Here is a 57,671-nt window from a genome sequence, read left to right as displayed (position 1 = left end):
CTCCCGATCGAGTTGTTCGTTGAGGACACCGGCGATGCGGGCCAGGACCGCGGGTTCGGTCATCGCCAGGTGGGTGGCGTCGACGTCGATGTCGGTGATGTGCCCGCGCACACTCGGTGCCCATCCCCGATGACCGGTCGCGTTCTCGCGGCGTTCGCCGGTGGCGGTGAAATACAGCATGTCGCTGTCGATTACCGGTGGATGCCAGTCGGCGGCGGCCCGGATCGACTCGTTGTAGGCGTCGGTCATGTGCTGGATGAGGGCGGCGTCGATTCCGAGCCGCTCCCCCAGTTTCTGTTCGATCAGTGCGGCGGCTTCCTCGGCGGTGGCGTCGGTGGGTACGAAGTCGATGCCCATGACCGGTCCGAGGTTGGCGACCAGTTCGCCGGCTGTCACGGTGGTGACGACGGTGGGATCGAATCCGTCGGCTTCGGCGTCGAGCAGTGCCAATAGCGCGACTTGTTCTCCGGCCGTGCGTATTTCAGCGGCGATGGCATGGGCGATCTGGCCGCCCAGTGACCAGCCGAGCAGGTGGTAGGGGCCGTGCGGCTGGATGGCGCGGATTTCGTCGAGGTAGCGGCGGGCGGTGTCTTCGATGGTCGCCGACCCTGGTTCGCCGCAGAGTTGTGGTGCCTGGATGCCGTAGACGGGCCGGTCCTCGGTCAGGTATTCGCCGAGGGGGCGGTAGCACCAGGCCAGGCCGGAGGCGGGGTGGATGCAGAACAGTGGGGGTTGTGTTCCGGTGGTGCGGATCGGTAGCAGGACATCGAATCCGGGTGTGGTCGGTTCGGTGGTGACGTGTCCGGTGCGCATTCCGGTTTCGATGCGTCTGGCGAGGTCGGTGGGGCGCGGGTCGGACAGGATCCAGCTGACGGGGACCTCGTAGTCGAGTTCCTTGCGGAGTTCGCTGACCACCTGCACCGACTTGAGGGAATTGCCGCCGAGGGCGTAGAAGTCGTCGTCGGCGCCGACGCGGGCTGTGCCGAGGACGTGCTCGTAGACCCGCGCGACTTCGCCTTCGAGCCAGGATTCCGGTTCCCGGAACTCCCCCACGTCGAATACCGGTTCCGGTAGGTGTTTGCGGTCGAGTTTGCCGGAGTCGGTCAGCGGCACGGTGTCGAGCACCATGACCGTGGTCGGCACCATGTAGTCGGGGAGTTCGGCGGCGGCGTGGTCGAGGACGGCGTCGGTGTCGACGTCGTGACCTGCCGTGGGTATCAGGTAGGCGACGAGCCGGTCCCCGGTGCCGGAGGTGTGGACGGCGGCGATGGCGCGGGCGACGGTGGGGTGCTCGGCGAGGACGGCTTCGATCTCGCCGAGTTCGATGCGCAGACCGCGCAGTTTCACCTGGAAGTCGGTGCGGCCCAGGTATTCCAGTTCGCCGGTGCGCAGGCGGCGGGCCCGGTCGCCGGTGCGGTACATGCGCTGACCTGCGGTGAACGGGTCGGGGACGAATCGTTCCGCGGTGAGGCCGGGGCGGGCGTGGTAGCCGCGGGCGATCTGGTTGCCGGCGAGGTACAGGTCCCCCGCTACCCCGGGTGGGACCGGGCGCAGGCGGGTGTCGAGGACGTGGGCGCGGACGTTCCAGACCGGTGTGCCCATGGGGATGCTGCCGGTGTCGGTCTCGGTGACGTGGTGGGCGGTGGCGTGCACGGTGAATTCGGTGGGGCCGTAGAGGTTGTGCAGTTCGGCGTGGGGCATGGCGCGGCGCGCGGCCGACACCACGTCGGCACCGAATGCTTCGCCGCCGACGAGCAAGGCGCGCAACGAGTTCAGGGATCGCGCGGGGGCGGCGTCGGCGAAGGCCGCGAGCATGGACGGGACGAAGGAGGTGACGGTGACCTGCCGGTCGGCGATGGTGTCGGCCAGGTAGGTGGGGTCGGTGTGTCCGTCGGGTCGGGCGATCACCAGGCGGGCGCCGACGGCCAGGGTGGCGAACAGTTCCCAGACCGAGACGTCGAAGGTGGCGGGGGTTTTCTGCAGGACGGTGTCGGCGGTGGTGAGCCGGTAGGCGTCGATGATCCAGTGGAGTTGGTTGAGCGCTGCGCTGTGCGGCACCGCAACACCTTTGGGGCGCCCGGTGGATCCGGAGGTGAACAGGACGTAGGCGATGTTGTGGGGTCGTAGTGGGGTGCGGCGGTCGTCGTCGCTGATGGGGGTGTCGTCGTAGCCGGTGAGGTCGATTCCGTCGAGGGAGGTGAGTTCGAGGACGGGGGCTGCGGTGGTGAGCATGTAGTCGATGCGGTCGGCGGGGTGGGCGGGGTCGATGGGGACGTATCCCCCGCCGGCGGCGTGGACGGCGTACACGGCGGTGACCTGGTCGAGGGATCGGGGCATGGGTAGTGCGACGAGGGTGTCGGGGCCGACCCCTCGGGCGATGAGCCAACGGGCGAGCCGGTTGACGCGTGCGGCGAATTCGGCATAGGTGAGGGTTTCGGAGCCGGATTCGACGGCGGGCCGGTCGGCGTGGGTGTGTGCGGCGTGGGTGAACAGGCTCGCGAGGGTTTCGTGCGGATCGAGGGGGTGTTCGGTGGCGTTCCACCGGTGCAGGAGTGCTTCGCGTTCGCTGGTGTCGAGCAGGTCGACGTCGTGGATCTGTCGGGTGGGGTCGGTGGCGAGTGCGCGCAGGATCCGTTGCAGGCGTTCGGCGATGGTGGTGGCGGTGGCCGGGTCGAACAGGTCGGTGGCGTAGGTGATCGTGCCGTTCATTCCGGTGGGTGCGCCGGTGCTGTCGTGGGTGTCGGAGACGGTGATCTGGAGGTCGAACAGAGAGGTCGCGGTGTCGGCTTCGACGGCGGATGCGGTGAGGCCGGGGAGCCGGAAGTCGGTGGTGGTGTGGTTCTGGAAAGCGAGCATCACCTGGAACAGGGGGTGGTGGGCGTGGGAGCGGACGGGGTTGAGTTCTTGGACGAGGCGTTCGAACGGGACGTCGGCGTGCCCGAATGCGGCGAGGTCGTCGCCTCGGACGTGCTCGAGGAGTTCGGTGAAGGTCATGTGGTCGGTGAGGTGGGTGCGCAGGACGAGAGTGTTGACGAACATGCCGACGAGATCGTCGAGTTCGGGTTCGCCGCGACCGGCGTAGGGGGTGCCGATGGCGATGTCGTCGGTGGCGGCGACGCGGCCGAGGGTGGCGGCCAGGGCGGCGTGGAACACCATGAACAGGGTGCTGTTGTGGGCGCGTGCGACCTTTTCCAAGGCGGTGTGCAGGTCGGCGTCGACGGTGAGGTCGACGTTGCCACCGGTGTAGGTCTGGATCGGCGGCCGCGGACGGTCGGTGGGGAGTTCGAGTAGCGGTGGCAGATCGGCGAGTCGGGCGGTCCAGTAGTCGATTTGCGCGCGCAGCAGCGAGTCGGGGTCGTGTGCGGCGCCCAGGACAGTGTGTTGCCAGATGGCGTAGTCGGCGTACTGGACCGGTAGCGGTGTCCAGGCGGGTGGGTGGTCGTCGACGCGGGCCTGGTAGGCGGTCATCATGTCGCGGGCCAGTGGGGCGAGGGAGGATCCGTCGCCGCAGATGTGGTGCAGGACCACGGCCAGCACCCAGGTGTCGGGGCCGGTGTCGTAGAGCCGGGCCCGCAACGGTACTTCGGTCGTGACGTCGAATGCGGTGGCCAGGAGTGCGGTGAGCGCGGCGGGCAGTGCGCTGTCGTCGATCGGGACGGGGTGCAGGGGTGGCGTGGCGAGGTGGGCCGGGAGGACGACCTGTGCGGGCTCGCCGTCGATGTGTGGGTAGCGGGTGCGCAGCACTTCGTGGCGGTCGACGACGTCGGTGAGGGCTCGGTGCAGGGCGTCGGTGTCGAGGTGGCCGGTGAGGCGGATGACGATGGGGATGCTGTAGGCGGCCGAGTCGGGTTCGAACCGGTTGAGGAACCACATGCGCTGCTGCGCGTAGGACAGCGGGATATGTGGTGGCCGGGGTTGCGGGGTGAGGGCCACTCGGCCGGTGTCGGCGTGGGATTCGGCGCGGGCGGCGAGTTTGGCGACCGTCGGTGCGTCGAAGATCATCGCGACGGGCACGGTGGCGTCGAGGGCGGCGCCGATGCGGGCGGCGACGCGGGTGGCGACGAGACTGTTGCCGCCGAGTTCGAAGAAGTCGTCGTCGGCACCGACGGCACGGTCGAGGCCGAGTACGTCGGTGAACACACCCGCCACGATTTCCTCGACCGGTGAGGAGGGGGCACGGAACTGTTTGGTCTGCAGGACGGGTTCGGGGAGGGCCTTGCGGTCGAGTTTGCCGTTGGGTGAGAGCGGGATCCGATCGAGGACCATGATCGCGGCGGGCACCATGTAGGCGGGCAGGGTGTCGGTGAGCGCGGTGGTGAGGGTGTCGACGGAGATTTGGGCACCGGGTGCCGCGACCACGTAGGACACCAGGGTGACGGGCCCGGTGCCTTCGCGGCGCGGGATGGTGACGGCGTAGGCGATGTCGGGGCGGGCACCGAGGGCGGTGTCGATCTCGCCGAGTTCGACCCGGTAGCCGCGCACCTTCACCTGGAAGTCGTTGCGTCCCAGGAATTCCAGGTCGCCATGGGTGTTCCAGCGGACGAGGTCGCCGGTGCGGTACATGCGGCTGCCGGGTTCGGCGTAGGGGCAGGCGGTGAATCGGTCGGAGTTGGTGGCGGCGCGGTTGAGGTAGCCGCGGGCCAGGGCTGGTCCGGCCAGATACAGTTCGCCGCTGACGCCGACCGGTGCGGGCCGGAGCCGGTCGTCGAGGACCAGTGCCTGGATTCCGGGCAGTGGGGTGCCGATGGTGGGTCGTTCGCCGGGACGGATCGGTTGGGTGGAGGTGGCGAGCATGGTGGTTTCGGTTGGCCCGTAGAGAACCCGGAATTCGCGGGTGCCCGCGCGGTCGCTGCCTGCCCACCGGTTGATGAGATCGGCGGGGACCTCGTCGCCGCCGGACACGATGTGCTGGAGGTCGTCGAGTCCGGTGGGGTCGACGGAGGCGAGGGCGGCGGGGGTGACGAAGGCGTGGGTGATGCGGTGAGTGCGCAGGAATCCGGCCAGTTCGTCGCCGCCGTAGATATCGGTAGGGGCGATGACGAGGGTGGCTGCGCGGCCGGTGGCGAGCAGGATTTCCAGGACCGAGGCGTCGAAGGACGGTGAGGCGAAGTGCAGTACGCGATCGCTGCCGCGGGGCGGGGTGCCGAGGCGTTGTCCGGCGACGAAGTCGGCGATGCCGGTGTGGGTGATCGCGACGCCCTTGGGGCGACCGGTGGATCCGGAGGTGAACACGATGTAGGCGACGTTGGTGGCGTGGAGTGGCCGCACCCGGTCGGCGTCGGTGACGGGTTCGGCGGATTCGCCCGTCAGTTGCGGGGTTTCGGCCGGGGAGTCGAGCAGGATCCAGTCGACGGTGCCGGGCAGTTGGGGTCGGGCGGCGGTCAGGGTGATGCCGAGGGCGGCGCGGGAGTCGGTGACCATCTGGTCGATGCGCCCGGCCGGGTACCGGGGATCGACGGGGACGTAGGGGGCACCGGTTTTGACGACCGCCCACCAGGCGACGACTTCGTCGGCGGTGCGGCCGGTGGCGACGAGCACAGGATGTTCGGGCCCGGCGCCGTGGCGGATCAACCGCCGTGCCAGCTGGTTGGAACGGGTGTCGAGTTCGCGGTAGGTGAGTTCGGTGTCGCCGGAGACGACGGCGGTGCCGGTGGGATTGTCGTGGACGGCGGCGGCGAAAACCTCCGGCAGCAGGGCCGGGGGCCGGGTGCCTGTCGGGCGTGGGCCGACCCGGGTCGACAGGTCGTGGTGTTCGGTGTCGTCGAGCCAGCCGAGGTCGCCGACGGCTTCGGTGGGGTCGGTGGTGATGGTTTCGAGGACCCGGAGCAGTCGTGTGCGGAAGGTGCGTGCGGTGGTTTCGTCGAACAGGTCGCGGGCGAAGGTGAGTGTTCCCGCCAGCCCGCGCGCTGCTCCCCCGTCGTCGTAGGAGTCGGCGAGGATCAGTTGCAGGTCGAATTGGGACAGGCCGGTGTCGATGTCGGCGCGGGAGACGGTGACGCCGGGCAGTTCGACGTCGGTACCGGACAGGCTCTGGAAGGCGAGCATCACCTGGAACAGCGGGTGCCGGTCCGCGGCGCGTTGCGGATTGAGTTCCTCCACAACCCGTTCGAACGGCACATCGCCGTGTTCGAAGGCGGCCAGGTCGGTGTCGCGGGTGTGGGTGAGCAGTTCGGTGAACGGTTCGCCGGTGTCGATGGAGGTGCGCAGGGCGAGGGTGTTGACGAACATGCCGACGAGGTCCTCGAGGCCGGGTTCACCCCGGCCCGCGACGGGGGTGCCGATCACGACGTCGTCGCTGCCGCTGAGGCGTCCCAGGACGGCGGCGAGGGCGGCGTGCATCACCATGAACAGCGAGGAACCGCGACTGTGGGCGAGTTCGCGCAACCGGGTGTGCAGACCGGCGCCGATATCGACGGGGATGCGGCCACCGGCCAGTGAAGCGACGGGTGGACGGGGGCGGTCGGTGGGGAGATCGAGCCGGTCGGGGGCGTCGGCGAGGGTTTCCCGCCAGAACCGCAGCTGGGTGGACAGCAGCGATTCGGGGTCGTCGGCGGCGCCCAGTACTTCCCGCTGCCACAGTGCGTAATCGGCGTATTGGACGGGCAGAGGCTGCCAGTCGGGTGCGTGCCCACCGACCCGGGCCGCATAGGCGGTGACGACATCGCGGGCCAGTGGGCCCATGGATTGCCCGTCGCCTGCGATGTGGTGGACGACGAGGGCGAGCAGGTATTCGCCGGTGCCCAGATCGAACAGTCCGATGCGGAGAGGGACCTCTGTCGTGACGTCGAATCCGTTGCGCACGAACGTATTCACCGTTACGGCCAGGGTGGTGGTGTCGACGGAAATGGTGTGCAAGGCGGGTGCGGGTTCGGCCAGGACCAGCTGACGAGGTTCACCCGCGGTCTCGGGATAGACGGTGCGCAGTACTTCATGGCGGGCGATGACGTCGGTGAGGGCGCGGTGCAGCGCGTCGGTGTCGAGTTCGCCGGTGAGGCGCAGCATGACGGGAATGTTGTACGCGGCGGATTCCGGTTCGAACCGGTTGAGGAACCACATGCGTTGCTGGGCCAGTGACAGCGGCAGGGGTTCCGGGTGCGGGCGCGCGGTGAGCGGGATCCGTTCGCCGGTGCGCAGAGTGGTGGTGTGGCGGGCGAGGGCGGCGACGGTGGGGGCCTCGAACAGGGCACGGACCGGTACCCGGACGCCGAGTGCGGCACCGACCCGGGCCACCACCAGCGAGGCGCTGAGTGAATCGCCGCCGAGGGCGAAGAAGTCGTCGTCGGCGCCGACCCGGTGCACCCCGAGGACCTGTGCGAAGGCGGCGGCGACGAGTTCTTCCGGCCAGGAGGCGGGAGCACGGTATTCGCGGGCGGCGAATACGGGTTCGGGCAGGCGGTCGCGGTCGAGTTTGCCGTGGGCGGTGAGTGGTACGTCGTGCAGGATCATGATGGCGGCGGGCACCATGTAGGTGGGCAGCGCGTCGGAGAGGGCGGCGGTGAGGGTCGCTACCGAGACCTCCTCCCCCGGTGCCGGCACCACATAGGAAACCAGGCGTGCCGGTCCCCCGTGATCGGTGTGCGCGAGGGTGGTCGCGAAGGAGATGTCGGGGCGGGCCGAGAGCGCGGCGTCGATTTCGCCCAGTTCGACACGTGAGCCACGGACCTTCACCTGGAAGTCGTTGCGCCCCACGAATTCCAGGTTGCCGTCGGCATTGCGGCGGACGAGATCGCCGGTGCGGTACATGCGGGTGCCGCCGCTGCCGAACGGGCAGGCGATGAACCGGGCGGCGGTCAAGCCGGGCCGGTCGATATAGCCTTCGGCCAGCCCCGGACCGAACAGGTACAGCTCACCTGCCACGCCCTGCGGGACGGGCCGTAGCCAGCTGTCGAGAACGGTGGCGGACACCGGACCGACGGGGCAGCCGATACCGATGGGCGCGTCGGCGGACAGTTCGGAAGCGGTTGCCCAGATGGTGGTTTCGCTGGGGCCGTAGAGATTGAGCATGGTGCGACCTGGTGCCCACCGTTGGACCAGTTCCCGTCCGACCGGTTCCCCGGCCGTCGCCAGGACCCGCAACGTGGTGAGGTCGTCGGCGGGGACGGTGGCCAGCGCGGACGGGGTGATCACCGCGTGCGAAATGTGTTCGCGGCGAAGGAGATCGGCGAGTTCACGGCCGCCGTACACGTCCGGTGGTGCGATGACGAGCCGTCCGCCGGATCCGTGTGCCATGAGCAGTTCGAACAGGTTGGCGTCGAAACTGGGGGACGCGACCTGCAGGACCGTGGACTGGTCGTCGACATGCAGCCTCCGGTGTTGTGCCGCGACCAGATCGGTCAGGGCACGGTGGCAGACCAGAACACCTTTGGGGGTGCCGGTGGAACCGGAGGTGTAGATGACGTAGGCACTGAGATCGGGTTGCACACCGGGCTCGGTGAGCGGTTCCGCCGATTCGGCCGCCACCCTGCGGTGAGTGTGGTCGTCGTCGACGATCAGCCAGTCTGTGCCGTCGGGCAATCTCGGTGCGGTGGCGGTATCGGTGATGCCCAGCGGTGCACCGGAGTCCGACAGCAGGAATTCGATCCGTCCGGCGGGCAGGTTCGGGTCGATCGGGAGGAACGCCGTCCCCGCCTTGGCGGCCGCCCACAGAGCCACGACGCCGGTGAGTGAGCGTGGGAGCGCGAGGGCGGTGATCCGGCCGGGCCGGGCGCCGCGGCGCAGCAGGGCACGGGCGAGGCGGTTGGATTGTTCGTCGAGTTCGCGGTAGGTGAGGGACGCCGCACCGCACTGTGCGGCAACGGCACCGGGGGTGCGAGCGGCGGTGGTGGTGAGGATGCCCGCCAGGGTGTCCGGGGTGTGGTGGGCGGTGTCCGGGTGGGCAGGTGCCGGTGCGCCGGGAAGTGCGAGCGCACCGAGCCGGGTGGCCGGGTCGCGGGCGATGCGGGTGAGGACGTCCACGAACCGGGTGAGGATGTGGTCGGCGCGGGGGCCGTCGAATTCGTCGGTCAGGAAGCGGAGCGTGATCCGCAGGCCCGAGGAACCTTCGGGGGTGGGTGCGACGACCAGGCTCAACGGGAACGGGGTGGCATCGACGCCGGAGATCTCGCCGACACGCAGGCCCGCGGAATCGACGAGTCGTTGCAGGGCGGGACGGTCGACGGGGAACGACTGGAATGTGACTGCGGTGTCGAACAATTCGCTGACGCCGACGCTGCGATGGATTTCGGGGAGCCCGATGTAGTGGTGGTCGAGCATGCGGGCGTGCTGGTCCTGGACCCGGGCGAGCAGGTCGCGCAGTGTCTGTGCCGGTTCGAGCCGGACCCGGATCGGGACGGTGTTGAGGAACATGCCGAGGGTGCGTTCCACCTGCGGCAGCTCCGGTGGCCGGCCCGACACCGCCGAGCCGAAGACGACATCGGTGTCGCCGGTGAGGACACGCAGGTTCAGCGCCCAGGCCGCCGCGACCGTGGTGCTGACGGTGACGGCCGCGTCGGCGGCGACATCACGCAGCTCGCGGTACACGTCGGCCGGCAGGTCGGTGATCACCTCGGCCGAGTTGCCTGAGCTGCCTGTCCCCCGGGTCACGCGGGTCGGGGAATCCACGTCCGCGTACTCCCGCGCCCAGGCGGCTTTGGACGCGGCGGGGTCTTGGTGTTGCAGCCAGGTGAGGTAGTCACGGTAGGAGGGGGCGGGTCCGGTGGTGCCGATTTGTTCTGGTGCACCGTAGTTTTCGAGCAGTTCGCCCATGAGGAGCGGCATCGACCAGCCGTCGAGGATCACGTGGTGATTGGTAACCAGCAGCCGGTGCTCACCGGGTTCGAGGCGGATGAGGGTGAACCGGATCAGCGGCGGTGCGGACAGGTCGAAACCGGCTGCGGCGTCCGCGGCGGCGATATCGGTGGCTGTGCGTGGGTCCTGCCCGCCGAACAGGTCGATGTCGCGGAAGTCGGTGTCGGCGTGGCCGAGCACGATCTGGTGTGGTCCGGCGGCGGTTTCGGCGAAACCGGCGCGCAGGATGTCGTGGCGGTCGATCAGAGCCTGGGTGGCGCGGCGCAGGCGGTCGACGTCGATCTCGCCAGTGAAGCCGATGGTGGTCTGGACGGTGTAGGTGTCGGCGTCGGCGGTGAAGGTGGAGTGGAAATGGATACCGGACTGCATCGGTGACAGCGGCCAGACTTCGGCCAGGCCCGGATACTGCTGCCGCAGTGCGGTGATCGCGTCATCGTCGAGGGTGACGAGTGGTCCCGAGGTGTCGTCGGTGCCCGTTGCGGAGGTGTCGCGGCGAGCGGTGGCGGCGAGCGCGGCCACCGTTTTCCCTTCGAACACCTCGCGTGGGGTGAGGACGAGCCCGGCGGCCCGGGCGAGCGCGACCAGGCGCATGGAGACGATGCTGTCGCCGCCGAGGGTGAAGAAGTTGCTGTCGGCGGACACCTCGTCCAGGTTCAGGACCTGTGCGAACAGGTCCGCCATCGTGCGTTCGGCGGGCGTGGCAGGGGCGCGTCCGGCGGTGTCGGGTGCGGTGAGTTCGTGCTGTCGTAGCGCTTTACGGTCGATCTTGCCGGTGGGGGTGACCGGCATTTCGTCGAGTTCCACGATCGTCGTGGGATGCATGTAGTGGGCGAGGGTGCGATCGAGGTGGTCGTGCAGGTGGGTTGTGTCCAGGGGTTGACCGGGTGCGCCGACGACAAAGGACACCAGGACCGGTTCTCCGGTCGGGCTGGTGCGTGTGACGGTGGCGGCGCTCGCCACGGCGGGATGGCGGGCGAGCTGGGTGTCGATCTCCCCCGGTTCGATGCGCAGGCCGTGGATCTTGACCTGCTGATCGTTACGGCCCAGATATTCCAGTTCGAGCCCGGTGCGCCCGCGAATCCAGCGCACGGAATCGCCTGTGCGATAGAGACGTTCACCGCTTCCGGAGTTCGGGTCGGCGATGAAACGGGAGGCTGTGGTCGCGGGCCTGCCGAAATAGCCGCGCGCCAGACCCGGCCCACCGACATACAACTCCCCCGCGACTCCGACCGGTACCGGTCGCAACCACATGTCGAGGACCGCGACGGAGACACCGTGCACGGGTCCACCGATCGTCACCGGTTCACCCGGGTGCAGGGCGGCCGAACCAGTTGCCCAGATCGTGGTTTCGGTCGGTCCGTAATGGTTCATCAGCCGTCGGCCGGGCGCCCACCGCCTCACGGTGTCCGCGCCGGTGGCTTCGCCGACCACCGCGATCGCGGTGAGGTCCGGCACCCGCGCCGGGTCGAGGGTGTTCAGCACCGACGGGGTGATGATGGCGTGGGTGACCTGTGCGGTGCGCAGCAGTTCGGTGAGGTCCGCGCCGCCGTACACCTCCGGTGGTGCGATCAGCAGGCAGGCGCCGTTGCCGTGGGCCAGCAACAGTTCCGAGACACTGGCGTCGAAACCCGGTGAGGCGACCTGCAAGACCGTGGAGGTGGAGTCCGCGCCGAAGGCCTCGGTGTGGGCGGCGACGAGGTCGGCCAGACCGCGGTGGGTCACCTGCACCGCTTTCGGGGTGCCGGTCGAACCGGAGGTGAAGATGAGGTAGGCGGTGCTGTCGGGTGACACCGGCCGGGCAAGTGCCGGGGCGCGGTGCGGTGAGTGGGCGTCGTCGAGGGTCAGCCAGTCCACGGTGCCGGGCAGATGCGCGGCGACCGGAGCGGTGGTGATCCCCAGACCGGTCCCCGAATCGGCCAGCATCCCGGCGATGCGTTCGCCGGGGTTGGCCGGATCGAGCGGAATGAACGCGGCACCGGTTTCGGAGACCGCCCAGATCGCGACGACCAGGTCGATCGACCGAGGCAGCGCCAGGGCGACGAACGTTTCGGGACGCGCACCGCGAGCGACGAGCTCGGCGGCGAGTTCGCCCGCCCGCCGGCGCAGCTCACGGTAGGTGAGAGTGATGTCGCCGGATCGGACGGCAGCCGCCTCGGGATACCCCTGGGCCGTCGCGGCGAGAATCTCGTGGAGGGTTCGTTCGGGCACGGCGGCAGCACCGGTGGCAGGCACCAGTTCGCCAGGGCCCGGGGTGACAGCGGCTGTGCGGGTGGCGGGCTCGGTGACCAGCTGCGTGAGGATCCGTTCGAACCGGGTGAGCAGGGTGGCGGCCTGATCGGTGTCGAACCGGTCGGTGGCATAGCGCAGCGTGAGCGTGTAGGTGCCCGCCTCGTCGCCGGTGGGACGCGGTGGGGTGACCTGCAGGCTCAGCGGGAACGGGGTGGCGTCCTGGGCGTCGAGATCGATCAGCCGCAGCCCGGCGGCATCGAGATCGCGGGCCAGACCGTCCCGGTCCAGCGGATAGGACTCGAGCACCGTGACGGTGTCGAACATGTCCGCGATCCCGGTGGCGCGCTGCAGTTCCGCCAAACCGATATGGCGGTGCTCGAGCATCGCGGCCTGCTCGGATTGCACCCGGATCAGCAGATCTCCGACGCTTTCGTGGGGATCGAGCCGCACCCGCACCGGCAGGGTGTTGATGAACAGGCCGACCATGTGTTCCACGCCGAGAAGCTGCGGCGGACGGTGTGACACCGTATTGCCGAACACCACATCGGAACGTCCGGTCAGAGCCGTGAGCAGCAGCGCCCACGCCACCTCGACGGTGGTGCCCGCGGTGACACCGTGGGAGCGGCCGAGATCGAGGACCGAGGCGGCGGTAGCGGTATCGAGGTCGAGCCCGACCTCACCACTGGCCGCACCACCCGTCCGGTCCGGGCGGCCCGAGACCCGGGTGGGGTTGTCCACCCCGTCCAGCATCCGCTGCCAGGCGGCCGTAGCGGCGGCATCGTCCTGGGCGTGCAACCACTGCAGGTAGTCCCGGAACGATCGCGGGGCGGCGAGCTCACCGGCATCGCCGCCGGTGTACAACACGAGGAGCTGGTGGATCAGCAACGGCATCGACCAACCGTCCAGCACGAGATGATGGTCGGTGATCAGCAACCGGTATTCGCCGGCACCGGTGCGCAACAGCTGGAAACGCAGCAGCGGTGGCCGGGCGGGATCGAACGGTGCGGTCGCCTCGGTGGTGAGGCGATGGATCTCGCGGTCACGTCCAGCGGCGTCGTGGGCACTGAGATCGGCTTCGCGCCACTCGGCGCGGACACTGTGCAGCACGATCTGGCGGGGACCGGCGGCGGTTTCGACGAAGGCGGTGCGCAGGCTGTCGTGCCGGTCGATCAGGGTTTGGGCGGCCTGGCGCATGCGCTGGGCGTCGACCTCACCGGCCAGGGTCAGTGATGCCTGCACGATGTAGCTGTCGTCACCCTCGCGGTCGTAGAGGGTGTGGAACAGCAGGCCGGTTTGCAGCGCGGTCAGCGGCCACACATCGGTCATCGCCGGGAATTCCCGCGCCCAACCATCGATATCGGTCTGCGAGACCGTGACCAGCGGGAAATCGGACGGGGTGAAACCGCCTGCGCCGTCGGTGCGCAGATGCGCGGCCAGACTGTGCAGCGCCCGCACCCACAGATCGGCGAACTCGGACACCTCGTCGGCGTCCATGATGCCCGTCGCGTACTCCCAGGTGGCCTCGAGCTCGAGTCCGTCGGGGCCGGGCACCGCGATCGCGTTCACATCCACGATCGCGGGCAACGCCATTCGACGATCGGTGGTCGCGGTGAGCGAGGTGAATTCGGTGGTGGGTGTCCACGCCCCCGAGTGATCGCCGACACCCACCCGCCCCAGATAGTTGAAACTGATCTGGGGCTCCGGCGCGGTCCCGAGCTCGGCACTACCCACGGGGTCGAGGTAACGCAGCATGCCGTAGCCGATCCCGTTGTCCGGGACCGCGCGTAATTGTTCCTTCACCTGTTTGATCGCCGACCCCGCTGCGGGGCCGCCGGTGAAGGCATCGTCGAGATCGACACCGGACATGTCGAGCCGGACCGGGAATCGGGTGGTGAACCAGCCGACGGTGCCGCTCAGATCCGCACCGGGCACCGCCTGTTCCTCGCGGCCGTGCCCTTCCAGCGAAATCAGCTCCGTCCCCGCGGTGTCACCGCGGCGGGCCCGCCACTGCGCCGCGGCCAAGGCCAGCGCCGCCAGCAGCGGATCATTGGCGCTGCCGTGGAACCGGGCCGGGATGCCGGTGAGGACGGCTTCGGTGATATCCGCGGGAAGACGCAACCGGATCCGGTCGGCGGTGGCCATGACATCGCGTTCGGGGTCCAGTGGCCGTGACCCGAGCAACCGGTTTCCCTCGGCGAGAACAGTTTTCCAGCGTTCCAGTTCCGCTGGGCGTCGGGCGGCGGCCTGTTCGGTCAGGCCGTGGACCCAGCTGCGCACCGAGGTGGTCCCCGTGCCGGGCTGCGGGTCCTCGCCGGTGGACACCTGCAACCAGGTGCGGGCCAGGTCGGTGAGCAGGATGCGCCACGACACCGCGTCGACGGCGAGGTGATGGACCACCAGCCACAGCAGGTCCGGGCCCGCGCCGGTGCCGTCCTGGACGCGCACAGCCTGCACAAGGACACCGGCGGCGGGGTCGAGACGGTCGGCAGCGTCCTGTAGGTGCCGGTCGATTTCGGCGGCGTCGCGGTGACGCAGTGTCACATGGGTGATGACGGCGTCGGCATCGACGGTTCCGGGGGCAGGCACTTCGAGGCGGTGCTCGTCGGAGTCGTCGGCGCGCAGGACGGCGCGCAGCATGTCGTGACGGTCCAGGAGGGCCTGCAGTGCGCGCGTCAGATGTGCCGGGTCGAGCCGGTCGGGTAGTTCGACGAGGGTGGCCTGCGCGAACCGGTCGTAATGCCCGCGACCGAGCATGGCGTGCACGATCGGTGACAGCGGGATCGGTCCGACGCCACCGCCGGGGAGTTCGCGCAGCTGCGGTGCGCCACCGGCCTCGGCGGCCATGGCGGCCAGGCCCGCGACGGTCTTGTGCTCGAACACATCCTGGGTGGAGAACCCCAGCCCGACGGCTTTCGCACGCGCCACCAGCTGGATCGAGAGGATGCTGTCACCGCCGAGGGCGAAGAAGCTGTCGTCGGCGCCGACCTGTGGGACACCGAGGATTTCGCTGAAAAGGCCGGCCATCAAGATCTCACGGTCCGTTTCCGGGTCGCGCCCGGCCGGTACCGCCCCGAATTCCGGTTCCGGCAGCGCGCTGCGGTCGAGTTTGCCGAACGCGTTCACCGGTAGCTGGTCCAGCGGCACGATCACCGCCGGAACCATGTGCGGCGGCAACGATTCCCGCGCGAACCGTTGCAGCAGTGTGGGGTCCACGCGGTGATCCTCGACGGGGACGACATAGGAGGCCAGGACGGTGGTGCCGGCATTGTTGTGCACCGGGACGGTCACCGACAGGTCGACATCGGGATGGGCGGTGAGGGCGGCGTCGATCTCGGCCGGTTCGATCCGGTAGCCACGGATCTTCACCTGGAAATCGCTGCGGCCCAACAGTTCCAGCGAAACGCTCGAATCCTCGGTGACCCAGCGGGCCAGATCGCCGGTGCGGTACATGCGTTGCCCCGGATCGCCGTACGGGTCGGCGACGAAACGGGCCGCGGTGTCGGCGAAGCGCCGGTTGTAGCCGCGAGCCAGGCCGGGCCCGGCCAGATACAGTTCGCCTGCCGTGCCGACCGGCACCGGTTGCAGGGCCCGGTCCAGCACCATGGCCGCCACACCGCGGACGGGGCTGCCGACGGTGAGGTCGTGGCCGGGCCGGATCCGCGCGCCCGCAGCGGTCACCGTGGCTTCGGTCGGCCCATATTCGTTGAACATCGCGCAGTGCCGTGACCACCGGTCGATCACATGTGGTGGGCACACGTCGCCCCCGACCACCACCACCCGCAGCTCGGTCAGCGGATGTGGGTCGACGGTCGCCAGCATCGCCGGCGTCAACGTCAGATGGGTGACGTGCTCGTCGGCGAGCAGTTCGGTGAGCCGGTCGCCGCCGATCACCTCCGGCGGCACGACCACCAGCGTGGCCGCGTTCGCGAAACAGGTCAGGAACTGTTCGAAGGAGGCGTCGAAAGCCGGTGAGAGGGCATAGGACACCTGTGATCGCGGGCTCAGCGCATAGGCGTCGCTGCGGTCGGCGACCAGATTCGCCAGGCCACGGTGGGTGACCTGCACGCCCTTGGGCACACCGGTGGAACCGGAGGTGTAGGTGATGTAGGCGAGGTCGCCGACATGCAACGGGCGGACACGGTCGGCATCGGTGACCGGTTCGTCACCGATGCCGGCGCAGGCGTCGCGGATCGCGGGATCATCGAGGACCAGCGCGGGCGCGCTACTCGGCAGCCGGTCCCGTACGGCGTCGAGCGTGACGACCACCCGGGCGCCGCTGTCGGCGATGATGTGCTCGATGCGTTTCGTCGGATAGTCCGGATCGATCTGCACGATCGCGGCCCCGGATTTCGCGACCGCCCACGCCGCGACGACCGACTCGGTTGAACGGCGCAGGGCGATCGCCACCGCTGTCCCCGGCCCGCATCCGCGACCGATCAGGTACCGGGCGAGCCGTGTGGAGCGGGTGTGCAACTCGCGATAGGTCAGTGTCGAGGTGTCGGCGGTGACTGCGGTAGCGGCCGGGTCGTGGTACGCCCCGGCGGTGAGGATATCGGGAAGCAGCCGGTCACCGGCACTCTCTGGTCCTCGCACAGGTAGCAGCGCGGCCCGTTCCGTCGGTTCCAGCAGCGGCAGGGTGCTGACGGGTTGTTCCGGCCCGCCGGTGAGGAATTCGTCCAGGAACCGCAGGAACCGGGCGTGGTGAGCGGCGAGTTCGTCATCGTTGTAGACGCTCGGGTTGCCCTGGAAATCTATGTGGGTGCTGTCGCGGCCCGCGCCGGGATAGATGTTGACGAACAGGTCCGACGTGGGCCCCGAGGTCAGCACATGCAGCCGGCCGACGGTATCGCCGAGCACGATCTCGTTGCTCACCATCATCAGGTTGATCGCCGGCCCGAACGACGCGGTTTCGTCGCGGGCGATGCCCATATCGCGGAAGATGTCCTCCTGCCGGTACCGCTGCCGCCGCAGCGCGCTGGTCAGCTCGCTCTGCACGGCGGTGATCACCGCACCCGTCCCGTGCCCGGCCACGGGCACCCGCAACGGGACCACATTGGCGACCATCCCGCCGGACCGGCGCAGCACCGCGGAATGGCGACCCGAGACCGGCAGGCTCAGCAACACTTCGTCGCTGCCGGTCATCCGGGCGAGGTAGGCGGCGAACGCGGCGACGATCACCGGGGTGACGCTGGTTCCTCGGTCGGCGACGACCCGGTCGAGCTGTCGCGCGGTGTGGTCGGGCAGGGTCGCGCTGACCAGCGTCGGGTGAATGGTCGGTGTGCCGCCGTGGCCCGCGAGGCCGACGACGGGTGGGGCGCCGTCGAGGTGTTCGGTCCAGTAGTCGCGGTCGTTGTCGAAGCGTGTCGAACCCCGGTAGGCCAGGTCCTGGTCCACGATGTCGCTCAGGTCCTTCGCGGTGGAGGCCGGCGCCTGCTCCCCCGACACCCCCGCGTTGTACAGCTCGACGATCCGCTGCATCATCGTGACCGCGGCGAAACCGTCGAGCACGATATGGTGCGCGCGCTGATACCACAGGTAGTGGTCGTTACCCGTTTGGAAGACAACGCATTTCATCAGCCGGTCGTTGCGCAGATCCAGTGGGGCGGAGTAGTCGCGGACCATGAGGTCGTGTGCGGTGGCCACCGGGTCGTCGTCCCCGCGCAGATCGAGCACCGATACCGGTGAGGGCAGGTCCTCGTCGACGACCTGATACGGCTCACCCTCGACCTCGACCAGCCGCACATGCGCGCACCCGAACTCCCGCCCGGCGGTTTTGGAGGCGGCGACGAGCCCATCGACGTCGACGGGCCCGTCGATCTCCACATACTGGGCCACCGAAATCGGGGATCGGCGCGCCAGATGCTGCGCGAACCAGATCCCACGCTGCGCCGCGGACAGCGGCAGGGCATCGTGGGGTCGCGGACCGGAACCGTTGCCGTTGTGTGGGTGCGCGCCGTCGCCCGGCGCGGAAACAGGCTGCTCCCAGCTGCTGTCCAGATGGTGCTTCGACTGGGTCATGTGGACCTCCGTGTATTGCGTCATTCCAGGAACAGGCCGACAAATCGGGCCGTCCATGCCCCCGTGAACGTGCGTCACCACCGGAAATGAAAAGCGAATTCAGCAAAATGGCGCGGAACATCGACCGCAGAGAATGCGGTGCGTAATTACTCCAGCTTTCGGCAGTGGCGAATTGGTGGCGAACCTGTAATAAACACCTTCGAATAATTGTTAACGTTTCATGTAAGCGGCTGTCGCTTATGCCCATGTCCCGGGTCGCGGGCGTGAAACGTGCGGCTGACCCGTCGGCGCGGCAGACGCGCTCCGGCGATCCTCGCCCAACGGGCAGAAGGAACGCAGGTCACAGCAGTGTCTCGACCCTTGACAAGCAGGAAGTGAACGGGGGTGGAAGTCATCGGCAGCACCGGATCGCCTGCTGGGACATGGTGTGCCCAAGGCCCAGCGTGTTCCAGCAGGATTCGACGACCACTCTGTCGCCGAACACGCGCTATGGATTCCCCACAACCCCGACAATTGGAGGATTCAACCGTTTCGCCCGATATGCCGGTTGCGGCATTTTCGGACCGGCGGTTGCCGGGACTTTTTCGCGTCCTGGCAACCTGCCCAGAAAGCCATAATAAGCAAGTTTAGACACGCGGCGCAATGGGTACTTACGCCTTCTGTGTTGCGCGCCGAGGTGGCGGTAGTTGAAAGCGCAAGGCAGTGCCCAGGACTCGTGAATATTCGCGTCGGCCGGCGTCGATAAAAGAAGTGGTCGGATCTGCCCGTTACCGATCCGGCCGTCCCCGTCGGTCGGCACCACGACCCAGAGCAGCAGCCTCCGGCTTGTGGCCTCGGTCTCTGGTGAGCTGTGCGGCCAGCACAAACCGGGTGGACTCAGAATGTCCGAGTCAGTACATGGGGGTGCCAGCGGCAGATGCCGAGGGCGAAGCGGAGGTCGAAACTGTTGGTGTCCAACGTGATTCCGTAGCGGGTGGTGATCTGCTGGATGCGGTACTGGATGGTGTTGCGATGGACGTCGAGGGCGCGGGCGGTGCGCGAGTAGCTGGCGCCCTCGGTGAGGAAGACGTCGAGGGTGTCGCGTAGGAGTTCCTTCTTGGCGCCGGTACCCGCAAGCGGGCCGAGGGTGCGGCGGACGAGGGCGGCGAGTTCGTCGGGATCGTCGGTGAGCAGGGCGAAGGGGGCGACGGCGTCGTAGGCGACGACCGGCGGCGCGGTGTGACCTGCCGACACGGCCAGATCTTTCGCGCGGGCCGCGTTGCGGGTGGAACGGCGGAAACCCGGCAGACCTTCGCCGAGGGAACCGAGCGCGACGCGCACCGGCAACCCGGATGCGACGACCTGGGCGGTCAGGTCGTCGATCGCCTGCTCCCCCTCGGTGGGGAACCAGATCCGCAGAGCCCGGTCTCCGGTGGAGGCCACCAGGCCACGGCCGACGGTCCGCAGCGCCGACACCACCACCTGACGTGCCTGTTCCAGTGCCCGGGTCGCCTCGACACCCGTGACGGTGGGCGGTGTCCAGATCTCCACGGCGAGATGGCTTCGGTCGAGGCGATATTCGAGTGCTTCCTCGGCCGCGGGCACATCCACGTCGTCGCTGTCGAGGAGCCGGGCGATCCACTGCTGGCGCGCGGCCTGCCTGCTGCTGAGCCAGCGGTCGCGTTCGGCCTCGTAGATCCGGCCCATGGACGAGTTGAGGCGGTCGAGGTAGATGCTGGCGAAGCGCAGGAGTTCGGCGATGCGGGCATTGTGGTCGATCCCCGGGGTAGCCAGGATCAGCCCGATGGCGGCGTCGAGCAGCCGGTACTGGCCGAGGCCGTAGGCGCGCAACAACACGGTCAGCGGCACACCGCGCCGGGCCAGTCGCTGCGCGTAGGCGGCCGCACCCGGGGGTGGGCCGACGGTCGCGGGGTCGATGTTGTTGGCGAGCACGTACTGCACGGCGGCGATGTTCTCGGCGATGCTCGCCGCGCGCATGTCGCCCAGGTCCGCGGCGATGTCGTCGACGGGGATCATCTGCTCGGTGACGCGGATGAGGTCCTCGGTGATGCCCCCGGTCAGCGGCGCCAGCGCGTGCCCGACCCAGGTGAGGGTTCCGTATGTCGCCACGTGCACGCTCCGTTCGCTGCCCAAATTCCGCCGACCGCATTGTGCCATCCGCACAAATTCGGGCTCCAGGTAGCTTTTTGGGCTGGCAAACAGACCGGAGATGTGTCATAGCCGCGTGTCGTGTGGTGTCATGGTCGCCGAACACCCTGGTCCACCCCCGGTAGATCCAGAATCCGCGCAGGGTTCGTGGGTCGTTCAGGCAGTGGTGGGCCGGACAGGTGAGGATGTTGTACTCGGATGGGTGAAGTTCGTCGGTCGCCGCGTGGTCGAGGCAATCGGAAGCCGGGCGCTCCCCTCTTCGCACAGCTGCTGACGGCCGCGGTGGACACTGCCGCCGACGCGATCGCCCTGTCCTTCTCCCCCGCCGACGGTGCCCGCCGCGAGCTCACCTACACCGAACTCGACGAGTACTCCGCCCGGCTGGCGCGGGAGCTGCTGGCCCGTGGTGTCGGCCCGGGCGACGTGGTGGCGCTCGGGTTCACCCGCTCGATCGAATCGGTGGCCGCGGTGTGGGCGGTGGCCAAGACCGGTGCCGCCTACGTCCCCGTCGATCCGTCGTTACCCGCCGAGCGCATCGCCTACCTGCTGGCCGACTCCGGTGCGGTCCTCGGTCTCACCTGCGCGGCGCATCGGCCGACCCTCGGTGAGTCGATCCTTTGGCTCGAGCTCGATTCCGACGCCGAGCGCATCGCCGCCCAGCCGGCGCATCCGATCTCGTATCTGGACCGGGTGCGTCCGCTGACCGACCAGCATCCCGCTTACGTCATCTACACCTCCGGTTCCACGGGCAGGCCCAAGGGTGTGGTCGTCACGCATACCGGTCTGGCCGGTCTGGTCGCGGCGGCCCGTGAACGGTATGCGGTCGATGCCTCGGCACGAGTGCTGCATGTGTGTTCCCCGAATTTCGATGTGTCCGTGCTGGAACTGCTGGTGGCGTTCAACTCCGGTGCGACACTCGTTGTCGCACCGCCACAGGTCTATGCGGGCCCGGAGCTGGCCGAGCTGGTCGCCCGGAAACGGGTGACGCACATGCTCATCACCCCGGCGGCACTGGAGTCTGTGGACCCGCAGGGACTCGACGAGTTGCGGGTCGTGGTGGTCGCCGGTGATGCCTTCGGGCCGACACTGGTGCAGCGCTGGGCGCCGGGCCGCGCGTTCTTCAACGGGTACGGCCCCACCGAGGCGACCGTGCTGGCCACCGGCAGCGCCGCGTTGACACCCGGCGAGCCGGTGACGATCGGGTCCGCCTTCCCCGCGATCGGTGCGGTGGTGCTGGACGCGCGGTTGCGTCCCGTCCCGGTCGGGGTGGCCGGTGAGCTGTATCTGTCGGGTCCGGCGCTGGCACAGAGTTACCGGGGCAGGCCGGGGATCACGGCCGAGCGGTTCGTCGCGGCACCGTTCGCGGGGCCGGGAGCGCGGATGTATCGCACAGGTGACCTCGTGCGCCGCACGGAAACCGGCGACTTCGAGTACCTGGGTCGCTCGGATTTCCAGGTGAAGATCCGTGGTTTCCGGGTGGAACTCGCCGAGATCGACGCGGCCCTCACCGCGCACCCGGATGTCGACTACGCCGTCACCATCGGTGCGAAAGCCGATTCCGGGGCGACCGCGCTCGTCTCGTATGTGCTCGCCAAGCAGGGTGCCGCGATCGATCCCGAGCAATTGACCCGTTTCGTCGGGTCCTTCCTGCCCGGCCATATGGTGCCGACGCTCGTGGTGCCGCTCGACGAGATCCCGCTGACCCCGAACGGCAAACTGGACCGCAACGCACTACCCGCACCGGTTTTCGCCGCCGTGACTTCCCGCGCACCCGAGGGGCCGGTGGAAACGGCGATCGCCGAACTGTTCGCCCAGATCCTCGGCGTGGAGCGGGTCGGTGCCGAGGATTCGTTCTTCGCCGCCGGTGGCGACAGCATCCTGTCGATCCAGCTGGTGACCCGCGCACGCCACGCGGGTATCTCGTTCACCCCGCAGCAGGTGTTCGAGCACCGCACCGTGGCCGGGTTGGCGCGAGTGGCCGCGCTCGGCGACGATGCCGTTCCGGTGCTTCCCGAGTTGCCCGGTGGCGGAGTGGGCGAGGTCGCGCTGACACCGGTGCTCGCCGCCACCCTCGCCGACGGCCGAGTGTTCGGCAGATTCACCCAGCAGATGGTGCTCGCCCTCCCCGAGGGCATCGATCGGTCGACGCTGGTTCGCATCCTGACCGCTGTCGTGGATCATCACGACATGCTGCGCGCCGTGGTGCGCGGGAGCGACGGGCAGTGGTCGCTCGATGTGCTGCCGGCGGGCGGGGTCCCGGTGGACGACCTGCTGCAGCGTTTCGAGGGATGCAAGGACATCGCCGCCGCGGCGATGGATTCGGTCCTCGCGTCACTGGACCCACGCGACCACCGGATGATCGGTTTCGCGTGGCTGACCCGCGACGACGGCCCCGACGGGCTGATCGTGGCCGCCAACCACCTCGTCATCGACGGTGTCTCGTGGCGAATCCTGCTGTCGGACCTGGTGACCGCCTGGGCACAACACGCGGCGGGCCAGCCGATCGCGCTGCCGCCGGTCGGTACGTCGTTCCGCCGATGGGCACACGGATTGATCGAGTCCGCACCACAGCGCCGCGACGAACTGGACCACTGGCAACGAACCCTCGGGATTCCCGACCCACTCCTGGGGCAACGTGGGCTGGACCCGGCCACCGATACCGCATCGACCGTGCGCACATTCAGCGTCGAGATCCCCGCCGACATCACCCGTGCCGTCCTCACCGACCTGCCCGCCCGCTACCGGGCAGGCGCCGAAGACGGCCTGCTCGCCGCCCTGGCCATGGCGGTGCGGAGCTGGCGGGCTCGGCGAGGCGTGAGCGCATCCACCACCCGGGTGCGCCTGGAAGGTCACGGGCGTGAGGAATCCGCCGTCGACGGCGCCGACCTGACGCGGACGGTCGGCTGGTTCACCAGCATGTACCCGGTGGCGCTCGACCTGGGCGAAATCGACGCCGACAGCGCATGGCAACCGGGTGCGCAGACCGCGTCGGTGGTCAAGGCCGTCAAGGAACAATTGCGGGCGGTGCCGCACCGAGGCATCGGTTTCGGCATCCTGCGCTACCTCGACCCCGCGACCGAACTAGCGGGTTCGCTTGGCCAGGTCGGGTTCAACTACCTCGGTCGCATCTCCACCGGCGACGCCGCCGACCACAGCTGGTTGCCGACCGCGGACTGGGGTGAACCGGCCGCCGACCAGGACCCACAGCTGCCGGCGGCCGCCGTCGTCGACATCAACGCGGTGGCGGTCGGCACCGAAGACGGTGTGCTGCTTCGTGCGTCGTTCTCCTACGCGTCATTGATCCTGGACGAGGCGGACGTGCGCGAGCTGGCCGAGGGCTGGACCTCGGCGTTGACGGTGCTCGCCGAACATCTGGACCATCCGGCGGCCGGTGGCCTGTCGCCCGCCGATGTGCCGCTGGTCGACGTCACCCAGGCCGAGCTCGACGACTGGCAGCGCACCCGCCCCGGCCTCAGCGATGTGGTGCCGTTGGCGCCCTTGCAGCTCGGGTTGCTGTTCCTGGCGCAGGTTTCGCCGACCGACCCGTACCTGGTGCAATTGGCGGTCGAGATGACCGGTGCGGTCGATCTCGACCGGCTGCGCCGGGCGGCGGGGGCGGTGCTGGAACGCCACGGCATCCTGCGCACCGCCTTCGGAACGACAACGGCGGGTACGCCGGTCGGTTTCGTGGTCGAGGACGTGACGGTGCCCTGGCGCGTCGTCGACACCGACCGCACCGACCCGCACGCATTGCTCGCCGCCGAATCCCGCATCGGGTTCGACCTGACCACCGCGCCTCTGCTCCGGTTCACCGTCTATCGCGGGCCGGTGAGCCTGCACCTGGCGGTGACCGCGCACCACCTGCTGGTCGACGGCTGGTCCATGCCGTTGCTCATGCGCGAACTGCTCGTCTGCTACGCCGCCGACGGTGCGCCCACACTGCTGCCGCACGTGCGCCCCTACCGCGACTACCTCGCCTGGCTCGCCGACCAGGACCGCACCGCCGCCCTCGAGAGTTGGCGTGCGGCCCTGGACGGGCACGAGCCGAGCCTGCTCACCGCCACCGTCCCACCCACCGAAGCAGCACCCGGCCACGGGATGTCGGTCGTGGAATTGTCGCGCGATGCCGCCCAGGAACTCGCCGGTTTCGCCGCCGCCACCGAGGTCACCGTCAACACCGTGTTCCAGGCCGCATGGGGACTGGTGCTGGCCGGGGCGCTGGGTCGTGACGATGTGCTGTTCGGCGCGGTGGTGTCCGGGCGTCCACCCCAGCTCGACGGTGTGGACGGCATGGTCGGCCTGTTCGCCAACACCATTCCCGTCCGGGTGCGCATCGGCGAGGCCGTGTCGTTGCGGGAGTTGTTGTCGCGAGTGCAGTCCGAGCAGACCGCGCTGCTGGGCGGTCACCATCTGGGGTTGACCGATATCCAGCGGGTCGCGGGCGCGGGGGAACTGTTCGACACACTCATGGCCTACGAGTCGTACCCGGTGGACACCGAAGGGATGCGGCAGGCACACGGTTCGATCGACGGTCTCGAGATCGTCGATGTCCAGGCCGCCAACGCCACCCATTACCCCGTGGCGGTCGGCGTCGAGGTCGGTGCGGGGATCCGGGTCGGCTTGCAGTACCGGCTCGAGGCGATCGGCGCGGATATCGCCGAGGCACTGGCCAACCGGTTGCGCACAGTCCTCGACGCCATCGTGCACTCCCCCGAACGCACCGCTGGTGACCTGTTGGGAACCCTCGCGCGCCACCGCGATCCGATCTCGGACGTGGCCTACTGGCGTGCGGTGCTCACCGACCTACCGTTGGAGCTGCCGCTGCCGACGGATCGTTCTCGTCGGGTTTCGTCGGAAGGTAGTGATTCATCGCCTGCCGCACATGCGGTGGGGCAACCATCCGGCCTGGCTTCCCTCGCCGAATCCGCCGATTGCAGTGTCGGTCGCCTCACGAAGCGGCCCGGACGGGTGAACTTCACTGTTCCCGCCGAGGTGTGCCGACGGGTGCGCGACACCGCCCGCGCCTGCGACACCACGGCGTTCAGCGTTGTGTATGCGGCGTTCGCGACGCTGCTGTCACGCCTGTCGGGCACCGACGACATCGTCATCGCAGCTCCGTACTCTTCTGCCGCCCACCGCGTACTGCGTCTGCGCATCCTCGGCGCGGTCGAGTTCGAGCGCCTTCTGGCTGACGCATCTTTGGTCGTCGACGAAGCCATGGCGCGACCGGGGATGGCTCCCGATGAGATGGTGGCGCTGCACTCCGCCCACGCAGGCCACTGCGCCCCGCACCCCAGCGAATCCGAGTCGACGGTAAGCCCTCGCGCGGCGGCACCTCACCCGCTGCTTCGCGTCATGATCCGTCCGGCCACCACCCGTCACAGTGACGAGACCTCTTTCGATCTGACGTTGTCGGTCGACACCGACGAGATGGACAACCACACCGAACCCGCCGACATCGGCGCCCAGTTCGATTACGACACAGCTCTATTCGATCCGCAGACCATCGATTCCTTCGCCGAGCGCTTGGTTCGCCTCCTCGCGGCCGCCGTCGAGAACCCGAAAACCCCTGTCGGTGACTTGCCGATTCTCAGCACCGCCGAACACACGGCACTGCTCACCCGCCCCATCACCGAGGCACCGACTTCGCTGTTCCCCGACCTGGTCGCCCAGGGCGCAATTCTCGGACCGGATCGGATCGCGATCCGCCACAACGGTCACTCGACAACCTATGCCGAGCTGACCGAACACACCGCACGCCTGGCCCACGAACTCATCGCCCACGGCGTCGGCCCGGAAACCTCTGTCGCCGTGGCACTTCCGCGCTCCTACGAAATGGTCGCCGCCGCTGTCGCGATCAGCACGGCAGGCGGTGCGTTCGTGCCGATGGACCCGGCCAACCCCGCCCAGCGCCTGCACCACCTCGTCACCGATTCAGGCGCCACGATCGGCATCACCGTCGGCGCCTACCTCGATCATCTCCCCACCGACGTCACGTGGCTGGTCCTCGACGACCCCGCTTTCGCCGAGTCGTGCGCCGCCCGGTCGAGTGCCCCGATCACCGACCGCGACCGCCGTACCCCGCTGCGCGTCGACCACCCGGCCTACATCATCTACACCTCCGGTTCCACAGGCCTGCCCAAGGGCGTCACAGTGACGCATGCCGGCCTGGGCCCGCTGGTCGCCGAGGCGGTCGAGCGCTACCGCCTCGAGCCGAATCACCGCTTCCTGCATATCTGTTCACCCTGGTTCGACCCGTCGGTGCTCGAGTGGCTGTGCGCCTTCTCGACCGGCGCGACCTTGGTGGTCGTGGGCTCCGACATCATGGGTGGGGTCGAACTGGCCGACCTGCTCGCGGCCGAGGAAGTGACACACGCGATCATCACCCCGGCCGTGCTCGGCACCCTCGATCCCACCGGCCTGGACGCCCTGGTGTCCCTGTCGGTCGGCGGTGACGTGACCACACCGGAACTGCCGGCGAAATGGCAAGGCCCGCACCGTCGCTACCTCAACGGATACGGCCCCACCGAGACCACGATCATCTCCACTTACGCCGAACTGGCTGCGGGACAACCGATCACGATCGGCACCCCGGTGCGCGGCACCCATGCCGTGATCCTCGACGCGCGCCTGAATCCGGTCGCACCGGGTGTCACGGGTGAGCTGTATCTGGCTTCCCCGGCCCTTGCTCGCGGTTACCGCAACCAGCCGGTCACCACCTCGGCCCGTTTCGTCGCCGACCCGTGGGGTGCCCCCGGTAGCCGCATGTATCGGACCGGTGACCTGGTTCGTCTGCGCACGACCGGCGACCTCGAGTACGTGAGCCGCGCCGACACCCAGCTGAAGGTGCGTGGTTTCCGCATCGAACCGGGCGAGATCGATGCCGTGCTGACCGGGCACACCGACGTCGAGTGCGCCGTCACCGTCGGCAGGCGCACGCCCGCCGGATCGACCACCCTCGCGTCGTATGTGCTTGCGGCACAGGGCACCACCCCCGATCCGACGGACCTGATCGACTACGCGGTACGCCATCTGCCCGCCCATGCGGTGCCCTCGGCGATCGTGGTCCTGGATGCCTGGCCGTTGACCTCCAACGGCAAACTCGATCGCAGTGCCCTGCCTGACCCGATCACCGTCACCGCGGCGACCACCGCGCCGATGGGTGCGATGCAGACCCGCCTGGCCGAGCTGTTCGCCCGCGTGCTCGGGGTGTCGTCGGTGGGGGCGGACGAGTCGTTCTTCGCGATCGGTGGCGACAGCATCCTGTCGATCCAGCTGGTGTCGCTGGCCCGCACCGCGGGCATCACCTTCTCCACCCGAGACGTTTTCGAGCACCGCACCGTGGCCGCCCTGGCCCGGGTCGCGACCACCGACGGCCCGGCCACGATCACCCTGGCCGAACTCCCCGGCGGCGGTGTCGGCGAAGTTCCGCTGACCCCCGTGCTCACCGAATTCCTGACCACCGGGTCCAGTGACCGCTTCGCCCAGACGATGGTGCTGGCCCTGCCCGACGGCATCGACCGTGCCGGTTTGGTCGCCACCATCGCCGCCGTCGTGGCGCGCCACGACATGTTGCGTGCCAGGCTGCGCGGTCTCGACGGTGGATGGCAGCTCGAGGTGCTGGAACCCCACGCGGTGCCGATCGACGCGCTGATCGGCGAGATCGAAGCGGGCGACGACCTCACCGGCATCGGTACCCGGGCGATGAATGCCGCGCTGACAACACTGGATCCGGCGGCGGCCCGCATGATCGCGTTCACCTGGGTTCGTGGCAACGGCGGCGGGGACGTGCTCGCGGTGGCGGCGCACCACTACGTCATCGACGGCGTCTCGTGGCGCATCCTGCTGCCCGACCTGATCCTGGCCTGGGCGCAACACAGTGCCGGACAGCCGATCGCGCTGCCGCCGGTCGGCACCTCGTTCCGGCGCTGGGCACACGCACTGACCACCGTGGACCGCACCGCCGAACTGCCCTACTGGCAGCGCGCTCTCGCGACCGCCGACCCGCTGCTCGGTGCCCGTGCCCTCGATCGCACGGTCGACACCGAGGCAACCACGCGCTCGATCACCGTGCAGATCCCATCCGAGGTGACCGACCCACTGCTCACGACATTGCCCGCCCTGTACCGGGCCGGCGCCGACCACGGGCTGCTCGCCGCACTCGCGCTCGCGGTGCGGGTATGGCGCGCCCGTCGCGGCGTCGACGCCCCCGCGTTGCGGCTGCGGCTCGAGGGCCACGGCAGACAGGAAGACGTCGTCCCCGGCGCCGACCTCACCCGCACGGTCGGCTGGTTCACCACCGTGTACCCGGTCGCGCTCGACCTGTCGGAACTGCGACCGGCGAGTTTCGACGACGAAGCGCTCGCCGCGACGATGCGCACGATCAAGGAACAACTGCTCGCCGTGCCCGACAACGGCATCGGTTTCGGGCTGCTGCGCAGCGCCGGGCACCTCCCGGCCGAATCGGTGGCCCAGATCGGATTCAACTACCTCGGTCGCGCGGTGACCACCGGCCCCGCCGACGGCGACTGGCTGCCCACCGACGACCTCGGTGACATCGACGTCGACCACGACCCCGCCCTGCCCGCGAACGCTGTCCTCGACATCAACACCATCGCGGTCGCGACCGACACCGGGCTACGCCTGCAAGCCGACTTCCGGTACGCCACCGGCATTCTCGACGAAGCCGAGGTTCGGGAACTGGCCGACATCTGGTCGGACTGGCTGACCGCACTCGCCGATCACACCCGGCACCCACAGGCGGGTGGACCGACCCCGTCCGATGTCCCGCTGGTCCAGGTGTCGCAAACCGAACTCGACACCTGGCGGCGCGAGCACCCCGGGCTGTCGGACGTGCTGCCGCTCTCCCCGCTACAGCATTCGCTGCTCGCGCTGGGCGACATGCTCGAGGAATCGGTGCACGCCTACGTCATCCAGCTCATGGTCGACCTCACCGGCGAACTCGACGTCGACCGATTGCGTCGCGCCGCGGCCGCGGTCCTCACCCGGCACGCGAACCTGCGCTCGGCATTCGTCACCACTCCCGACGGCACGCCCGTGCAGGTGATCGCCGACAACGTCGAAGCACCGGTGCGGGTGGTCGACACGACCGACGCCGAGCTCGCCGCTCTGCTCGCCACCGACCAGGCGGCCGGATTCGATCCGGCGGTCGCGCCGCTGCTGCGATTCACGGTGTACCGCACCGGTTCCGGACGCAACCGCCTGGTGCTGACCGGGCACCACATCCTGCTCGACGGCTGGTCCATGCCGTTGCTGATGAAGGAACTGCTCGTCCTCTACACCACCGGTGGTGACGCGAGCGTCCTGCCCGAGGTGCGTCCCTACCGCGACTACCTGGACTGGCTCAGCCGCCAGGACCGGACCGTCGCCGAACAGGCGTGGTCGGAGCTGCTACACGGGGTCGAGCCGACCATGCTCGCTCCGGAACTGACCTGGCCACGGCCCACCGGAACCGGTTACGGGCTGTGCGAGTTCGACCTCGACGCCACCGCGACCGCCGCGCTCACCACCTTCGCCGCGTCGACCGAGGTCACCGCCAATACGGTGTTCCAGACCGCGTGGGCGCTGGTCGTCGCCGCGAGTACCGGTCGCGACGACATCGTGTTCGGCGCCACCGTGTCCGGCCGCCCACCGCAACTCGACGGTGTCGGCGACATGATCGGCCTGTTCGTCGACGCCGTCCCGGTGCGCGTGCGCATCGACGGCGATGTCGGCGAGGTGATCCGCGCGGTGCAGACCGAGCAGGCCACCCTGCTCGACCACCATCACCTCGGGCTCGGCGCCATCCAAAGGGTCGCCGGCCGGGGCGAATTGTTCGACACCATGCTGGCGTTCGAGTCCTACCCCGTCGATGTCGAGGGTCTGCAGCAGGCCGGTGGAGCGCTCGACGGTCTGCGCATCGACGACCTGCAAGGCGCCGACCACACCCACTACCCGATCACCGTCCTGGTCTTCCTCGGCGCCCGCACCCGGGTACAGGTCAAATACCGGCGCGACCTCGTGTCGGACGAGGTGGCGCGCGCCGTCACCGACCGCCTGCGCACCGCCCTGTCCGAGGTGACCGCCACGGGGACGATCGCGTCTGATCGAGGTGCCGATCCCGGTCTGTCGGTGGGCGCGATCGATATCGTGACGAAGCTCGGCGCGAACCCGACCGACCCGATCACCCGCTCCCGCTTTTGGCGCACCACCCTCGCCGACCTACCCGGCCGTCTCACCCTGCCCACCGAAGCGTTGATCGACACCGGCGGCGACCTCCACACCACCGAGCATGTCCACACCGCTGACCTGGCCACACCGGTGCGGCGCATCGAAGCGCATCGCGCCACCACCCGCCGTCCGACCGACACCGGTGCAGAATTCGAATCCCACCACCGCGCGACCGGCCGGCGCGTGGCCGGTGCCGAGCCGGAGGTCGCACCCGACCACCGCACGATCGGTACGGCGACAACGCACCGAGATCTGCGGCGGCTGGCCGACAGTGCGGGCGCCGGTTGGTCCAGCGCGATCAGCGCCGCGGTGTCGATGCTGATCGCACGGCTCACCGGCTCCGACGACATCGTGCTCGACACCTCGGACCTACTGCTGCGCACCCACATCGACCCCACCGAACCATTCGGCACGCTGCTCGACCGCGTGCACCGGGCCGAGACCCGGGCGCTCGCCCACTCCGGCATCCCGGTCGAGGACCTCACCCATCTGCTCGGCGCCGACCACGGCTCGCTGGGACAGTTCCGCCTCGAACTGCGCAATGCTGTGCGCCCGGACGGTGCTTCGACGGTGCCGTCGGCCGAGGCACGCGATCTCACGGTGGTGGTGACCGAATCGAGCACCGGAATGTCTGTCGGCGTCGACGGCCCGGGTGTCGAGGTGTCTTCGGCGACGGTGCTGGCGCACCGCCTGGTCGGTCTGCTCACCGACATCACCCGCCGTCCGGGTGTCCCGGTGGGTGATCTGTCGGTCGGGGTGCGGGGCGAGGACCACCTGCTCGCGCGCATCGGCACCGGGCCACGCCACCGCGCCGCACGTACCCTCGCCCAGCTCCTCGTCCGCGGCACCGGCTTCGGGCAACGCCGAATCGCTGTGCGCGACAACGGAAACGATTACACCTACGGCACGCTCGACGCCGATTCCTCCCGCTTGGCGCGGGTCCTGATCAGCGAAGGTGTCGGTCCCGAGATCGTCGTCGCCTGCGCCATTCCCCGCTCCTACGAGGCGATCCTCGCGCTGTGGGCGGTTGCGAAAGCGGGCGGGGTGTATCTGCCCGTCGACCCGAACTACCCCGACGACCGCATCCGGCACATGCTCACCGACTCCGGCGCCGCGGTGGGCATCACCGTCACCGCGCATGCCCGTGTTCTGCCGGAATCGGTGCGGCCCTTGATCATCGACGACCCGGCCGTGCGCGCCCGGACGGCGGCGTGCGCGTCGACTCCCGTGCGTGACCGGCACCGCCGCAGGCCCCTGCGTCGCGACAACACCGCCTACCTGATCTACACCTCCGGTTCCACCGGCACCCCGAAGGGCGTGTGCGTCACCCACACCGGGCTGGCCGCCCTGGTGTCGCATTCGGCGAACCTGATGCGCCTGCGTCACGACGACCGCATGCTGCACGTATGTTCACCCAGCTTCGATCAATCGATCGAGGAGATCACCACCGCCTTACACCGGGGCGCCACCCTGGTCATCGCACCCCCCGACACCCTCGGCGGCACCGAACTCGACGAGCTGCTACGCACCGAACACGTCACCCACACGATCATCACCCCGGCACTGCTCAGCACCCTCGATCCCGCCGGGCTACCCGACCTGCGGTGCGTGTCGGCCGGTGGTGAGGCCGTGGCACCGGAACTGTTGTCCGCGTGGGCATCCGGACGCACATTCCTCAACGGATACGGACCGACCGAGGCCACCATCGGTGCCACCTACACCGTCCTGCACGCCGGTGAGCGCATCACCATCGGCAGCCCCGTCCCCGGTATGCGGGCACTCGTCCTGGACGCCCGGCTGCGGCCGGTGCCCGTCGGTGTCACCGGGGAGCTGTACCTGACCGGGCCCGGCCTGGCGCGTGGTTACGGCGGTCGCGGCGCGACCACCGCCGAACGTTTCGTGGCCTGCCCGTGGAGCGAGACCGGTGCACGCATGTACCGCACCGGTGACCTGGTGCGCTGGGTGCACAAGGACCGCTACGAGCTGGAATACCTGGGCCGCAGCGACTTCCAGATCAAGATCCGTGGCTTCCGCATCGAACCCGGCGAGGTCGATGCAGTGCTGGTGCGGCACCCGCAGGTGAGTTTCGCCCTCACCCTCGGCACCGAGAACCCGGCCGGCGAGACGGTCCTGGTGTCCTACGTGACCGGTCGCGCCCCCGATGCCGGTGCCCTGACCCGATGGGCGGCGACGCTGTTGCCCGCGCACATGGTGCCCGCGGCGGTGGTCGTGCTCGATCGTGTTCCGGTGTCGGCCACCGGCAAGATCGACCGGACAGCGCTGCCCGCACCCGAATTCGTCAGCCGCCGCTACCGGGAGCCGTCCGCCGGGCCCGAGCGCACGGTCGCCGCGATCTTCGCCGAGGTCCTCGGCGTCGAACGAGTCGGTGCCGACGACAACTTCTTCGACCTCGGTGGCAACTCCCTGCTCGCCACCCGCCTGGCGGCACGGCTGAGCGCCGCGGTCGGTACCCGGGTGCCGGTGCGGTCACTGTTCGCCGCACCGACAGTCGCCGGATGCGCCGCGGCGATCAGCGCCTCGGCGCAGGCGCAGACCCGGCCCGCGCTGTGCGCCCAGGCACGGCCGGCGCGCATTCCGCTCTCGCCCGCCCAGCAGCGCATGTGGTTTTTGAACCGGTTCGACACCGGGACCGCCGCGTACACCATTCCCGTCGTCTTGCGACTGACCGGTGCGCTCGATACCGCCGCGCTGGTCGCCGCGTTCACCGATGTCGTCGCCCGCCACGAGATCCTGCGCACGGTGTACCCGATACTCGATCAGGCACCGGCGCAGGTCGTCCTACCGGTCGACCATCCCGACGTGCCACGGTTGGTGCTCGCACCTGACACGACGAACCCGAATGCCGCCGTCGCAGAACTGGTTTCGGCGCCCTTCGACGTGACCACCGAGGTGCCGTTGCGCGCCGCTCTGTTCGACACCGGCGACGAACACATCCTCGCCGTCGCCGTGCACCACATCGCCGGTGACGGTTTCTCCGGTGGCCCGCTCACCCGCGATCTGGTCCTGGCCTACGGTGCCCGCGTCGACGGTCACGCCCCCACCTGGACGCCACTGCCCGTGCAGTACGCCGACTACGCCATCTGGCAGCAGAACCTGCTCGGCGGCGAAACCGACCCCACCTCCACCGCCGCCATCCAGCTCGCCTACTGGCAGCGCGAGCTGGCGGATCTGCCCGACCAGCTCGAGCTGCCCCGTGACCGCCCGCGCCCCCCGGTCCAGACGTATGCCGGTGGCCGGGTGCCGTTCACCCTCGACGCCGCCACCCACACCGCCCTGACCGAACTGTCGCGCACCCACGGCGCGACCCTGTTCATGGCCGTGCACACCGCCTTCGCCGTGGTGCTGTCCCGTCTGTCGGGCAGCACCGACATCGCCATCGGCACACCCGTCGCCGGTCGCGGCGACGCGGTGCTCGACGACCTGATCGGCATGTTCGTCAACACCCTCGTCTTCCGCACCCACGTCGACCACCACGTCAGCTTCACCGACCTGCTCACCCGGCAACGCGACATCGACCTGCAGGCCTTCGCCCACGCCGACATCCCGTTCGAACGGCTCGTCGAGGTCCTCAACCCCGCCCGATCCACCGCCCGGCATCCGCTGTTCCAGGTCGGGTTGTCGTTCCAGAACCTCGGACAGGTCCGGATGGAGCTGCCCGGTGTCGGCGTCAGCTCGGTGGAACTGGATCGCGAACTGTCCCAGTTCGATCTGCACCTGATCGTCGCCGACCGCTACAGCGCCGACGGTGCCCCGGCCGGTATCAGCGGGTACTGCACCTACGCCACCGACCTGTTCGACGCGGCCACCGTCGCGGGATTCCTCGACCGGCTCACCCGCCTGCTCTCGGCGGTACTCACCGACCCGAACCGGCCCCTGCACACCGTCGACCTGCTCGACCCCGCCGAACGCACCCGTGTCCTGCACACCTGGAATCACACTGTGCGACACGGCGATCCGGCCGCCACCCTGGCCTCGCTGCGTGCGGCCACCGTCCGGTCCACCCCGGACGCGGTCGCCCTGGTCGCCGACGGTGCGCGCTGGACCTTCGCCGAACTCGACGCCCGGGTCAACCGGTTGGCCCGCCATCTGGTCGCCGCCGGTGTCGGGCCGGGAACACGGGTCGCGCTCGCGATGCGCCGCTCGGTGGACCTGGTCGTCGCGATGTACGCGGTCACGGCCACCGGTGGTGCGTACGTGCCCGTCGACCCCGACCAACCGCAGGCACGCACCCGCTACATCCTCGACACCGCGGCTCCACTGCTGACCCTCACCCAGGCCGACACCTGGCTCGCCGCGACCGGTTCGCACGATGCCGTGCCGGTCGAGCAGCTGGATCTGGGCGGCTACGCACCGCAACCGCTCGTGGACACCGAACGGATAGCCCCCGTCCGGGCAACCGACACCGCCTATGTGATCTTCACATCGGGATCGACCGGCCGCCCCAAGGGTGTCGCCGTACCGCACGCCGCGATCGTCAACCAGTTGCGGTGGAAGACCAGCGAATTCGGTCTCCGCGCCGACGATGCCGTGTTGCTGAAGACCGCCGCGACCTTCGATCTGTCGGTGTGGGAGTTCTGGTCGACCGCGGTGAGCGGTGGGCGCATCGTGCTCGCGTCCGCGGGCGGACACCGCGACCCCGCCTACCTGGCGGAGTTGATGCGCACCGAGAACGTCACCACTCTGCACGCCGTGCCCTCGATGCTCGATGCCCTGCTCACAGGGGAACTGCCCAGCTCGCTGCGCCGCGTCCTCGCCATCGGTGAGGCATTGCCGGTGTCCCTGGCGCGCCGCATCCAGACCGCGGCGCCGCAGGCTGCGCTGTTCAACGTGTACGGACCCACCGAGGCCGCCGTGTCGATCACCAGTCACCGCGTGACTCCGCGCGACACCACCACCGTGCCGATCGGCCGACCCATCCACAACAGCCGAATCTACGTTCTCGACGCGCACCTGAACCCTGTTCCCACCGGAGTCACCGGTGAGTTGTACCTGGGCGGAACACAATTGGCCACCGGATACCTCGCCCGCCCCGACCTCACCGCCGAACGGTTCGTCCCCGACCCCTTCACCCCGGGCGAACGCATGTACCGCACCGGCGACCTCGCGGCCTGGACCGCCGACGGCGAACTCGACTACCGAGGTCGCACCGACTTCCAGACCAAGATCCGTGGCTTCCGCATCGAGCTCACCGAGATCGACTCGGTCCTCACCGAGCATCCCGATGTGGCGTCCGCCGTCACCCTCGGCCGCGCCAACCAGACCGGCGAAACCGTGCTGGTGTCCTATGTTGTTGCCGTACAGGGCAAGACGGTCACCGTCGAACGGCTCACCGAGTGGGCCGCCCACCAGCTGCCCGCCCACATGATGCCCGCGGCGATCGTGGTCCTGGACCGGATTCCGCTCACCGCACACGGCAAACTCGACCGCGATGCCCTGCCCGCACCGACGTTCGCCACCCGCACCTACCGTGCGCCGGCCGGTGCGGTGGAGCAGGCGGTGTGCGCGGTCTTCGCCGACGTACTGCGCCTGGACCGGGTCGGCATGGACGACCACTTCTTCGAACTCGGCGGCACCTCACTGCTGGCCACCCGACTGGCCGCCCAGCTCGGCGACGCGCTCGCCGCGACCGTCCCCGTCACCTGGATCTTCACCGCCCCCACCCCCGCCGGGATCCTCACCGCGCTACGGGCGGCCGGGACGGACTCCACCGGCTCCGACACCGCCTTCGACATCCTGCTCCCGTTGCGTACCACCGGCACCGGCGAACCCTTGTTCTGTGTGCACCCCGTCAGCGGCCTGGCCTGGTCGTTCGGTGGTCTCACCGCACACCTGGACCGACCCGTCTACGGTCTGCAATCACCGGCGCTGAGTTCCACGGAGCCGCTGCCGGATTCGATCGAACAATGGGCACTGCTCTGCCTCAAGCACCTGCGCGCGGTCCAACCCGAAGGGCCCTACCACCTGCTCGGCTGGTCGCTGGGTGGCGTGATCGCCCACGCCATGGCGGTGCAACTGCAGGAAGACGGGGAACAGGTGGCGCTGCTCGGCATGCTCGACAGCCGCCTCACCAGCGCCTCACCCGCGACGGCCGGCGAAGCCACCGCCGCCGACCTGCTCGGCGGGTTCGCCGCAGCCGGCGACGACGTCGACGCACAGGCCCTGGCCCGCCAACTGTGCGCGCTGTCGGCACCCGACGTGCCCGTCGACGAAGCACGCGTCGACCGGATCATCGACGGTGCGACCACCTCCATCGCACTCGACGCCGCCTACCGCCCCCGCCTCTTCCACGGCCCCCTCACCTACTTCACCGCCACCGACGACCCGACCGGCGCCACCGGCGCGACGTCGTGGGCGGACGCGGTCACCGGAACGGTGCACAACCACCCGATCGCAGCCACCCACTGGCGAATGACCGAACCCGCCGCCCTCGCCGAAATCGCCCGGACCCTGCGTCGGCTCGACGAATAGCCGTCACGGGATCAACACGAGGCGACCGGTGAGCCCGCCGGCGGCGAGGCGGGAGTGGGCCTGTGCGGCGGCGTCGAGCGGCAGAGTCGCGGCGACACGGGTGGTGAGTTCGCGGGCGGCGAGGCGCGCGAGCCCCGCCCCGTCGGCGTGGATCCATTCGTGCTGAACCGTGATGCCACGCAACGGAATCGGATCGCCGCCACCGACCACGGTGACGAACCGGCCACGATTGCGTACCGCGGCCAAGGCCCGGCCGCCCAGGCCGGCGGTGTCGAGGGCGCCGTGCACACCGCCGGGAACCGAGCGGCGAACCTCCGCGATCAGATCGGCATCGCGTGCGACGGTCCATTCCGCACCGATCGAGCCGAGAAACTCCGCGTCGGAACCCTGGGCGACCACCCGAAGTCCCTGCTGCGCCGCGATTTCCACGGCGAACCCGCCGACGGCACCATTCGCGCCGGTCACCAACAGGGTGTCGCCCGGTGCCAACCCGAGCAGATCGAGAGACTGCGTGGCGGTCAGGCCGTTGAGCGGCAGCGTCGCCGCCTCGACGTCCGAGAGCCTGGATGGAGTCGGCGCCACCGCGCCCACATCGAGAACCACGTACTCGGCATAGGTACCGACGGACACATCCAGCAGGTCACGCAGACCGATCACCCGCTGCCCTTCCGAGAATTCCGGCACTCCCGGACCGAGCCGGTCGACCACGCCCGCGACGTCCCATCCGATTCCGGTGACCTCCCGCACCGCCATCAGCCCGGCCTCGACCAGGGCGCCCGCCCGCGTGACCAGGTCGACCGGATTCACCGTCGCCGCCCGCACCCGGATCCGGACCTGCCCGACACCGGGCTCGGGAACCGGCACCTCGACCAGCCGCAACACTTCGGGGCCACCGTAACCGTGAGCGACAACGGCCCGCATCGTCTGTACATCGTTCATGCACACCACTATTGGAGAGCTACACTCCACCGGGAAGTACGCACTTCGAAGTGCCCACCGCACGCGGAGGTTCCCCCATGCCCACCCGTACCGCAGCACAACTGCGCGCCGAACGCAGCGCCGCCTACGACGCCTACCTCGCCGAATGTCCCGCGCGCAGACTGCTGGACCGGATCTCGGACAAATGGGTGAGCCTGGCCGTCAATGCTCTGGCCGACGGCCCCCAGCGCTACAGCGACCTGCAACGCCGATTGGCCAGCGTGAGCTAGAAGATGCTCACCCAGACCCTGCGAAACCTGGAACGCGACGGCTTGATCACGCGCACAGTGCGACCGAGCGTCCCGGTGCGCGTCGACTACCAGCTCACCGAGCTCGGTCATTCCTTGCTGCCGGTGATGCAGGCGGTGAAAACCTGGGCCGAACAACATATGGACGAAGTCGAGCACGCGCGCTCCACCTACGAAGCCCGAACTCCCGGCGAGGCGTGACCGCTCAGATCTGGTGTGACCAGGCGATGAAGAACAGCGTGCCCGCCGCCGTGAGCAGCACGGCGAGCGGGACCGGCCACCACGACCGGTGACCGCCCAGAACGGTGTGGATCAACCTGACCTGTAACCGCCCCAGTGCCGCGACCACGGCTAGGAACAGTGGTGCGAGGACCACCGCGAGCAGCGCGTGCACCGCCCACGCGCCGACCAGAGTCGGCCCACCCCAGGCATTCCGGTATCCGTCACCCACCAGCAGCGGGTAGGCCAGACCGCGAACGAGCACCAGCACGCTCAGCAGCACCAGGAACCACCCGACGACACCCACCCCCGCCGACAGCACCGAATGCACCAGGCAGCGTGGCAGCGACACACCGTGAGCACCCACCGGTTCCCGCAGCATCCGCCGCGCCACCCGCACCCGGGTACGGACGCGGGTGAAAGCCAGCGGCACCGCGACCAGCTCGAAGCTCGCCGAGCGGGCCGCCGCGGCGATCACCGCAGAGCCCCCGAGGCGGCGAGGTCGTCGAAGAGCAACTGGTCGACCGGCGGAACCAGATCCCGGTCGCCGAAACCGAACCACGCCAGCGCCTCGATCTCGCTGCTCGCCGTCAGCACACCCCGGTACTCGGCGGTGTAACAGGCCATCCGCACCACGGTGTTCTGGTCGTGGGAGACATGTGCCTCATAGGTGCCCACATGGACCGCGGTCTCGGCCGACAACTCCACGGTCAGTTCCTCGGCCACCTCACGCACCAGCGTCTCGAGATCCGTTTCCGCGCCCTCGCGTTTGCCGCCGGGGATGTAGAAGACATCCTTGCCGCGCGGCCGGGCACACAGGATGCGCCCGTTGTCGATCAGGACCCAGGCCACGGTGTCGATCAGCTGCCGAATCGGAGACTCCACGGCCCGCAGCCTAACCCCACCCGGGCCCGCCGGGCGCGTCCGTGCGGCTCAATGCCCAGGCAGTACGCAGGCGGTGTCCAAGCCGAGGACCCGGTTGAGGCGGCCGAAAGCCAGCCACGAACCGATGCTCATGCTCAACTCGACCACCTCGGGCTGGGTGTAGTGGGCGAACATGCGGGCCCAGAAGTCGTCGTCGAGACCGTGATGATCGGTGGCATAGCGCTCGGCGTATTCGGCCGCCAAACGGGTTCGCTCGTCGAACCGGTCGGTGTCGCGCCAGTCGGTGACCGCGTCGGCGAACTCCGGTTCGACCTTCACCCCGTCGCGTTCGGTGCGCCAGTCCTGACAGAACAGGCACCCGTTGATCTGGGCGATGCGCAACCGGGCCGCCTCGAACTCCCGCAGCCCGAGCGTGGAGTGCTCGTACACCGACAGCGAGAACGCCGCGGCCGCGACACCGATGCCGGGCACCATCTCGCCCCACACATACCCGATGGGATCCTTGCCCTGCGGCACGTCGATGATCATGGGCTCTTCCTTCCGAGTTTGCCGACCGCGGCGCGCAGCGGAACCTCGAGCGCGTCGTAGAGACCTGGTTCGGCGGCAACCAGCCAGTCGATCGCGTTGACCAATCTGCCCACCGCCGTCGCGTTTCCGCCCGCCGCCCGGTTACCGCCCTCGTCGGTGGCGGTCACATTCACCTCGATGCGCGGGCTGCCCTCGATGATCACCCGGTGCGCGCCCTCGCCGTCGGGTGGCGAGGGCCAGTCCGGTGCGCAGTCCGGGTGGATACGGGTGACGTGTTCGATGACGATGCGCGCCTCGCCCTCGACGATGCCCTGCACCTCGAAGCGCACCGCCCCCTGCGTGCCCGCTGCGAACTCACCCATCCGCACCGTCTGCACAGTGGCATCGAGTGCGCGCCGCTCGACGGTCTCGCGGATGTCGTCCAGTTCCACGTCCAGTGCCCTGGCCAGCAACCGGATCTGCCCGCCCCACACCATCGTCGGCACCGAGGGCAACAGCATCGGTGGCTGATAGTCCATCGGTTGCCCCATCCCTACCAGGTAGCGCACGGAGTCGGGTTGGTCGTAGGTGGAGTAGTCGAAGATCTCCTGGCAGCGCACCACATCCAGGGTGCCCGCGAGCCCGCTGATCAGCACCGGCAGTACGTCGTTGCCCCAGCCTGGGTCGACGCCGGACACGAACAGCGAACCACCGCCGTCCTCGATCGCCGCCAGCACCGGGTCACGGATCTCGGCCGGCGCGTTGCGCGGGTCGTAGAGGGCGTAGAGCGCGGGCGTCACGACGACGGCCCCGGCACGGATCGCGCGCACGATGTCGGCGAGCGCGTCGTCGGGCCGGATATCGCCGGATGCCGCGTACACCACCGCAGGGGGCCGGGCCGCGAGTACAGCGTCGATGTCGTCGGTGGCCCGCACGCCGAGTTCGGTGTCGAGACCTGCGAGTTCACCGGCATCGCGGCCGACCTTCGCGGGGTCGTGGACGAGCACCGCGGAGAGTTCCAGCGCCGGATGAGCGGTGACGCAACGGATGGCCGCGCGACCGACATTGCCGGTGCCCCAGACGATCGTGGGGATCATCGCCTCACCGTAGCAAGCGCTTGGTTCGCCCGTGGTGGATCGCGAAACCGGATTCGAGCGAGCGCCCCGGTGTGATGGTGTGCCGATTACTCGACGCGCACGGTGAGGTCGTTGCCGATCGCTGTGGCGAGCCGCTCCACGGCCGCACCCAATGCTCGCTTCGGCAACCGAGCGCCGTCGAACGGCGTGACCACCACCTGCTCACCCTGCTGCTCCCAGGTACCCGCGATCCGGCCGCCCACCAGCACTAGCGGTGAGATCCAACCGGCCGTCCTGCTGACCTTCGCCCGATGCTCGGCCGCCAGGAGCGCGGTGTCGCCGGTGCCGGGGCCGAGAACGTACTGGTCGAACGGCCCGAGCAGATGGATCGCGTCATCCGGGGTCGCGGCCATGAGTTCGTCGACGAATTCGGTGAGCAGCCATCCTTTTCGGCCTTCCACTTCGATCTCGGTCACCTCGTCGCCCAGTGCCGCGAACCATCCGCGCACCACCGTCTTACGCAAGCTGTTGCGGCTGAGCCAAGCATCGAAGGATTCCGGCGTCGCCGGACCGTACGCGCCCAGATATGCCCGGATCAACCCGGGCGCCGCCACGTCCGGCTCCGGTAGGCCGGACCAGTCCGCCACCAGATTCCCCGGCGAAGTGAAGGTGATCTTCGTGCCACGCATCGGCCCGTGACACAACGCCCCCTGCCACGCCAACGGCTTGAGCACCGCACCCCACCCCGACCGCAACTGCTCACCCAGATGCCCGAACCCCGGCTCGGCAAGCACAGCCTCCACCAACTCCTCGCGCGTGAGCACCCGCTCGGCCAGCACCCCCGACACCACCTCCACCAACGCCGCCACCTGCTCCGGAGTGGCCCCGAACGTCTTGACCCACGACGCCTTCTCCCACGTCCGAGCCGACCCCATCAACGCCAACGCCGCCGCGGCCTGCCCCGGCACCATCGCATGCAATGTCCCCCGCATCGCCCACGTCTTCATCAGCCCACCCACCGAGAGCCCTTCCCCCACAGCCCCCGCCACCCCACCCCGCACCGCGACAGCCGTCTCCGCCGCCGACCCCACCTGCGCCTGCACCCCCACCAACCGCCCAACGATCTCCTCGACACCTCCACCACCCCGAGGTGCCACGAACTGCCGCCCCAACCGCCACGCGAAGACCTGATCCCACCCGACACTCACCATGCGCACCAACCTCTTTCATCGACGGTCCCGATCCCAATCTCAGCAGAGGGGTCCGACAACCTGTCGGCCCACCACATACAGTGGAAGGCGCCGGTGCAGCACACGAATAGGGGACACGGATGAGCCATGCGGGAACAGGCATCGTCACCGAGTCCGCGCCTTATCCGACTCGTTGCATCGAATGCGGCACGACAACAGTCGCCACCCTGACCGAGGCGCTGGTAGGCACACACCATCGGTGGGACCTGGACGGATGCTGCTCGGCGTGCGGGGCGGTCTGGACGAGCTGCGACGATCCCCCGCAGGCTGATTTTCGCGAAGCGATCCTTGCCGCGAACGGTCCGGTCGTTCTCCGAACCAGGGACTGCGTACCCATCGCGAGTTTGATGCGGACATTGCGTGTCGTGCGTTCTCTCTCGCTGGTGCAGGCGCGGGCGATGGCCGAAGAATTGCGCGGGTCAGGGCTGGAGGGCACGCGGGCTGAGATGGAAACTGTCGCGCGCCCTCTTCGAGGTTCGGGAGTGGTCGTGAGTATCCGGAAACTTCACGAGGTCTAGTGTTCGCCGAGCATTTGCGGACGGCTCCTGGAGGGTCTCGTTCTTGTCGGACATCGATGCGAACATATGTTCGTGTCCGATCCCGCTGCACCGCGCCGCCCACGCATCCAGTCCCGCGACGAGGCGTCGATCCTGCATGCCGATCTGGATTCGTTCTATGCCTCGGTCGAGCAGCGCGATCAGCCGTGGTTGCGGGGCAAGCCGGTGCTCGTCGGTGGTGGGGTGGTGCTGGCCGCCAGTTATGAGGCCAAGGCGTTCGGGGTGCGGACGCCGATGAACGCGGGGCAGGCGTTGCGGGTGTGCCCGCATGCGGTGGTGGTGCCGCCGCGGATGTCGGCCTATGCCGAAGCGAGCAAGGCGGTGTTCGCGATCTTTCACGACACCACCCCGATAGTGGAGGGCATCTCCATCGACGAGGCGTTCCTCGACGTCGGTGGGTTGCGGCGGATCAGTGGGGAACCGGTCGACATCGCCCGAAGGTTGCGCGAACGCATTCGTACCGAGGTCGGGTTGCCCATCTCGGTCGGCATCGCCCGCAACAAGTTCCTGGCCAAAGTCGCTTCCGCCGTCGCCAAACCCGACGGTTTACGCCTGGTCGAACCCGGCGGCGAACTGGACTTCCTGCACCCGCTGCCGGTCGAACGATTATGGGGCGTCGGCAAAGTCACCGCCGCCACCCTGCACGCCAACAACATCACCCGCGTCGGTCAACTCGCCGAACTCGGCGAAGCCCACCTGCGCGCCATCCTCGGCCCGGCCGCCGCCCGCCACCTGTTCGCTCTGTCGTGGGCCCGCGACCCACGCCGCGTGGAAACCGGCAAACGCCGCCGCTCCATCGGCGCCCAACGGGCGCTGGGCCGCCGCCACCGCGAACCCGACGAGATCGCCGCCTACCTCGACGGACTCACCGACCGCCTCGGCCGCCGCCTGCGCGCCGCCGACCGGGTGTGCCGGACAGTGGTGCTGCGCTTGCGTTTCGACGACTTCACCCGCGCCACCCGCTCGCACACCCTCACCGAGGCCACCGACGCCACCACCGCCATCCGTCAGGCCGCACACCGCCTACTCGACACCGCCACACCACTGATCGCCGAGCGTGGCATCACCCTCATCGGCCTGTCGCTGACCAACCTCGACGACGCCGACACCATGCAGCTGACCCTGCCGCTGGAACCACGCGCCGACAACACTCTCGACGCCACCCTCGACGACCTGCGCCGCCGCTTCGGCTCCGCTGCCGTCACCCGCGCGGCCCTGCTCGATCGTGGCGAGGGTCTGTCGGTGCCGCTGCTGCCCGACTGACCCCCGGCACGACATCCCACCCGCACATACGGCATCCTTGCTGCCGGGGGCGTCGGGGTCCTCCCATCCATCCATCACGAAGAGGACTGCCGCAATGCACTACGCGATCATCGGGTTCCTGACCCTCGCCCTGTGGGTGTACTGCCTCGTCGACATCGTCACCAGCCCCGACGACGGCATCCGCCACCTGCCGAAGATGGGGTGGCTGATCGTCGTCGTCCTGCTGCCGACCATCGGCGCACTGCTGTGGCTGTTCGCCGGACGCCCGATCGGTCCGTCGCGCCCGGCGTCCAACACCCGCTTCAGCGAATACGACCGGCCCGGCCGCCACATCGCCACCAACCCCGACGACGACGAGGCCTTCCTGCGCGGCCTGCGCGAGCGCGCCGAACAGCAGCGGCGTGAGGCCCGCAGGCAACAGCAGCAGGACAACGACGAGGTCTGATCACAGGTTGCGTTTGGGCCGTTTGTCCATCAACCGCAGGATCAACGGTGTGAAGATCAACTGCATCGCCAACTCCATCTTCCCGCCCGGTACCACGATGCAGTTGGGCCGCGACATGAACGAGTCGTGCAGCATCGACAGCAGATACGGGAAGTCGATCACCTTCGGATCGGCGAACCGGATCACCACGAAACTCTCGTCGGCCGTCGGGATGCTGCGCGCGATGAACGGATTGGACGTGTCGACCGTCGGCACCCGCTGGAAATTCACATACGTCCGGGAGAACTGCGGGCAGATGTATTTCACGTAGTCGGGCATGCGGCGCAGGATCGTATCGATCACCGCCTCACTGGAATACCCGCGGTGGGTCTTGTCGCGATACACCTTCTGGATCCACTCGAGATTGATGATCGGCACCACCCCCACCAGCAGATCCGTGTGCTGGGCGATGTTCACCGAATCGGTCACCGCCGCACCGTGCAGGCCCTCGTAGAACAGCAGATCGCTCCCCGGCGCGAGATCCTCCCAGGGGGTGAATGTGCCCGCAGGCTGCCCGTAGGGTTTGGCCTCCTCGTCGTCGTGCAGATACTTGCGCACCTGTCCGACACCGGTTTCGCCGTACTCGCGGAACAGCGCTTCGAGCTCCGGCAGCAGGTTCGCGTCCTCCCCGAAATGGGAGAACGTGGTGTTGGCCTGCGCTTCGGCCTCGGCCATCGCCAGTTTCATCTCCGCCCGGTCGTAGCGGTGGAACGAATCGCCCTCCACCACCACCGCGCTGATCCCCTCGCGACGGAAGATCTCCTCGAAAGTGCGTGTCACACTGGTCGTTCCGGCACCGGAGGACCCGGTGATCGCGACGACAGGATGTTTGACCGACATAGGGCGGCTCCTAGGTGCGCTGGTCGTGCTTGGCCGGCCGGAACAGCGAACGCGTCCCGAACAGCGAACTGTCGAAGCTGGGGCCCTCGTCGGGCTCGGTGTGATACCGCTCGACCCGCAACACCTCGTTGCGGGACCCGAAGATGAACGGCACCCGCTGATGCACCTGCGTCGGTGGCACCAGCATCACCCGTTCGTGCCCGGTGGTGGCGGCCCCGCCCGCCTGTTCGACGATGAACGCGATCGGATTGGCGCCGTACAGCAGCGAAACCCGCCCCGGCCGAGCCGGATTGCGGGTATCACGCGGGTACAGATACATGCCGCCCCTGGTCAGGATGTGGAAGGTATCGGCGACCAGGGACGCCACCCAGCGCATGTTGAAATCACGGCCCCTCGGCCCGTCCACCCCCTCCAGGCACTCCTGCACATACCGGCGCACCGGCCGCTCCCAGAACCGTTCGTTGGCGGCATTGATCGCGAAACCCGACGTGTCCTGCGGGATCCGCATGCGCGGGTGGGTGAGCACGAACGCGCCGATCTCCCGGTCGAGGGTGAACCCGTCGACGCCGCTGCCGGTGGTGAGCACCAGCATCGTGGCAGGCCCGTACAGGGTGAACCCCGCGCACACCTGCCGCACACCGGGCTGCAGGAAGTCGGCGTCGCACGGTTCGGCGGTGCCGTCGAGCACCTCCTGCGGTGCGCGCAGAATGCTGAAGATCGAACCCACCGGCAGATTCACATCGATATTGCTCGACCCGTCCAGAGCGTCGAACGCCAGCAGGTACTTGCCGCGCCGCTGGGTGGCCGGCACCGCCAACGCGGTGGCACACTGCTCGGACAGCAAACCCGACAGGTGGCCGGTCCACTGTGTCTGGGCAACCATGATCTCGTCGGTCAACGCGTCGAGACGGTCGCTCGCCGACAGCGGCCCGTCCTCGCGTCCCGGAATCGCCCCGCGCGTCACCTGATTGGCGATGATCTTGGTGGCCGTGGCGACCACATTCACCAGCGCGGAGAATTCCCCCGACGACCCGGGATGCCGGTGTTCCTCCTCGATCGTGTAGCGGGTCAGCGTTTTCAAACTGGTCGGCATGGCGAGGCACCCACCTCCTCGAAAACACTGCTGCCCAACACGTCCTCGGCGCACAACGTGACCAGATCCTCGCGCGACAACGGCCGACCCGCTTCCACCAGTCGCTTCGCCTGGCGCAACCGGCACCGATCGATCGCATTGCGCACACTGCGCGCGTTGGAGAACCGCGGGCGCGTCATCCGCACCGTCAGATACCGGGAGAACGCTTCACGTGCCGCGGCATCGAACACGAAATTCTCCGCCGCCACCATCAGCTCGGCGATGGCGAGCAATTCCTCCTGGGTGTAATCGACGAACTCCAGATGATGCGCCACCCGCGACGACAACCCCGGATTGGCCGAGAAGAACTTGTCCATCCGATCCGGATAGCCGGCGAAGATCACCACCAGATCCGCCCGCTCGTTCTCCATCTCCTGCAGCAGGATCTCGATCACCTCCTGCCCGTAATCACGTTCGTTCTCCGGACGGAACAGGTAATAGGCCTCATCGATGAACAACACCCCACCGGCGGCCTTGGCGATCGCCTCCTTGGTTTTCGGGGCGGTGTGACCGATGAACTGGCCCACCAGGTCGTCGCGAGTCACCGTGTGTACCTTCGGTTTACGGATGTAACCCAGCGCGTGCAGCATCTGCGCCATCCGCAGCGCCACCGTCGTCTTGCCGGTGCCCGGTGGGCCGGTGAAACTCATATGCATCGTCGGGCGCGACGATTCGAGACCGAACCGGCGGCGTGCCCGATCGATCATCAACAGCGCCGCGATCTCACGCACCCGCAGCTTCACATTCGCCAACCCGATCAGCTCGGCGTCCAGCGCGGTCAAGGTCTCGGCCACATCGTGACCGGCCAGATCCTGCGAAAGATCCAGCAACGCATCGGCATCGAGCACTTCCTCGGCCTGCGCCACGTCATCCGCCGGGCGCGACGGCCGGACGTCGGTGACGCCCGGCCGTGGCAACCGGAAACCGTTGGCGGTCCCCTCAGCCCCCATACCGCTGTCCCTGCGGACGTTCGGTGGCATAGGACCGCACGCTGTAGATCTGGCGGCGGTCGGCGCCCTCGGCGCGAGCCAGTTCGAAACCGGGCTCCTCGGCCGGACGCTGCACCAGGAAACTCAGCGCCGTCGTCTGTTTGGTGTAGGTGGCGTCATAGGCGTTGACCCGCACATAGTGGCGCGGAAACGTCGACCGGCAGGCGTTGATCTCGGCGAGCACCCCGTCAGGTTCGTCCAGATCGAACAGCGGCAGACCCCACATCTCCCAGTAGGTGTTGCGCGGATGCGGATCGTCGGTGTACTCGATCGACACCGGCCAGTTGTTGAGCAGCGCGTAACGCACCTGGGCGGCGATCTCGGTGTCGGTGAGTTCGGGCAGATACGAGAACGTCCCGTGTCGCAAATACATGACCGGTCTCCCTACAGGCTCGGCGTCGGCACCGCGTCGGGTGCGTCGGTGGACGTGTAATCGAAGGTGACATCACCCCAGGTCGACAGCGCGACCTCGAGCGGGCGGCACGTCGAGGCCGCCGTCCGCAACACATCGGGGCCCTCTTTGAGCAGGTCGCGGCCCTCGTTGCGGGCCTTGACCACCGCCTCGAGCGCCACCCGGTTGGCTTCGGCGCCCGCCGCGATACCGAGCGGATGACCGATCGTTCCGCCACCGAACTGCAGGATCACATCGTCACCGAACAGGTCGAGCAGCTGATGCATCTGCCCGGCGTGGATACCACCGGAGGCCACCGGCATCACACCGGGCAGGCTCGCCCACTCCTGATCGAAGAAGATGCCGTTGCTCAGCTGCGCCGGAATGTGATTCTCGCGCAAGGTGTCGTAGAAACCGCGGGTCGTCGCTGGATCGCCTTCCAATTTGCCGACCACGGTTCCCGCGTGCAGATGATCCACCCCGATCAGCCGGCACCATTTCGCCAGCACCCGGAAACTCACCCCGTGCGTCTTCTGCCGGGTGAACGTCGAATGCCCGGCCCGGTGCAGATGCAGTAGTACGCCGTTGCGCCGCGCCCACTTCGACATCGACTGCATCGCCGTATAACCCACGGTCAGGTCCATCATGATGACGACCGACCCGATTTCCTTGGCGAACTCGGCCCGCTCGTACATGTCCTCCATCGTCGCGGCGGTGACATTGAGGTAATGGCCTTTGATCTCGCCCGTTTCGGCCATCGCCCGGTTCACCCCCTCCATCGCGAACAGGTACCGGTCGCGCCAGCGCATGAAAGGCTGCGAATTGATGTTCTCGTCGTCCTTGGTGAAATCGAGGCCGCCCTTACATGCCTCGTAGATCACGCGCCCGTAATTGCGGGCCGACAAACCGAGCTTCGGTTTCACCGTGGCGCCGAGCAGTGGTCTGCCGTATTTGTTGAGGTATTCGCGTTCCATCACCGTGCCGTGCGGTGGGCCCTGGAAGGTTTTCACATACGCCACCGGAATGCGCATGTCCTCGAGACGCAATGCCAGCAATGGTTTGAACCCGAACACATTGCCGATCACCGAGGAGGTGAGGTTGGTGATCGACCCTTCTTCGAAAAGGTCCAGATCGTAGGCGATATAGGCGAAGTACTCGCCCTCGCGGCCGGGCACCGGGTCGACCCGGTAGCACTTGGCCTGATACTTCGAATGCGCGGTGAGCCGGTCGGTCCACACGACAGTCCAAGTGGCAGTGGAGGATTCACCCGCCACCGCGGCCGCCGCCTCGATCGGGTCGACACCGGGCTGCGGGGTCACCCGGAACACGGCGAGCACGTCGGTGTCGGCGGGCACGTAGTCGGGCGAGTAATAGCCCATCGAGGCGTAGGACTGTACGCCCGGATCCCAACGATCCCGTTCGGTTTCTTCCGCCATGGTTCCTCCTGTGGAATCCGCTGTCCCGTAGCGAATTCCAGGATGGGGGGCACCGGCCGGGTAAACAATCAGAATGTTTCCGACAACGCTCAACCGAAACGTTGAGTTTGCTACCGTCGGGTATGGGCAGGGTCAGTTCGGGTCGGATGGAAACTTTCCTCGCTGTCGCCCGCCTGGGATCCATCCGCCGTGCCGCGGCACAACTCCACGTCACCGAAGCCGCCGTCTCGGCCGCCGTCACCCATGTCGAAAAGCAGCTCGGCGCCAAACTGATCGTTCGTTCAGGACGGGGTATCGCGCTCAGCGAAGCGGGCCGGGTGTACGCCGAATACTGCCGGGGGATCCTCGGTTTGATGAAGGAGGCGCACGCCGCCGTCCGGCAGGCCGACGCCGGGCGATTACGCATCGGCGTCGTGGCGACCGCGGGCGAATCCGTGGTGTTGCGGCCGCTCGCCTCGTTTCGCCGCCGCTACCCCGATGTGGAACTGAGCCTGTCGATCCAGCCGCGCGACGTGCTCTTCCTCGAATTGCAGCACCACGAAACCGATCTCGTCATCGCAGGGCGCCCGCCGCACGACGCGGGCCTGGTCATCCAGGCGCGCCGCCCCAGCACCCTGGTCGTCGTCGGCACCGACAACCCCGACCCTCGCCACACCACCTGGCTGCTGCGCGGCACCGGTTCGGGCACCCGCGAAGCCACCCTCGCCCTGCTCGACCGCCTCCAGATCGACCCGCCCACCCTCACGCTCGGCTCCCACGGCGCCGTCATCGCCGCCGCCCGCGAAGGCCTCGGCATCACCCTCATCCACTCCGACGCCGTCGGCGAACACCTCCGCTCCGGCGCCCTGCACACCATCGACGTCCCCGGCACGCCCCTCGACCGACCCTGGCACGCCGTCACCACCCCCACCCCCACCCTCACCACCCGCCTGTTCCTCGCCCACCTCATCGACCCCGCCGAAACAGGCCCGGCCGACGCCTTCCACGCCGCCATCGGCCCCTGATCACGGTTCGCGAACGAACTTCGGGGGCGTTACGCCGGGGCGGTCTGCGATCGGAACCGTGGCGGTCGGTCCCGGTCGAAGAAGCCGTGGACGGGGGCTTGTCCGATGAGTACCGTCGTCGGGCAGGGGGCGAGATCGTCATCCGGTCGAATGAAGGGGTGGGACATGGCAACCGAGGTGAAACTTTCCGGGGACGCACTCGAACTACCGGGCGGGGTGCGCGTGACATTCGTGCGGACCTTGCGGCTGCCCGAGACGGGCACCTACCCGTTGCCGCCGGGGCTCGGCACCTTCCCGCTGCGCCGGGTCGCCGACTACCCCGACACCGTGCCTGAGGAATGGCGGGAACGCGGCGGGGTGATGCTGCCGGTCTACCAGCGCGAGGCCCTGTGGTTGAAATTCACCGCCACCACCCCGGCCGCCTTGAAAGTGGCGGTCGGCAAGGTGTGCGCGGTGTCGGGCAAGCCGTGGAGCGATGTGCTGGGCAAGGACCCGCAGAACTACCTCCCCCTGCCCGACCAACCGTGGCTCGACGGCATCAACTCCGGTGACGGTGTCGTGCGCCAGTTCGTCGCGGTGCCGATGGGACTCGGTGCGACCGTCGAAGGTCAGGTCACCGGCGCCGAGCAGTGGGGTGGGGTGCAGTTGGCGGTGCACGGGCTCACCGAAACGGCGCTCGCGACCTGGCGCAGGCAGCAGGAAGAGGCCCGCCCACGGCATTTGCCGACTCCTCCACCGGGCGGTAATCCACCTTGGGCGACAACTGCTTACAGCGCTCAGATGTCGGTGAGTGCCCCGCCGTACGGTGCCGCGGTCGCAGGTGCGCCTGCGGGAAGTCCGGTCGGCGCTCCCCCTCCCGTAGCGCCCGGCAGTGCGCCCGCCCCGTCCGCCGCACCCAGGCCGTCCGGTGCGCCCGGTGGCGCCCCCGCCGGTGCCGCCCGAAAAGCCCGAGGCCGCGCACGCCCGCAAGCCAGATCAATGGGTCTCGGCGCCGGCGGCACGATGCGCCAGGAGATCTACGCCGATCACCGCCCCGTCGACGACTATCACCGCGAAGCCGACGCCCGGATCTTCGTCCACCTCGCCTCCGCCGCCGAATGGGAACAGATCACCGGCGAACCGGCCCCCTCCACCCCCGTCACCGCGCAGTCCTACGCCGAACACGGCCTCCCGTGGTTCGACTACTACGCCGCCGACGCCGAAGACCTCGCCCCGTCCGCCGAGCTCGCCGCCGTCAAACCCACGGGCAACTGGCTGGCCGACGAACAGCCGAACCCACCGATCGAAGACGATCTTCCGGTGATCTCGCTGGGCGACCAGACAGTTCAAGACGGGAACTGGTAGCCGACGGTGAGCGCACGGTAGTGGTCGGCAGGCTGCGGCCGCCGCTTCCCCTTGGCGCCGGTCGAAGACCGGAGTTCTCCAGCCGCCGATCCCGGGCCGGCGGTTCCTCGGCGAGCAGCTCGACGAAGGTGTAGGTGCAGGTGCAGGTGGGCAAGGACAACATCGACGGGCATTCGGCCGCATCATGTGAAGGCGGGGCCTAGGGGTTCGATTCTCCTAGACCCCACAGTCAGTGCTCGGCGGAGTCGACCAGCGCTCGGTACACCCAATCGTGGGCGCGTCCCACGGTGATACGCGCACCGAGAAGCTGTTCTGTCAAAGTCCAATACCGGTGGATTCGCTGATCGCTGTCGGTCGCGTCGTCCAGTAGTTGTGCACGGAAACATGGCGTATCTCGTTCCCCGCGCGCACCGGCATGCGCGGTGACGAACCGATCGAGTTCGTCACCGCCGCGTGGCCGCACACTGTCGGTAACCAGGGGCACCACGTCGGCCATCACGTCTCCGATCTGTCCGTAGAGGCGGCGAGGTTCACGAATCCGATCGGCCGGTCCGCGCCAGTACTGCTGGCGCACAACGCGGTTCAGTTCCGGTTCGGAGACCGTCGCGACCAGCTCGGCATAGGCGACGACCTCGTCGACGGACGGATCACCGGGCGGCTCCGGCACATTCCAGTAGATCCACCCTTCGACGTCGTCCGCCGGTATCGGCGCGAGCGCACGCAACCAGAACCGCACCAGACAGTCGCGCGCCGCCCCGCCGTCCTGCACGGCCGCCAACAGAGCCAGCCGCGCGGCCCGACACGCAGGGGACGCGTCTTCGACCGCCCGCAGGCAGGCGCGCCGCCAGGCCAGCGTTCGCATTTCGACATCGAGGCGGGCGCTTTCGGCAGCGACCACCTCGGCGATCGACCGCTCACCCCGCAACACCTCGGTAATCGACCCCAACCCGAGCCCGAGCGCCCGCAACCGCTTGATCAGCAAAACCCGTTCGACAGCCGACTCCGCCTCGAACAATCGATGCCCACCGACGCTGCGGCGAGCATCCAGAATGCCCTCGTCGCAGTAGAACCGGATGGTCCGGACCGCGAGCCCGGTGCTGCGCGCCAACTCCCCGATACTCACCAACGTTGCCTGTGTGTCGTCGGTCACAACCAGTTGAACCTCCACCCCGGTGGAGCTCTTACGGTACTGCACGTACGTAATCACCTCGAACGAAGGACAATTCGTGGCAACCACGCAGCAGGAGATCATCGCGGGCATCGCCGACATCATCGAGGAGGTGACCGGCATCGAAGCCGCCGAGGTGACCCCGGAGAAATCCTTCATCGAAGACCTCGAGATCGACTCCCTGTCCCTCGTGGAGATCGCCGTCCAACTCGAGGACAAGTACGCCGTGAAGATCCCCGACGAGGACCTGTCGAGCCTGCGCACCGTCGGTGACGCCGTCACCTACGTCCAGAAGATGGAGGCCGAACAACCCCAACTCGCTGCCGAAATGGCCGCCAAGCTCAAAGACGGACCGGCCCGGTAGGAGCACACCGGTGAATAGGCGGGCGGTGGTGGGAGATTCGGATATCGGCTGTTCGGCCGAACCCGCCACCACGCCCGCCGACCCGACGTACGATCCGTCTGTGGCCGAATCAGATCGTTCCACCCCGCTGCGTGTGCTGGTCTACAGCAATGACGCCGATACCCGTCAACAGGTGATTCTTGCGCTGGGGCCACGGCCCCGGCCGGATCTACCGGAGCTCGACTACCTCGAGGTCGCGACCGCACCGGTCGTCATCGAGCAGATGGATGCCGGTGGGATCGATCTCGCGATTCTCGACGGGGAGTCCGTGCCCGCGGGTGGCCTCGGGATCGCCAAGCAGCTCAAGGACGAGATCGAGCAGTGCCCGCCGGTGGTCGTGCTCACCGGCCGGCCCGACGATGCCTGGCTGGCCAACTGGTCGCGGGCCGAGGCCTCGGTGTCGCACCCGATCGACCCGATGCAGCTCACCCGCGCGGTCGCGGGCGTACTCCAGGCCCGCTGAACGCAGTGTCCTGTTCCGTCGCATAGTCGACGCCACCTCCATACCCACAGAACCACTGGTAACCCCAGTGGTTCTGTTGTGTGCGCACCGAGCGGATTACCACCGTTTCGCTCATGAATCTCGGTACTGAAATCGATCAAACAGTCCCCTCGAAACGCGCGGCGCACCCCTGAAAGAGCGATAGTCTGTGCTCTAGCTCACACGAGCGCGGGTTCTGTATAACGCTCCGCCATCGCTGCACAGCGGGCGAGGCCCCGGTTCGGCGGACAACGTTGTCGGCCCCGTCTCGCCGAAAGCTGCCGTCCGCGGCCGCGCCACACGGCACGGCCTGCTCCAGCGAGGAGGGGAAGTGCAGTCGTGAACATCGAAATGCCCGCACTCGTACTCGGCGCCATCGCCGCGGCGTTCGCGGTGTTCTCCGTCGTCATGGCGGCGCTGGTCGGCCCGAAGCGATACAACCGGGCCAAGCTCGAACCCTACGAATGCGGCATCGAGCCCACACCGCACGCCATCGCAGGCGGGCCGGGAGATGTTGGGGGCCAACGCTTCCCGGTGAAGTACTACCTCACCGCGATGCTGTTCATCATCTTCGACATCGAGATCGTGTTCCTCTACCCGTGGGCTGTCCATTTCGACGCCCTCGGGTTGTTCGGGTTCGCCGCGATGGCGCTGTTCATCGTCAATGTGTCGGTCGCCTACGCCTACGAATGGCGCCGCGGCGGCCTCAGCTGGGAATGAGTGGGAAATAATGGGTCTCGAAGAGAAACTGCCCAGCGGGTTCCTGCTGAGCACCGTCGAGGATTTCGCCGGATACCTGCGTAAAGGGTCGCTGTGGCCGGCCACCTTCGGCCTGGCCTGCTGCGCGATCGAGATGATGGCCACCGGCGCCGGACGATTCGACATCGCCCGCTTCGGCATGGAGGCGTTCCGCGCCTCGCCCCGCCAGGCCGATCTGATGATCGTCGCCGGCCGGGTGAGCCAGAAGATGGCACCGGTCCTGCGCCAGGTCTACGACCAGATGACCGAGCCCAAATGGGTGCTGGCCATGGGTGTCTGCGCGTCCTCGGGCGGAATGTTCAACAACTACGCCATCGTGCAGGGCGTCGACCACGTGGTCCCGGTCGACATCTACCTGCCCGGCTGCCCGCCCCGACCGGAAATGCTGCTCAACGCCATCCTCGCGTTGCACGCCAAGATCGCCGAGATGCCGATGGGCGTCAACCGCGAGGAAGCGATCCGCGCCGCCGAACAGGCCGCGCTCGCCAGCACTCCGACCATCCGTATGGAGGGCCTGCTGCGATGACATTCGACTCTCCCGACAACACCGACAACACTGCGGGGCAGGGCATTCCGGAGGAAACCCCGGAAGCGCCCAAGCATCGCAAACCAGCTGAGGACGAGGTGATCGGTACCCGCCACGGCATGTTCGGCGTGCACGGCACCGGCGATACGTCCGGCTACGGCGGCCTGGTCACCCCGGTGGTGCTGCCCGGCGGCACGCCACCCCCGTACGGCGGTTGGTTCGACGCCTTCGTCGGTACCCTGCGCGCTGCCCTCACCCACCGCGTCATCGCCTTCGACACCGTCATCGAGAAGATCGTCGTCTTCCGCGGCGAGCTCACCCTGCACGTGCGCCGCGAACACCTCGTCGACGTGGCGAGCGCCCTGCGCGACGACAGCTCACTGCGCTTCGAACTGTGCCTCGGCGTCAGCGGGGTGCACTACCCCGACGAAACCGGGCGCGAACTGCACGCCGTGTACCACCTGATGTCGATCACCCACAGCCGTCGGGTACGCCTCGAGGTGTCGGTCCCCGATGCCGACCCGCACATCCCGTCGCTGTTCTCGGTGTATCCGACCGTCGACTGGCACGAACGCGAAACCTACGACTTCTTCGGCATCCTCTTCGACGGGCACCCCTCGCTCACCCGCATCACCATGCCCGACGACTGGCGCGGACACCCGCAGCGCAAGGACTACCCGCTCGGCGGGATCCCGGTGGAGTACAAGGGCGCGCGCATACCGCCGCCCGACGAGCGGAGGACCTACAGCTGATGACCGACACCGATTTCCGCCGTGACGAACCACGGGTCGTCACCGTGGCGGGCCAGGACTGGGACCAGGTCGGCGAGGTGCTCGACGGTGCCGGTGAAGAACGCATCGTCGTCAACATGGGCCCCCAGCACCCCTCCACGCACGGCGTGCTGCGCCTGATCCTCGAGATCGAGGGCGAAACCGTCACCGAGGCCCGCTGCGGCATCGGCTACCTGCACACCGGCATCGAGAAGAACCTGGAATTCCGCAACTGGACCCAGGGCGTCACCTTCGTGACCCGAATGGACTACCTGTCCCCGTTCTTCAACGAGACCGCCTACTGCCTCGGCGTGGAGAAACTGCTCGACATCACCGAGCAGATTCCCGAACGCGCCACCGTGGTCCGCGTGCTGTTGATGGAGCTCAACCGCATCTCCTCGCACCTGGTGGCCCTGGCCACCGGTGGCATGGAACTGGGCGCGCTCACCCCGATGTTGTTCGGCTTCCGTGAACGCGAACTCATCCTCGATGTCTTCGAAACCATCACCGGCCTGCGGATGAACCATGCCTTCATCCGTCCCGGCGGTCTCGCCCAGGACCTGCCCGACGACGGCGTCACCAAGGTGCGTGAACTCCTCGACATCATGCCGGGCCGGTTGCGCGATATGGAACACCTGCTCAGCGCCAATCCCATCTGGAAGAAGCGCACCCAGGACATCGGTTACCTCGACCTCACCGGCTGCATGGCGCTCGGCATCACGGGGCCGGTGCTCCGAGCCACCGGTCTGCCCCACGACCTGCGCAAATCCGATCCGTACTGCGGCTATGAGAACTACGAGTTCGACATCCCGACCACCACCGGCTGCGACTGCTACGGCCGCTACCTGATCCGGGTGGCCGAGATGCGCGAATCGCTCAAGATCGTCGAACAGTGCCTCGACCGGTTGCGTCCCGGCCCGGTGATGATCGACGACAAGAAGATCGCCTGGCCCGCCGACCTGAAACTGGGCCCCGACGGACTCGGCAATTCCCCCGAACACATCGGCAAGATCATGGGCACCTCCATGGAATCGCTGATCCACCACTTCAAGATCGTCACCGAGGGCATCAGAGTACCTGCCGGACAGGTGTATTCGGCCGTCGAGTCGCCACGCGGTGAACTGGGCGTGCACATGGTCAGCGACGGCAGCACCCGCCCGTACCGGGTGCACTACCGCGACCCCTCGTTCACCAACCTGCAGGCGGTCGCCGCGATGTGCGAGGGCGGCATGGTCGCCGACGTCATCGCCTCCGTCGCCAGCATCGACCCCGTCATGGGAGGGGTAGACAGATGACCGAAAAGCCTGCGAGCCCAACGGTTCTGCTGAATCTCACCGTCCGGCCCGAGCCGTATCCGCCGCACATTCGCCAACGTCTCGAACTCGACGCCAAAGACATCATCACCCGCTACCCGCATCCGCGTTCGGCCCTGCTGCCACTGTTGCATCTGGTGCAAGCGGAGGACGGATATGTTACCGGTACCGGGATCGACTTCTGCGCCGAGCAATTGGGGCTCACCGGCGCCGAGGTCACCGCTGTGGCCACCTTCTATTCGATGTACCGCCGGACCCCCACCGGTGACTACCACGTGGGCGTGTGCACCAACACGCTGTGCGCGGTACTCGGTGGGGACGCGATCTACGAAGCGCTGCAACAGCATCTGGGGATCGGCCACGGTCAGACCACCCCCGACGGCGCCGTCACCCTCGAACACATCGAGTGCAACGCCGCCTGCGACTACGCGCCGGTGATGATGGTGAACTGGGAGTTCTTCGACAACCAGACCCCCGAATCGGCCATCGAGATCACCGACGCGCTGCGTGCCGGTCATCCGGTGCGGCCCAGTCGTGGCGCCCCACTCTGCACGTTCCGCGAGACCGCGCGAATCCTCGCCGGCTTCCCCGACGAACGACCGGGTGTCCTCGAGGGCGCTCCCGGCGAGCCCACGCTGGCGGGATTGCGCGTCGCCGACGGAGCGGCCTCGGCCCCTGAAACCGGTTTCCCGGCAGCGGATTCCGGAGACGGCGAGGGCGCGCGATGACCACGCTCACCCCTGTACTG

The 57,671-nt window shown here is 68.3% G+C and carries 27 protein-coding genes and 1 pseudogene (2 of these 28 cut by a window edge); 14 read left to right on the top strand and 14 right to left on the bottom strand.

Annotated features, from left to right (window positions below; genetic code table 11):
• Window positions 1-18,033: the 5' portion of a non-ribosomal peptide synthetase gene (locus LDL21_RS11020; protein ID WP_225279905.1), read on the bottom strand. Its footprint begins 21 nt before the window's first position; only the first 18,033 of its 18,054 coding nucleotides appear in the window; the start codon lies at window positions 18,031-18,033; the stop codon falls past the left edge of the window.
• 876 nt (window positions 18,034-18,909) lie between these two features.
• The gene (locus LDL21_RS11015; protein ID WP_225279904.1) at window positions 18,910-20,142 is read right to left on the bottom strand and encodes a PucR family transcriptional regulator; all 1,233 of its coding nucleotides are present in this window, start codon (window positions 20,140-20,142) and stop codon (window positions 18,910-18,912) included.
• Window positions 20,143-20,379: 237 nt separating this feature from the next.
• On the opposite strand from LDL21_RS11015, the gene LDL21_RS11010 reads away from it, so the two are divergent.
• The gene (locus tag LDL21_RS11010; RefSeq protein ID WP_225279903.1) at window positions 20,380-36,900 is read left to right on the top strand and encodes a non-ribosomal peptide synthetase; all 16,521 of its coding nucleotides are present in this window, start codon (window positions 20,380-20,382) and stop codon (window positions 36,898-36,900) included.
• A 3-nt stretch (window positions 36,901-36,903) separates the two neighbouring features.
• Here LDL21_RS11010 and LDL21_RS11005 read toward each other — a convergent pair whose 3' ends face one another.
• The gene (locus tag LDL21_RS11005; protein WP_225279902.1) at window positions 36,904-37,839 is read right to left on the bottom strand and encodes an NADP-dependent oxidoreductase; all 936 of its coding nucleotides are present in this window, start codon (window positions 37,837-37,839) and stop codon (window positions 36,904-36,906) included.
• Between the two features lie 77 nt (window positions 37,840-37,916).
• Between LDL21_RS11005 and LDL21_RS11000 the strand changes: the two are divergent.
• Window positions 37,917-38,327, top strand: a pseudogene (locus tag LDL21_RS11000) (winged helix-turn-helix transcriptional regulator).
• Between the two features lie 4 nt (window positions 38,328-38,331).
• Here the strand turns inward: LDL21_RS11000 and LDL21_RS10995 are convergent.
• From LDL21_RS10995 to LDL21_RS10975, 5 genes are all read right to left on the bottom strand, one after another.
• On the bottom strand, window positions 38,332-38,823 hold the full coding sequence (locus LDL21_RS10995; RefSeq protein WP_181700721.1) for a hypothetical protein: 492 nt from the start codon (window positions 38,821-38,823) through the stop codon (window positions 38,332-38,334).
• Window positions 38,820-39,230 (bottom strand): NUDIX hydrolase, encoded by a 411-nt coding sequence (locus tag LDL21_RS10990; RefSeq protein WP_225279901.1) that lies wholly within the window; start codon window positions 39,228-39,230, stop codon window positions 38,820-38,822. Before LDL21_RS10990 ends, LDL21_RS10995 begins: the two co-directional genes overlap by 4 nt.
• Window positions 39,231-39,278: 48 nt before the next feature.
• Window positions 39,279-39,758 (bottom strand): carboxymuconolactone decarboxylase family protein, encoded by a 480-nt coding sequence (locus LDL21_RS10985; protein WP_225279900.1) that lies wholly within the window; start codon window positions 39,756-39,758, stop codon window positions 39,279-39,281.
• Window positions 39,755-40,834, bottom strand: coding sequence for an NAD(P)H-dependent amine dehydrogenase family protein (locus tag LDL21_RS10980; RefSeq protein ID WP_225279899.1), 1,080 nt, complete (start codon window positions 40,832-40,834; stop codon window positions 39,755-39,757). The genes LDL21_RS10985 and LDL21_RS10980 overlap by 4 nt, the downstream gene beginning before the upstream one ends.
• A gap of 86 nt (window positions 40,835-40,920) precedes the next feature.
• Window positions 40,921-42,024 (bottom strand): winged helix DNA-binding domain-containing protein, encoded by a 1,104-nt coding sequence (locus LDL21_RS10975; RefSeq protein WP_225279898.1) that lies wholly within the window; start codon window positions 42,022-42,024, stop codon window positions 40,921-40,923.
• 623 nt (window positions 42,025-42,647) lie between these two features.
• Here LDL21_RS10975 and dinB point away from each other — a divergent pair.
• Both dinB and LDL21_RS10965 read left to right on the top strand, forming a co-directional pair.
• The gene (gene dinB, locus LDL21_RS10970; RefSeq protein ID WP_225279897.1) at window positions 42,648-43,883 is read left to right on the top strand and encodes a DNA polymerase IV; all 1,236 of its coding nucleotides are present in this window, start codon (window positions 42,648-42,650) and stop codon (window positions 43,881-43,883) included.
• 94 nt (window positions 43,884-43,977) lie between these two features.
• On the top strand, window positions 43,978-44,328 hold the full coding sequence (locus LDL21_RS10965; RefSeq protein WP_067489970.1) for a PLD nuclease N-terminal domain-containing protein: 351 nt from the start codon (window positions 43,978-43,980) through the stop codon (window positions 44,326-44,328).
• Here the strand turns inward: LDL21_RS10965 and LDL21_RS10960 are convergent, their stop codons facing one another.
• Genes LDL21_RS10960 through LDL21_RS10940 form a run of 5 tightly spaced genes read right to left on the bottom strand, consistent with a single transcriptional unit; the run spans window position 44,329 to window position 49,155 of the window.
• The gene (locus tag LDL21_RS10960) at window positions 44,329-45,207 is read right to left on the bottom strand and encodes a phosphoribulokinase (RefSeq protein WP_181697254.1); all 879 of its coding nucleotides are present in this window, start codon (window positions 45,205-45,207) and stop codon (window positions 44,329-44,331) included.
• Between the two features lie 10 nt (window positions 45,208-45,217).
• Window positions 45,218-46,300: a class 1 fructose-bisphosphatase gene (locus LDL21_RS10955; protein WP_225279896.1), complete on the bottom strand. Its 1,083-nt coding sequence runs from the start codon at window positions 46,298-46,300 to the stop codon at window positions 45,218-45,220.
• Window positions 46,285-47,289, bottom strand: a complete 1,005-nt coding sequence (locus LDL21_RS10950) for an AAA family ATPase (RefSeq protein ID WP_225279895.1) — start codon at window positions 47,287-47,289, stop codon at window positions 46,285-46,287. Before LDL21_RS10950 ends, LDL21_RS10955 begins: the two co-directional genes overlap by 16 nt.
• Entirely contained in the window at window positions 47,279-47,701 is a 423-nt protein-coding gene (locus tag LDL21_RS10945) for a ribulose bisphosphate carboxylase small subunit (RefSeq protein ID WP_225279894.1), read from the bottom strand. Before LDL21_RS10945 ends, LDL21_RS10950 begins: the two co-directional genes overlap by 11 nt.
• 11 nt (window positions 47,702-47,712) lie before the next feature.
• A complete protein-coding gene (locus LDL21_RS10940; protein ID WP_067489955.1) occupies window positions 47,713-49,155 on the bottom strand; it encodes a form I ribulose bisphosphate carboxylase large subunit in 1,443 nt (480 codons plus the stop codon).
• Between the two features lie 146 nt (window positions 49,156-49,301).
• Between LDL21_RS10940 and LDL21_RS10935 the strand changes: the two genes are divergently transcribed.
• A complete protein-coding gene (locus LDL21_RS10935; RefSeq protein WP_067490379.1) occupies window positions 49,302-50,159 on the top strand; it encodes a LysR family transcriptional regulator in 858 nt (285 codons plus the stop codon).
• Window positions 50,160-50,324: 165 nt separating this feature from the next.
• Window positions 50,325-51,503 (top strand): hypothetical protein, encoded by a 1,179-nt coding sequence (locus LDL21_RS10930; protein WP_225279892.1) that lies wholly within the window; start codon window positions 50,325-50,327, stop codon window positions 51,501-51,503.
• A gap of 229 nt (window positions 51,504-51,732) precedes the next feature.
• Here the strand turns inward: LDL21_RS10930 and LDL21_RS10925 are convergent, their stop codons facing one another.
• The gene (locus LDL21_RS10925) at window positions 51,733-52,653 is read right to left on the bottom strand and encodes a MerR family transcriptional regulator (RefSeq protein ID WP_225279891.1); all 921 of its coding nucleotides are present in this window, start codon (window positions 52,651-52,653) and stop codon (window positions 51,733-51,735) included.
• Between the two features lie 76 nt (window positions 52,654-52,729).
• Between LDL21_RS10925 and acpM the strand changes: the two genes are divergently transcribed.
• The 8 genes from acpM to nuoF all read left to right on the top strand — a co-directional run.
• On the top strand, window positions 52,730-53,035 hold the full coding sequence (acpM, locus tag LDL21_RS10920) for a meromycolate extension acyl carrier protein AcpM (RefSeq protein WP_225279890.1): 306 nt from the start codon (window positions 52,730-52,732) through the stop codon (window positions 53,033-53,035).
• A 100-nt stretch (window positions 53,036-53,135) separates the two neighbouring features.
• The gene (locus LDL21_RS10915; RefSeq protein WP_067983753.1) at window positions 53,136-53,537 is read left to right on the top strand and encodes an Rv3143 family two-component system response regulator; all 402 of its coding nucleotides are present in this window, start codon (window positions 53,136-53,138) and stop codon (window positions 53,535-53,537) included.
• Between the two features lie 369 nt (window positions 53,538-53,906).
• Window positions 53,907-54,275, top strand: coding sequence for an NADH-quinone oxidoreductase subunit A (locus tag LDL21_RS10910; protein ID WP_255674901.1), 369 nt, complete (start codon window positions 53,907-53,909; stop codon window positions 54,273-54,275).
• Between the two features lie 10 nt (window positions 54,276-54,285).
• Window positions 54,286-54,840, top strand: a complete 555-nt coding sequence (locus LDL21_RS10905; RefSeq protein ID WP_067489943.1) for a NuoB/complex I 20 kDa subunit family protein — start codon at window positions 54,286-54,288, stop codon at window positions 54,838-54,840.
• On the top strand, window positions 54,837-55,592 hold the full coding sequence (locus LDL21_RS10900; protein WP_181697246.1) for an NADH-quinone oxidoreductase subunit C: 756 nt from the start codon (window positions 54,837-54,839) through the stop codon (window positions 55,590-55,592). The genes LDL21_RS10905 and LDL21_RS10900 overlap by 4 nt, the downstream gene beginning before the upstream one ends.
• Complete coding sequence (nuoD, locus tag LDL21_RS10895; RefSeq protein ID WP_067489941.1) at window positions 55,592-56,905, top strand: NADH dehydrogenase (quinone) subunit D; 1,314 nt, start codon at window positions 55,592-55,594, stop codon at window positions 56,903-56,905. The genes LDL21_RS10900 and nuoD overlap by 1 nt, the downstream gene beginning before the upstream one ends.
• Window positions 56,902-57,651 (top strand): NADH-quinone oxidoreductase subunit NuoE, encoded by a 750-nt coding sequence (gene nuoE, locus LDL21_RS10890; protein ID WP_225279888.1) that lies wholly within the window; start codon window positions 56,902-56,904, stop codon window positions 57,649-57,651. The genes nuoD and nuoE overlap by 4 nt, the downstream gene beginning before the upstream one ends.
• A protein-coding gene (nuoF, locus tag LDL21_RS10885) for an NADH-quinone oxidoreductase subunit NuoF (RefSeq protein ID WP_225279887.1) crosses the window boundary here: on the top strand, window positions 57,648-57,671 show its 5' portion. Its footprint extends 1,299 nt past the window's final position; only the first 24 of its 1,323 coding nucleotides appear in the window; its start codon is at window positions 57,648-57,650; its stop codon lies off the right edge, out of view. Before nuoE ends, nuoF begins: the two co-directional genes overlap by 4 nt.

The sequence above is a fragment of the Nocardia rosealba genome (genome assembly GCF_020216065.1).
GTDB lineage: Bacteria > Actinomycetota > Actinomycetes > Mycobacteriales > Mycobacteriaceae > Nocardia > Nocardia rosealba.
The sequence above is the reverse complement of the archived record's forward strand: the minus strand, read 5'-3'. Positions and strand labels throughout refer to the sequence as shown.

Bases quoted from the DNA above. Each gene is read 5' to 3' on its own strand.
- LDL21_RS11010 (WP_225279903.1), top strand. From the start codon at position 20,380: ATGGGTGAAGTTCGTCGGTCGCCGCGTGGTCGAGGCAATCGGAAGCCG.
- LDL21_RS11005 (WP_225279902.1), bottom strand. From the start codon at position 37,839: ATGAACGATGTACAGACGATGCGGGCCGTTGTCGCTCACGGTTACGGT.
- LDL21_RS10985 (WP_225279900.1), bottom strand. From the start codon at position 39,758: ATGATCATCGACGTGCCGCAGGGCAAGGATCCCATCGGGTATGTGTGG.
- LDL21_RS10980 (WP_225279899.1), bottom strand. From the start codon at position 40,834: ATGATCCCCACGATCGTCTGGGGCACCGGCAATGTCGGTCGCGCGGCC.
- LDL21_RS10975 (WP_225279898.1), bottom strand. From the start codon at position 42,024: ATGGTGAGTGTCGGGTGGGATCAGGTCTTCGCGTGGCGGTTGGGGCGG.
- dinB (WP_225279897.1), top strand. From the start codon at position 42,648: ATGTTCGTGTCCGATCCCGCTGCACCGCGCCGCCCACGCATCCAGTCC.
- LDL21_RS10965 (WP_067489970.1), top strand. From the start codon at position 43,978: ATGCACTACGCGATCATCGGGTTCCTGACCCTCGCCCTGTGGGTGTAC.
- LDL21_RS10960 (WP_181697254.1), bottom strand. From the start codon at position 45,207: ATGTCGGTCAAACATCCTGTCGTCGCGATCACCGGGTCCTCCGGTGCC.
- LDL21_RS10955 (WP_225279896.1), bottom strand. From the start codon at position 46,300: ATGCCGACCAGTTTGAAAACGCTGACCCGCTACACGATCGAGGAGGAA.
- LDL21_RS10950 (WP_225279895.1), bottom strand. From the start codon at position 47,289: ATGGGGGCTGAGGGGACCGCCAACGGTTTCCGGTTGCCACGGCCGGGC.
- LDL21_RS10945 (WP_225279894.1), bottom strand. From the start codon at position 47,701: ATGTATTTGCGACACGGGACGTTCTCGTATCTGCCCGAACTCACCGAC.
- LDL21_RS10940 (WP_067489955.1), bottom strand. From the start codon at position 49,155: ATGGCGGAAGAAACCGAACGGGATCGTTGGGATCCGGGCGTACAGTCC.
- LDL21_RS10935 (WP_067490379.1), top strand. From the start codon at position 49,302: ATGGAAACTTTCCTCGCTGTCGCCCGCCTGGGATCCATCCGCCGTGCC.
- LDL21_RS10930 (WP_225279892.1), top strand. From the start codon at position 50,325: ATGGCAACCGAGGTGAAACTTTCCGGGGACGCACTCGAACTACCGGGC.
- LDL21_RS10910 (WP_255674901.1), top strand. From the start codon at position 53,907: ATGCCCGCACTCGTACTCGGCGCCATCGCCGCGGCGTTCGCGGTGTTC.
- LDL21_RS10905 (WP_067489943.1), top strand. From the start codon at position 54,286: ATGGGTCTCGAAGAGAAACTGCCCAGCGGGTTCCTGCTGAGCACCGTC.
- LDL21_RS10900 (WP_181697246.1), top strand. From the start codon at position 54,837: ATGACATTCGACTCTCCCGACAACACCGACAACACTGCGGGGCAGGGC.
- nuoD (WP_067489941.1), top strand. From the start codon at position 55,592: ATGACCGACACCGATTTCCGCCGTGACGAACCACGGGTCGTCACCGTG.
- nuoE (WP_225279888.1), top strand. From the start codon at position 56,902: ATGACCGAAAAGCCTGCGAGCCCAACGGTTCTGCTGAATCTCACCGTC.